Here is a 55,508-nt window from a genome sequence, read left to right on the forward strand (position 1 = left end):
TCGCGAGTGTTGATCCGGTAGATCACATTCACCTGGTCGCGTCCGTCAGCAGGCACAGTCACACCCGCCCGCTCGGCCTTCTCTCGGAAAAAGCTGGCCTTGCTCAAACTCTCGGTGCTGCCATAGCTGCCCGCTGCGCTCCCGGTCAAATCGGTCGAAGTGCTGGTGATGCCCTTGAAGGTGATCACATTGCCCACTTGGAAATCGCGCTCCAGGGACGGTCGATCCATCTTCGTATCCCGGCGCAGCTCCCCTTCATAGCGCGGCATTTTCTGAACCGCCTGATTGAGCTGTCGAGCCAGCAGTCGCTGACGTTGCGCCAGGTCGCTGGTCGGATCAGTCTGCAATCCGCGCATCGCCCCGTTGATGCCCACATACCCATTGCCCGTGTAGGAGCGAATCGCCTGCACATCGGCCAGGGTGAGATTCTTGCTCGCGTTGCCCTCAGCCCTCAGCCGTTCCCAAACGGGCTGAGCGGTTTCTGCTGGCGATGCCAAATCCGTCCGCGCCTGACTCCACTGGCGACCTTCGGCCAAATCGAGTGTCCGGCGAACTCTGGTCAACTCTTCAGCGCTCAGCGCCGTGTTCGCCTCCTTGACGGACATTGGCCCTGCCGCTGGCGGTTTTGCATCAGCCTGTTGAGCAGAACCTGTCAGCCGATCTAGTTCTTGCTTGGCCACGAATGCACGTTCTCTGGCATCTTTGAGCGCTGGCCAAGCTGGCCGACCGTTCAACAGCCGCGCCAGTTCCTTCTGCTCCTTCGGCGTGAATTTGCGGTTTGCTCCACCGCTGTAGTAGCGGTTCAACAAATCCACTTCTTTTTGAACAGACTTCCAGCTCGCCTCAGCAGCCTTGATCTCGGCATCGTTACCCTTTGGCTTGGGTGCAGCCGCTGGCGGAATGTTTTCGCGATATTTGGTAACCTGCTCCCGCAGCTCTGGCGGCAAGCGTTCCAGTATCCGGTTCAGGGTGTTTTCGCGCTCATTGGTAACCCGCGACTTTCCAGGCGCGTAATCCCATCCCGGATCGGGTGAGTTCCGCAGATTGCGCGTGATGCCCGTCAGCGGATCGGTGTAGGGGAACGTTTCGCCCTGGGGCGGAGTATCGACCGTCAGGCCACGCCGATCCAAATCTCTCTGACTGAGGGTGACGACGTAGCAGCGACAGCCGAACCCGTTGGGCGGATACCAGCTATTCCACCAAGGATCATCGGCTGGGTAAACCTTACCGTCCTGAGCCAAGTGCGTCGGCCTGGGATTGATCGAGCCACCATGCCGATACTGCCAGTAAGGCCGAGTCGCCAGCACATCCGGATCGGTCATCTGCTGATGTCGTCCGGCTGAATAGGCTCCGTGCAAGTTCGTCTGGTAGATCACGTTCGCTCGCCAGTCGCGCCCGCCCGCATGGTTCCAGCCACGCCGCTCAACGATTTCGTTGAAGCTGTCGAGGAACTGCTTGCGAGTCGTCCCCTGGGAAATGGCGCGATCGACTTCCTCACGAATCTCAGCCAGCAGCTCAGCACTCTGCACCCCGGCAACGGTGAACGCATGATCATGCTCGGAGCGCTGCAAGTCGTTCCACCGCTCAGTGGGCACATTCACCTTGTCGCGAAAGAAATCTATGGCTTCCTCAAACGGAAGTCGTTCCCAGGTCGGATTCGTCATGCTCTGGCCTCACTGTCTTGCTAAACGCCGCGCACCCCTGAGCCGAGATCAGAACCGACTCATACCCGTTGAAGTTGAGAAACTGCTTAATCAGGTCAATGGCCGCGATCACCTCATCCGGCGTCTCCAGCCCATCACGGGTCTTGTTGATCTTCAGGTTCATTCGCCCTCCACTACTTCCGCTCTGCCACCCAGGTGTGCGGCGAGTAGCCCATTCTCCAGCAGCGTGCCAAGCTGATCCGTTGGCAAATCGGGATACAGCCCAAACAGATTCTCAGCAAACGCCTGAAGGTCGTCGCTGTCTTCCAGCAGCTTCCGAATCTGCCCAACCCACCCATCAGTGATCGCGCCAGCTCTCTCCCGCATCTGCCGCACATAGGCATCACTCAGCGGGTCTTCCGCCTTCTCTGCAAACGCGGGGTCATCTTCGTCGGCTTCCTCTTCGGGATCTGGATCCCCCTCTCCCTCGCTCCCCTGCTCTGGCTCCGGCACGGGTAAGCGATCGCTCAAGTTCACAGTCGGCTCAAAGTTCTGCACCGGATTCAGCAGCGCCCGAATCTCCGGCTCTGGGATGGCAGGGAACGCCAGCTTAATCACCTGCACCCCAGTCTCAAACGGCAGCTCCCCTTTGGCGACCGACTGAGCAATGCCGACCAGACTCGTCACCTGTGCGCCATTCATGGCGGTTTTGGCAGGTTCTTCGATTGGCGCTTCGGTCGGTGCTGGGTCGGGTGTGGGCGAATTGCCATTCGCCCCTACGGGGTCTTTCGGCATCGCCGCCATGATCGCCGAGATATCCGGCGCAGCTTGCACATACCCTTCGCCATACACCTCGATCACTTTCTCCAGCGTCAGCGGAAAGCCCATATCAAACAGCACCTTGTCCCGGTCTGCCCGCGCCTTCAGATCCTCTGGCTCTTCAAAGTCCCAATGCAGTCGCGGGTATCTGGCCGACTCACCCACCACCGGACGATTCAGATCGACAATCCACCGCACCAAGGATCGGTTAAGCGTATTGCTCAGCAGTCGCGCATCGCTAGCGGCGATCTCCAGCCGCACCTCATTGCCCACTTGGTCACGCGCCCGACTGCCACCCGCGCCACTCTGGTTGGTTGAACCCGTCTCACCGAGAACGGCCTCGCTCATCTGCTCATCCATGTAGCGAGCGAGGCGTTCGTAGGTGTCAATGGAGCCAGAGCGCATCGCCTCCAGGAACTCGATGATCATCCCTTCCGGCACAGCCGTCGAAAGGCCATTGGTGATCGCGTCCAGTGCCGACAGCAGTTCCTTGATCTTCGATTTCTCCGTGCCAGCGGGATACTTACCCACTGGGGTGGGGGAACCAAACTTATCGGCAAACACCAGCCAAAACTTGATGTCCTGCCGTTTGAAGAACACGGGCCAAAATAACCGCGTTCCCATGCCAAGGCCGTAGGGGTTCGCATCGTCTGCGTCGAAAACGTGGTAGATAATTTTCCGGTCGGGTATCGGCTCACCCATCCACTGATCGCGCAAGGTGAGTAATCGCAGCTCCCAGCCGTTGTCACCGACGACAAACCCAAACCGACGCGGATCGCGAGGCTTGATCTCAGCCGCCACAATCTCACGCCCGTCCTCTGCCCACATCACCTCTGCGGGTCGGTTGCCTTTCAGCACCGCATCTTGCAGCGCCAGACACACCCCCTCAAATCCCAGCACCCCATGTTCCTGTTCCGCGTCGTAATCGGTGCTGCCCAGGTTCTCCAGTTGCCGCGTGACCAGTTCAGCAGCGAGCATATCGGCCTTGTCCTCACTGGATGGATCAACTCGCCAAGGCCGCGAGACTGGGGCATACTTGCGCTTTTGCAGCACTGCGTAAGCGTGGGGGTCTTTCTCGATCTCGTCGTAAAGCGCAAGGCCCAACCCCTGACCACGACTGCGGATCGTCGGGTCGGGATTCTGCAAAATGCTGTTGCGCCCGATCAGTCCGGCAAAGGTCAGAAAGTCTTTTTCGAGCGTAGCGATCTCAGAGCGAATTTGAGCTGGTACGGGCATACTGAATTCACTCCCTATTTCGGTGCATCAAATGAGAAGACAACTGATTCCGGCGACGGCCATTCTGAGCATTGCGGCGGCGATGATCACAGGCGATCCGGCAGCCGCCAACGACTCGCCGCCCGATCAATTTCCGGGCGGAACCAGCGGAGCTGGAGGACGGTTCGCTGCAGAAGGAGAACGGAACGAATTCCCCGGTCGCCGCCAGGGCGCTGGCACGCGCCACAACCAGCAGCAGCGCCACCTGCCAACGGTTTACTATCGCCGCCTTGGCATCATTGTGAATAGTCTCGTACCCGACGCCCAAGACCCGCAGAAGGCGCTGGAGTGGGTGGATATTCTTCGCGACTTGGCGAATCGTTTGGAAGCACTTGCGATCCAATTTGCTCAGCCTCCCAAGGTGTAATCGTCAAGGGTGTAGCCGATTCGAGGCCGCGCATTCGGCGCAACGTGATACTCAATCGGCGTCACCTCCATCCGGCTCGCATAGTCGGCCAGCAGCGCGGCGATAAACGCATCACCGTGCCGCTGCCCCCCATCCGATCCCTTGCCTCGCTTCTCTTCAATCCGAGGCGTTCCCCGCACCACAACCACCGCTCTGTGATCGTCGAGCATGTCGGCATACTGGGGCAGCTCAAATTTCTTATCTTCCAAATCCGCTTTGTATTTGGGCGTATGCTCCGCGTACCAAGCATCGGTGAACTTCACCTGCTCGATCCGCGTCCCGTAGCGCTGCATGGCAACTTCGGCCAAATACTGGCCATTGCCGCGCGAGTCCATTGCGCCCGCCATGAATCGGGGTAGACGATCGGCTACGTAAAACAGCACCTGCCGCTGTTGCTCAAAGGGCACGTTCCGCATTTCCAGCGCGAACAAACTGCGTCGGACTAGGTTCGGCATTTCGCAAATCGGCAGCAAAACCGAGATGTCACCCGTGCGGCCAAAGTCGAACCCATAGAACGTTTTGAGGTGGGGACTCAAGCTGGCCAGCACCTCATGCAGATGATCGTCGCACCAGTCCTGAATGGTCGTCTCTCGCTCATGCTGGGAGCGCATCACAAAGTCATCCGTCAGCGTCAGCCGGATCACCGGGATATCCTCGCGCATCTGCCCTTCAATCAGCACCCGCGAGAAGTAGCGCCCGCCGCTGCGTTTGGGAATGCACAACAGTTCTTCGTCGGCATCCTCGCCGAATTCGTCCATGAGCTGCTGACGAAACTGGGCTTCCTTCAACGCGCTCCACTGCTGCCCACTCATCAGACAAATGCGCTGAAACAGTCCCTGCTTCAGCGCATCGTCCAGCGTCGTGTAGTGTCGCGAGTAGGGAAGCTTACCCGCGAGAACATTGCGCTCAAGCTCGTAGTATGGCTCGTCAACGCCGTTGTAGGTTGTCACCATGCGAATCTTGCCGCCCCAGATTCGCATCGCCTTAGCGGCCTTCAGCACCTCGCTCAGGTCATCATGGAACGCCGCCTCGTCGATCATCAGATCGCCCTGACGGCTTCGCATGTTTCGGGGATTGCTGCTGAGCGCCTCGATTCGATAGCCAGAGTTGAACCAGATGCGAAACACCTGGATCGCCTTGTCCTCATCCCCATCGCGGAAAATCTCCTGATCCTCTTCGACTTGAGACGCAGCCAGGTTGTAGAGCTTGGCCCACTCTGCCGCATCCTGAATGTAGCCGCGAGCCATCTCTTTCTCATAGCCCATGTAGAAAGTATTGCGGCCTTTCGTCTGGGCAGCGATCAGCGCCGCGCCGCCCGCATCAGCCCAGCTAATCCCGATCCGGCGTGATTTGGTGTAGAGCTTGAAGCCACTTTCATCGGCAAGCCAGCGCTGCTGATAGGGCAACAGCAGCATGGGCACATCGGCCTCGGTCATGCCTTCGAGAGTGAAAGGGGCTTCTTGGCTCATACTTCAATCCCCAGGAACTTCGCTCGGATTTGGGCAGCGGTCTGATCGCTCACACCTGCCTTGGTCATGATCTTGTCGGCCTCTTCGACGGCGATCTTGATCTTGTTTTTCACTTCGTCAGCGAACTTTTTCTGCTGCACGGCTGAGCGGTTGAGTTCGGCAATGGAGCGAGTCAGCGCGGGGAAACTGATATCCTTCAGCCCCTTGCTGCTCATCTCCATCTCGCGCAACACCTCAAACGCTTTGTGCTGAGCCAGCGCCAACAGCGCCTCACCCATCGCGTTCTCGTCGTCGCCCAGTTGCTCAACGATCACCTTGGCCTGCTGAGCAGCGATTTTCATGCCCTCCAGCTTTTCCTCGAATTTGCGGCCATAGGCCCAAACAGAACTGTGGCCGATCTCAAAGCCTTGATCGCACAACCACTGAGCCAACCCACGATAGTCACGAAAGCCACCCTCAACTAGGCGGCGATCCAACTCCTCTCGCAGCTCTTCCGGCATCATTTGAATTTTGGATCGCTCAGGCATGGGACGCACCTCTAATACTTTCGTTTAGTATGCCCGTATTACTAATAGGCAACCTTACTCATGAGAGTGATCCTCGTCACGTCGGCCCACGATGCGGTCTAATCGCGAGTGCAGCGCGTTCATCTTGCCGTCGATCTGGGTCGTGAAGCGCACCCAGTCTTCCCGCGAAACATACAGGCGACCTGCACTCTCCCGAAACGTGATCCACTCCTTCTGCTCACTCTGGAGCATGTCCTGCAAGCGCAGCACTGATCCAGCAAGGTTATCGAAGCGTTGCTCCACTCTGGCATAGTTCACGCGGTCATTTTCCAGCGCGTCTACTCGCAGCTCAATCTTGTTCAGCCCGTCCAGCTTCTCCTCAATCCGGGCCAGCGTTGCCCGACCCGCTTCAATCGAATCCAGCCGCGATTCGTGATCCTTCAGCTTGTCGTCCAAGCCAGCAATGCTGCGCTGTACCAGCCACGTCACTGAGCCAATCAGCAGGCTAACAACCACCCCGATGATCAGTTCGGCGCTCACGGTCACTCCCGGCGCTTGCTGAGCCAGCACGGGTCGATTCGGCACTTCAATTTGTTCAATAATTCTAGGCATCAAAAAGCCCTCCTAAACCCATTGAATAAAGGCTTAGGAGGGCGTCCCAGGTATGCCAGCATACCCCTTATCCCGCTCTCAGGATTTCCATAATTCGCGGCTTACTGAGCTGAAATTCTCGAATCAGATCTTTAATCAGCTTACCCTTTTGGCGCTGTTCTAGAATCTGGCGATTCCGCGCCTTGCCAAACAGATCGCGGCACACGGGCATCTGAAAATGTTCGCCGCTGTAGGCAAAGATGAACCGCGTGGCCAGCTCAATGCCCAGCACATCCACCAGCGGATGCACCAACATTGGCTCAACCGGGATGTTGATCACCTGTCCAGCAAATTCTTCGACCAAGGCCAACACAGCCTCAAAGCCGATCAACTGCTCTACCTCTTTCAGGGAGTCCGGCAAATCTGCCGGATCGAGATAACGTCGTGGGGTCTTCACGGGCTAGTTCACTTGTTCTTAGTCTTCAATATACCCAATTCACGGGAAAGCGCCTTATTCAGCGAGGCGACAATCACCTCCAACTCCGTCTCGCCTAGCGCCTCCCGCCGCGTAAAACCATGCTGCTGCATAAAGGCAATCAGCTTGGGATGCTGCCAGCCCCAGTTCTCATCCGGCTTCAGAAAGTTCAGCACCCGCGAGAGCACGTCAATTTCCACCAGATAGTCACTGAGATCAATCGGGCCTGCCATCAGCCTTGCCTGCCGTGTAGCCCATGCTCACATAGGTGAGTACCAACTGCCGCAGATCCATCGTCACCGCTGGCGGCAAGAATTTCTCTAGCTGCAATTTGTCGAAGCCAACCTGACAGGCCAACAGCAGATCCGGGGGGGGCATTAGGGGGGGGTAGAGTCTCAGGCGCAAAGCCCTCTAGCCGCATCCATTCACGTTCTTGTTCAGGGGTCATAGTGTTCTCCTAAATATCTGGTTCCTGTAACCCGTGCCGTCCGGCCCACTGCTTCAGCCCTTCAATGGCTTTTGAAGCCTGAGCGTTGTTCAACCACTCCACTCGCTCCACTGCATACATCTTGCGAATCCAGCGATTGAGCGAAGTCTCATCACCCGCGCAAATGCCGCGCTTACCCATCACGATCCAGATCTGCCGGATCTTGTCCACCATGTCGTGAACGTCTTTGTACTTCGTCTGGGGTGACTTCTTTCGCTTGCGGCCCTTGGGGTCATCCACTCGGAAGCCGCGCTCCTCAAACCACTTGATCACCGTATTGAGCTGCGCCGTCGTCATCTCCTTGCAGCTCCGCAGTCCGGTCAGTTCCTCCAACAGATCCCGATACTCCGCATCCTCCAGCTTGAACTGCTTCGCCGCGATGTGAATCTTGGCGAGTAGCAGGTTTCTCAAATCCGCAGGCAATCCGTCCGTCATCTTTCACCACCTTCCCGCTAATCGGTTGTCCATAAATTCTTTCCATCCGTCCGTCAGGCATCACTCCATAAGCAGGAACCAACTCGTCACTGCCACTCAGGAACGCATCAGCAAACGACTTTGCCGCCTTGGCTTCGTAGTCCTCTTGCTTGCGGCAAATCTGGAAGATCGCCATCAGCAGATCGTCTGTGTCTACGCGAACTTCGCGCGATCCAACAGCCAAAATCGTGTAGTCGTAGTTATCCGAGTCCGGTCGGATGTCCAACTGGGTTCCGTCCTCGACCCACTCTTCTTCCACTTCGTCCCAAGCATCAACGGTGATGTGTGCTTCAAATTCCACTGACATATTCTTCAAAGTCCTCTTGTAATAGTTGAATTGTTTCTTCAGCCAGTCGCTCTCGCGTCGAGTGTCGATAGTGGCAGTTCTCGCACTCGCGCCGCCGATAGTGGTAATCCTCCAGCCCCGTCTGCCCGCGAGAGTTAATCACCCTCATGATTCCGCTGCACTTGGGGCAATGCCTAACTCTGCTTCTACTCCTTGCCATACAGGTTTCGCCTCCTTCCGAATTGGAATCCAAACCGTCCCCACTTCGCCTGCCACCTGTTCAAACCGCTCAACGTTTTCGCCCAAGTAGCACAGCGCCGAACTGAATCGCGCCCCACTTGGCTCAGGTTTGCCGTCTGCATCCAGGTAGGTCACGCGCCCTCTGAGCAGACAGATCCGGTCAGGCCGCAAAAACGTCCACCACTTTTCCGAGCTATAAACAGGAACCAACACAACCGCCTCCGTCACCTCGCCATAGAGCATCGCGTTCGACAGGTGATTCGCCCAGTTCTCCAAGGTGCTCCCGTGCTTGCCAGAGTACGGCGGATTCATGAACACCTTACCGAACCAGTCGTGAGCCAGTCCGTTATCGGCCAGGGTGTAATGATGCTTAGCGGGGAAGCGTTTCGCGTCATCGGCGCACGGGTCGAGATCCACCGTGCCCAGAATCTTCAGCACCACTTCGACCAGGCGCGGCGGCGTCAAGTGAACATCATGCGCGTCTGGGTTGTCCAGTCGCTTACCGGGTTCTTGCCCTGACGAATTTGGCTCAGGTTCCAAAACGCTCACGCGGGTCGCATTTGGATCGCCATCTGGGTCGTTTTCAAAACGCTCACGTGTGAGCGTTTTGCCTTCACCCGAATCGATCAACTCGCCATCAACAACCTCAGCCGTTCCCGGCAGCGCGAGCCGTTCATCGCTGTCGTCAGCATCCGAGATCAGCGTCATTGCCTGTCGAATGCTGAGCTGAGTATTCGATCCTGCCAGCACTGGCAGAATCTTCTGCCACTCTCGCGCAATCCGCATGTACCGCTTGGCACTGCTCACGCTGCCATCAAAGTTGGCACTCAAATAGTTTTGCCACTCGCCATGCTTACACTCGGCCTTCGCCTTATTCAGGTGATCGCCCGCTTCCTTGGCCGCATAGATCGCCGCCTCAATGTTGTGGCAAACCTCGCCATGCTTCAGGTTCGCTTTCTCCATCAGCCAATCCAGTTGCGTCACGGGTTCGCCCGTGATCTCAAATCCCGGAAAGGCAATGATCTGATCGCCCTGTAGTTTTTCACCCATCATCCACCTCCACAAACTCAAGCTCTAGGCATTCCTGCCCTTGCTGGTTCAAAACTTTTTCCTGACTGACCACTCCAAAAAACGATCCTCGAATCCGATAAGCCGTTCGCGTGATCTTGTCGATGGTCGCCTGGGGAGTCTTTGGGGGCAGCGTCACCAGCATTTGCACATCCACCTCTAACCCCTCTAATCGCATAACCCTTGCTCCTTGAGCATCGCTCGTATCCTTGCCCGTGCCGCTCTGGCCTCCGGAGTGTTCGCGTCATACTGCGGATCATCAGGATTGAATACCGGAATCGGCTCCGACTGGGTCGCCGCTGCTTTCAGGTGATCCTGGTAATCCTCCCAGCGAGCTTCCAGCACCGATAGATCGCCGCCCCGCTCCTGATTCTGGATGTACGCGACCGCATCACCGCGCATCATGTTGCGCCCCGGCTGGATGCCCTCCAGGCCGATGCGGATAAACTCCACAAACCCGCGATCCAAATGTTCAAAGTGCCCGCGCCCAGTCCGCCAAGGCGGCAGCGATGCACCCTGCTGAAACCGTTGGTTCAGCTTTTCGCCTCCGTGCATTGCCCTACCTCCATCCTTCTCAGAGCCAATTGCTCTTCCACTTGCGTAAGCAAAATAGGCGGCACATCAACCATCCCTTGCTGTCCTTTCCAAGTGACTCCCAGTTGCCGAACTTCGTCCAGCGCCCAGGCATAGCGTCCAGGTGCATAGTTACCTAAAGCCCCTTCTAAATTTGAGGGGCTGACGTGATGCGACTGAAAGCAATCTGTCAGTTTGCAAATTGCCACCACAGATCCCAGCGGCAAATCAATCGACCCAAAGAACTCAGATACTTTGTCCCGGTCAAGCGATCCTTCTAAATTGTCAAGGATCGCTTCCATCTCATATGTTTTAGGTCGCCGACAAGCCGCATGAATCAGCAGCTCACCTCGATACTTTGTCGGCCAACTCCGCGTCTCGTAGCGCTTCAACCCATAGGCAATCAACGACGCCCAAGGTTGCCATAGAGTAATAATTTTCACGTCGGTTCCTCCCATCGCTTCATCTCTGCCCGCATGGCTCGCAAGTAGCACTTGCTGGCAGCAGTCACCCCGCGCTGCTGGAGATAGACGGCAAGCGCCAGCTCCAGCAATCGGTTCGGTTCCAGTCCCTCATGCTCCCTCAACACCCCCTGAGCCAACGCCCAGAGATCTTCCGGCAGTTCCACCAGGGCGGCGATCGTCTGAGTGCCCTGATAAGATTCCGGGATCTCGTCTGGAATTTGCAGCTCAGCTTCCTCAATCGGCAACAGCATCTGACCAACCAACATCGGAATGCCGCGCTTCTTCAGTCGGCCAATCTGCCGCAGAGAAGCCCGCGCCCGTCCCAGGTGATAGGCACAGATCGCGTTCAGCTCTTCAGCGCTTTTGGCCCACCAATAGCCGTGCGGTGGTTGAGCACAGATCGGCCAGCCCTCATCACGCAGCGCCATGATCACGCGACGCAGTTGCCGCTCTTGATGTTTGGTGCTCCGCTGGAGAGTGATGGTTTCGACTACCTCGCGAGCACTGAGCGCTTGATCGCGCCCTTCCTGCTGGCGAAGCAGTTCCAGGACATTGTCAGGGGTGAGGGGAGTCATGAGAGATTAATGTTCTCCTGTCAAAATCCAACGAAAGCGATTGCTCTGGGCAAACCGCCGAACCATTTCAAACTGCCCCGGTTCGACAAACTCAAACGAACCAGGCTTCAGGGTGTAGTAGGGATGGCCATCGGCGTGAACGTTCTTCTTGGCCTCAACGATCACCTGCACCGCCATTGGACTGATCACCCCGTCCTTATGCGTCTCCAAACCGATCAGGAACTCATGCAGATTGATCGCGGTTTCCTTCTTCGCCGCCAGAATCCCGACCACGTTGTCCTCATCCACAAAGGCAACGTCTAGCCACGTTTGCGGCTCCCGTCCCCAGCGCTTGCCATAGCTCCAGCGCGTCTCAAAAATCTGCATCACCAGCGCAGGCTCCTTGGCCTCGGCACCGAGCCAGAACAGACCGACCTCGCCATCAAAGCGATACTGTCGAGGGATGTCTTTGAAGACTGGCCCTTCCTGGGGTGTGCTCACTGCCCACTCTGGTGCAGGCATTCCATGTAAGTCAGTTGGCTTCATTGTTTCAAGCGCTCCAAAAACGCATCAACTTGTTCAATCTGCTGCCCGACAAAGCAGGCAGTCTGCTCAGGCGTCGCGCCCTTCAGCATCGTCGTGGCCTTCACCAACAGCTTGTTGCGCTCAGTGTCCCAGGCCGTCCGCTTGCAGTCGGCCAGGTCAACGACAGCAATCTGTAGGCAGATCGCCATCAGAGTCACCCGTGCATAGTTGGCTGTAAATTCAGCCTCAAGTTCTTCCGGCGTCGCCTGCTCAAAGAACTCTGCCAAGGTTGGCAGGTTCGTCGGTTGAATCGAATCAGTCATTCTCTGCCTATACCTGCTTCACTAAATGGCCATAGGAAATGTTCACGCTCTTCTGGGAATACCCAGTGATCTCAGCAATCTGCTCAACGGTCTTCCCCTGCCGAATCAGATCGCGCATCTCTTCCTTCTGCTCCTCACTAAAGCCGACCTTACTCGGCTTCTTGCCAGCCGTCACGGGCTTGGGCGCAAAACTGCGGAGCACCTTGATCTGACTCCTCAGCGTTTCAATCTGGCTCTCCATCTGGGCAATCTGCCGCTCAATCTCGTCCGGCGACGCCAACTGAATCTCTTTAATCGCTTCGGCTAAATTCATTGGGTCTGTTTTCTCCTGTGGTGTGGGTTTGGTGGGTAGGGGCGGGTTGTTTGCCCCTACGGGTTTATCGGTTTTCGCACTGGCTCGGATCGCCTTCAGCCGCTGACACTTTGGACACAGCCTGTCGTCATCGAGCTGAGCAACACTGAAGCAACCTCGACAGCGAGCCAGCAGCGGCACAACGCTCACGCCACCTCTCCCAGCGCGGCCTGTGCCTGCATCATCCGGATCAGCACCTTGCCTTCGCAGTTGGCAAACCCAGGGGAGAGCACCGCCTGGTTCCACAGCCGCTCGGCCTCGCCACTAAAAATCACAAGTGCCGAGCCATCCCCCAGCAAGCAGTTCAGTCGGTCATTCTGCCAGCCCAGAGCATAGATTTCCGCAAGCTCAGGCAGGCTGGCAGAAACCGGGGAATCGGGTGAAAGTTCAGAAATCATGGGTATACTCCTAAATACAAATGGGTTTATTTGTAGGGGCGAATTGGCGTTCGCCCTGTGGGTTTATCGGGTGAGAGTGTCAGCTCTCACCCTTTTTCATTAGCTGGCTGAGGGCTGCACAAACTCCAGCGTTTCAAGGCTGAAGCCCAATGTGCCGTTGGTGTATTTGCCGCGAATCAGCTTCCACCACTCGGTATTCGGAACCGAGACGATATACCAGTAGCGGCCATCCCACATGCCCTGCTGCAAGATTGCGCCCGCGCAAAATTCAACATCGGCTTCAAAGATTTCACGCCGCGTAATCATCCGAGACTTCCTACCGTTGCTCAGGTAAGCTCGCCGATCCAAGCCGACCTTGCAGATCTCCAGCGGCACCCCGGCCACGTTCATCAAGCGGCGCAGCTTACCCGACATTGCGGCTCAGCTCCTCATTCAAGTGGGCTTCAAAGCCCAAAGCCGGATTGCGGTGCAGAGAGCGGATCAGCGCATTGGCTTTGAACCGTGCTCGGAAGTCGATCCAAGCCACCCGCATCTCTCCCTCTGCCCCGTAGAAGCGGATCATGCCGCCATACAGAGCCGTCAGAGAATCCACCACAAACGGCAACCTCGGATCGCCTTTGGGATAGCGGACGCAAACGCAGTAGACGGGTTTAACGGTCACGGGCACACGGCCCAGGGTTGTGAATCGTTTTTTCATCGGATTGTTCAAGTGTCATGAGTGGGTTTATCGGTCTTGTCAGCCTGGGCAAACCACAAGCGGGTCAGCCCTTCTTTGTTTCCGCCCTCCAGCTGGCATCCCAGCGCCAGGGCGTACATGTGCGCGTCGAGGATGGTGCGGGTAATTGCAGCCTCCAGCCGACACAGCACCTCGCTCTCAGGGTTGGCAATCCCCTCCAGCAATTTCTTGGCGCGGAGTCCGTTGATCCGGTGTTCGTAGCGCACCAGTCCGGCTCCGTCTTCAATGTGGGAAACGCTCACTTTCGCCCGCGTCGTTCCCTGGAGAATCTTGGCAGTCAAGAACATCTCCTGAAAATCTGCGCTCTGGCTGATCAGCTTCCAGCCATAGGGCGACCAGGCCGACAAGATCCAGGGTTCCTGCTCATCCCGTGCGGCCAGTTGTTCGGGTGTGGTTTGGGTCTCTATCGGGTTCATCGCACTAACTTTTCGTAGGTGATCAGTTGCTCGGTGTTCAGGTCAAAGACCTCTGGATACCGCATGTGAACCAGCGGCGGCAGTGGCCCCGTGTCCCGGATTAGCTGATAGGTGTTCGACTGTCCCTTGTGGGTCTCGCCTGCCTGACAGCGGAGATATCCGGCTCGGCTCAATGCCAGCAGCAATCGCCGCGCACTGGGAGCCAGCAGATCAGCCGTCAGACAAAGCTGATGGGTGTCAAAGATTCGCATGATCCGGATCGCTCTCCAGGCCCGTGTCTGGTCGTCGGCCTTTTCCGGCTGGAGGTTGGGGTCAATCAGTTTGCCGTTGCCGTCCAGGTAGGGAGCCAGCAGTCCCGTGTCGCGCACAAGCTCAAACTCAGCGGCCTGCTCTTTCCACGCGCCCTTGCGTCCGATCTGGGTCACATAGCCGTGCTCAATCCAATCGGTGTGGATAAAGCTGACCTGGTTGTGCTGGACTCCGAGCTGATTAGCAATTTCGGGGAGGGTATATCGCCGCTGAAGCCGGATCGTTTTCCAAAAGATTTGTCGTAGGACGCGGCGTTCTCTCAGGTTTCGCATGGCTCTACCGCTCCCACTGTGCATCACGCCATTGCCGATGCATCGTTCGCATGGCGATGCCAACTTGGCCAATGTCGCAGTTGCGCCGCTGTTCGATGATCGCTTCATAGCGCTTCACCATCAGCTCAAGCTGCACTGGGTTCTTCGCGCCGTCGAGCAGTTCGGCCTTGAGCTGCTTCACGCGAATCAGCAGTTCTTCAACGGTCTTAAGATGGCCGAGCACCATCTCGGAGTGAAGCAAAAACACTCCTTTGAAGTTCAGCCAGCGCGTAGGCGAAATCAGCAGGCGCGAATGGACTTTGCCCTTACTCGGCTCAATCTCCTCATAAAACACAGCGGTAATGACCTGAGCCGTTCCCGCCACATGCACATACAGGTTGTCATCGCGACCGACGCAGCCCGCATCGCGGTAGAGGGTGCAGCGCATTCCGGCGTAGTCTTTCAGCCCAGCGCTCCAGTACATTGCCGTGTCGTACTGGATGAAGCCGCCCTGCTTGATGGTGCGGAAGCCCAACTGCTGTTTGCCGTGCAGGATCTGCAGATTGCCTGTTTTGGTTACTGTATTCACTGTCTGTTCTCCGTTGATATGGGTTTATCGGGTCTATCGGGTTTATCGCTTTAGGAAGAACTCGCGCTTGGAGTCCTTCCACTCAGCCAGCGTCAGCGGATCGCCAGGGGATTTCTTCAGGTGCTTATGCAAGCTTTCAATCGCGGCAAGTCCCACCGTCACGCGGCGGATCACGCCCTCGGCTTCGCCCAGCAGGTACATCAGCAGCGCCTCTTCAATCCGCACGTCGCACACCTGCCCCGCCAGCATCTTGATATCCAGGTCATTGATCGCACCGAACTCGATGTTTTCCGAGACTCGGTTGGCAAACTGCTCATAGCGCAGCAGCTTCTGGCGGATCTTGTCCATGCCGACCAGGATCACGGGCACGCCGCTCATGTCGTGGATGCAGCGCAAGGTTTCAAGCATTCGACCACCGCCACCGTGATCGGTGATGAAGTCGCCTTCGTCCACGAACAGGGTGCGACGCGAGAGCGCCAGATTTTCAACGGCCAGGTTCATCAGGTCTTGGTTGTTGCCTTTGGCCGGAATGCCCATCTCTTTGAGGATTGCGTTCAACATGGCTTTGGGTGTCCAAACTGGGGTGGCTGTGATGAAGCAGCCGTTCTGCTGACAGGCCATCCAGTAGATGGCACAGGTCTTTCCGTAGCCGCTTTTCCCGTGAACAAGGGTGATCTTGGGAAATCGGATCGGTGCGTTCTGTTGCCGCGTGTGGGCATCTAGTAGGCGGGAAATATTGGAAACAGTGACAATCTGAGGTTTCATAGCTAAGATTGATTCAACATCTGAACTCGTACTGTGTGCCCTGGTGGGCTTTGACCCTTGCCGATTGACCCCGGCAAGGGTTTTTAACTGGCTTGCAAAAAGGGTTGAATTTCGTCCAGCAGCCGTGCGGTCACGGTGCGGACATCGTAGTCAGCGGCTTTGGCCGCGTCGCAGATCTCCATAAAGTTGATTTGCGTTGCCCACCGATCGGGCTGGTTCTCATACACCCAAGCCAGCAGTTGAAAGTCGTCTTTTGAGAGCGGTTCTTCCAGCCAGTAATACTGATTGAGCTGATTACCCACGCCTTCAACTCGCTTTTCCCAAGCTTCTTCTTCATCACGGATGCGCTGCTTCTCCGCGACTTCAGCGGCAATCCGCAGGTGCTCTTCTTGGCTCATCTCCTGATTGGGGTTGAGCACTTTGCTGGCCTGGTCATAGATTTCCTGAGCGGCCACTGCACCGGGGGAGGTGTAGTCTTCGGCGGCATAGCTAAGGGTACGCACCTTGTCGGCTCCGGCCTTGGCCTTGGCGACAATGTCGGCTCCCATGTTGGCGAGTCCCAGGTCTTTGCCCAGCTTCTTGATCACGCGAGCCGCTTTCTTCTGCTCATCGGCCAGGGCTTTCGTCTTGCTGGCTTCAGCGGTGCGATCCATGCCCGTGAGTTCGGGAGCCTCGGCAACGCAGATGAACTTGGCACAGGTCGCGTCAGCGAAAACGTAGACTTTGCCCATGTCGTCACAGAAGCGCACATGCACCACCTGCTGGGAGTAGTTGAACAGCTCGGCGGCGATGTAGTCGTAACCGTTGATCCGCAGTCCTTTCTTCTGGACAACTCGCTTGGTGCTCTCGGCCATCAGCACGTCGAGCACGCGCTCATCCTGCACTCGCCGCACGGTCTGATCGCTGGCTCGCTGGAGCGGACTCATGCCGAGCGAGCTATGTTCGCGCTGCATATATATAGATGTGATCCAGTCGTCGGCCATCGCCTGGAAGGAGCGCAGATCCATCGGCAGTTCGACTGAGCCCTTTTTGCCGAAGCGTTGCTCAAAGCTTTCTCGCGCTCGGATCGCCTGCCGTTCGGCTACGTTGTGGCCCAGGTAGTTAGGCAGCATGGGCAGAATGCCGCGATTGAATGTGCCGAGGAATCGTTCAATGTGGGGCTTCTGTTCGGGGCTGAAGGGGGAGCAAACTTTGTGTTCAATACCCAGCGCGGTGCAGACGCTCTGGATGTGGATGCTGCGATAGTCTTTGCCGTTATCGGTTTTGATGGCGTTGGGCACGCCCCATTCAAGGATCGCTTTCCGCATGAGCTGGCAAATCGCAGCGGAGCTGCTGGTCTTGCTGACGAATACCATTGCCCGCCGAGTAAATACGTCGATCACGCCGCACAGGTTATAGCGCCCGTCAATGAGCATGATATCGGTGGGGGTGCTGTCAAATTCCCACAGTTGGTTGGCGGCGGTGATGCCGTCGCTGGCGCTGCCGTATGCGGGCATGATCCGGTTTTTCCAATCGTCGGGATTGGCCAGCAGCAGGTATTCGCCTTTGTGCTCGGCTTTCCATTTGGCAATCCAGCGGCGCAGGGTGGGTTCGCTGGGCACGTCTTCGGGGGGAAGCGGGTGAGGAGGGAGTTGCGGGCTTGGTTGCCTGTGAGTTTGGGGAATTGGCCGAGGAGGCCGAGCATGTGCTCCAGAATCTGGGGGTTGTCCTCAACGATGCTGCCCTTGCGTCCGCGATATTTTTCGCCAACTTCTTTCTGCCACTTCCTCACGCTGCCACGACTCACGCTGGGAATCGTTTCCTTCACCCAGCTCGGTGCTTGGATCTCACCAGCCGAGTAGAGTTCACAGAATTGGTATTCGCCTTGCACAATCTTTTCGGCGGTTTTGGCAAACTCGGCATAGAGTATTAGACGACAATGACATAGGCGGGTGAGACCTGCCGACGACAGTTACACAGCCGGGTAGAGAGCACCATTTTTTATCACCTGTTCCAGTTGTCGTCATAGAAAAAGACACTAGAGGCATCTCCCAAGAATGTGGGGAAGCCACCAGTGCCCAAACAAACTATTCAAAGTTATCAAATCAAAGTGTATAAGAAAGCGCGAGAGCTCGGCCTAACGCAGAGTGATGCAGCTGCGATTGCCGACTTTTCAGACCGAACCGGTCAACGAATTGAAGCAGGGACGCATCAACCCAATCGAGGTCGCTTGCGGGATTGGCGCACGAGCGCCGACCCGTTAGCTGGGGTATGGGAAGACGAGTTGGAACCGATGTTGCGGCGTGAGCCAAGACTGAAGCCAATGACGTTGTTCGAGTACTTACAAGAGCGCTATCCCGGTCAATATCCGCAAGTGCTGCGCACCCTGCAACGGCGAGTGAAAACGTGGAAAGCATTGTATGGTGAAGCACCGGAAGTGATGTTTGAACTACGCCACGAGCCTGGGGTGATGGGCATCTCCGACTTCACGGAACTCAAAGGCGTTGAGATTACGATTAACGGTCAACCGTTTGAGCATCTGCTCTACCACTACCGCTTGGCCTATAGCGGTTGGCGCTATGCCCAAGTGATTCAAGGGGGCGAGAGCTTTATCGCTTTATCGGAAGGGTTGCAGAATGCGCTGTTTGCCAGTGGTGGAGCCCCCAAGGAGCATCGCACCGATAGCCTGAGCGCCGCCTATCGCAATACCGGTGGCACAGGTCGCAAACCGTTGACTCGCCTGTATGATGACCTGTGCCACCACTACCGTCTAGAACCGACGCGCAATAACAAAGGGATTGCTCACGAGAATGGCGCGATTGAGTCTCCGCATGGCCATCTGAAAAACCGCATCACCCAAGCGTTGTATCTGCGGGGCAGCCATGACTTTGAGAATGTGGCCGCCTATCAAGCGTTCATTGCGGCTTCGGTTGATAAGCTCAATCAGCAGCACCAAGCCAAGTTTACCGAAGAGCAGAAGCATTTACAGCCCCTGCCCAATCATCGGGTGGCTGATTATGAAGTCCTCACCGCCCGCGTGAGCACGCGCAGCACCATTGACGTGCGCTGCATCCTCTACACGGTGCCCTCCCGGTTAATTGGTCGTCAGCTCGAACTGCATCTGTATCATGACCGCATCTGTGGCTACCTGGAGCGCCAGTTGGTGGTGGAACTGCCACGGGTGCGCGTGACGGCCAACGATAAACGGCGCGCCCGGTGCGTCAACTATCGCCATGTTATCGAAGGTCTCAGGCGCAAACCCCGCGCCTTCCTCTACTGCACATGGCAGCACGACTTATTGCCCAATGACCACTATCGCTCTCTATGGCACCAACTGGAGACGTCTTTTGACCGCGATTCTGCCGCTCGGTTAATGGTTGAAGCACTCTACATTGCGGCCACGCAAAACCGAGAAGCGGCAGTGGCTCAGTATCTAGACGCGCAATTAGCCGCTGGCACAGTAACGCTGAGCGCGCTGCGTCAACACTTTCAACTCCTGAGCGAGTCCGTCCTGCCGAACATCCAGGTGCAACAACATAACCTCCAAGACTATGACCAACTCCTCCGAGCCGACGCCACCGATCAGTCCTTACCAGAGCCTGAGTCTGCACCTCAAACAACTGCGGCTTTCTCACATGCTCCAGCATTGGGAAAGCCTCGAACATCAAGCCATGCAAGACCAGTGGTCTTACGCTCAATTCTTGCTGGCACTGTGCGAATTGGAGGTGGAGCGGCGCTGGAGCCTGCGCCTCCAACGCGCCCTACAAGAGGCCCAACTGCCCCCGGCCAAAACGGTTTCCAACTTTGAGTGGGACCATCTTCCCCAGCTCAATCCGGCTCCTTTGATGCAACTGACCACCGACACCCGCTGGTTGGAGCGAGCCGAAAACTGTTTGATCTTTGGCCCCTCTGGCGTGGGTAAAACCCATCTAGCAACTGCGATCGCTCGCGCCATTGTGGAACTGGGCAAGCGGGCTAAGTTCTTTGCCGCAACCACCTTGGTTCAGCAGTTGCAGCAGGCTAAATTACAACTGCAACTGCCCGCTTTGCTCAAGAAACTCGACCGCTTTGACTTGCTGGTGATTGATGATCTCGGCTATGTCAAAAAGTCAGAAGCCGAAACTTCTGTCCTCTTTGAGTTGATTGCTCATCGCTATGAGCGGCGTAGTCTGCTCATTACCGCGAACCAGCCCTTCAGTCAGTGGGACGCTGTCTTTGCCGACACCATGATGACCGTTGCCGCTGTCGACCGGCTGGTTCATCATGCTCTGATTGTTGAAATGCAGGCCGATAGCTATCGCAAACGGTCGGCCGCGACGCGCTCCGCTCACGCTTCATCTCAGGCTTAATCCTCATTTGGTCAGCGATCATAGCTGTCGTGACAGCTATGATCGATTATTCATTCCGTTATTCATCGGCAACGGTTCAACTGACGGATTCGCCTATCTAGCTGTCGCGTCACGCCAAAAGCTTGACATTTGATAATAGAGCTTAACGACCCATCTGCGGGCGTGGATTCGGCGATCTGCTTTCTTCTCTGGTCGCTCGGTGGAGAGTTCCACCATGTCCATTGGCAGACCGTACTGTTTAGGCTCTGGCTCTGGGATGGGGTTGAGCGAAATCCAATGTGCGATCAGCTTTTCGCGCCACTCTGGGGGGAACTGTTCAATCGGATATTTAAGCGCCTTGCTGCCTTCAATCCGCTGTCCTTGCCAGCTTTCATCTTTAGCTTTACGTTGAACCTGCCGAACGCTGACCCCAATAATTTCGGCGGCTTGCTGAGCAGAGAATCTATCCATAAACCTGCTCCATCACTTCAGACGTAAAGACTGGACATTCATTCCCATCGCTGATGTCAATCAGCGCTTTGATATTAGACACCCCGCTCATAAGCCAAAAGACATCAATATCCAAGCCTTCAGCTAGAGCAAAAAAACCGCGACGAGTGAGGTAGGACTCATCATCTAAAACCCCACAAATCAAGTCTTTCGGTACACCTGTCTTCAAAGCCAACTCAGCAGGCTTCATAGAACCCATCACCGATCTCAGGCGATCTTCTACAAACTCTTCAGGCTGATCAGGCATGACTTTAAAGCAACGCGCACCAGTGGCCTCATCAACCACCAAGACAACAATTTCGTCCCCGTCTATGCCATCAGCGCAAAAGATGAAGTGATCGCCAACCTCAAACCTTTGTCCCAAAGAATCCAGCACTGCTGAATCAGACAGCTTCTCAATCGTCCAACCTGCCTCCGTAAGAACATCAGCAATTTGTAGATTTAGAACTTCAGCCCAAAAGGAAAATAATTCTTTTTTGAAAGCCTTGAACTCTTCGTCACCATAGGCAGCTATCTCGGCCAACCTCTTTTGAACTTCCTCCTTATGAAAATCCTTTATCTCGCCGTCATAACGATCCGCTATAGCGAAATAATTTTGCTCGTCACTCATCTAAGACACCTCTGAACTGTAACGGTCTGGGAACACTCTTTTTACAGACATACCAAGCTTTTCAGCGATCCTCTGCTCAATGCGACGTGAGCGTTTTGCACCTGCCAAAACATTGGAAACTGCTGATCTGTTAATCCCCAATTCGCGAGATATGTCAGCTAGCGAACTGCCTTTCATCCGCAGCTCAGCCTTGATTAGCTCTTTATTCATCCGTAATTCCTTTCGAAAAGGATGGAGTATTACTATAGGGGAGCTGAAAGGGTGACAACATAGCTAGATAGCTTGCTGCATCAAGGATAGGGCACGGAGACCCCGCTGAAAATAGAGGCGTTTGTGGGGTTTGAGCGCCATCAACTGAAACGCTTGATTGGCCCACAGTTCCATCCCATACGTCCACCGTTGCCCATAGAGAGCCAAGCTGAACTCACTGTGTCGCAAGGTTTTATCTTGGTGTTTTTGAATACGTCCAGCATAGTGGTCAATGCGGAGTTGCCGCATCCATTGCCCCTGTAGGGTGGCCAAACTGTACGCGATCGCAATGAGTAAGAGCAAGGCTAAAAATCGGGGTTCATTGACCTTGGTGTCCTCTAAGTTGTAGCCCCCAGTCTTACAGTCCTTGAAGAGCTGCTCAATGCCCCAGCGACAGCGATAGATCTCAATGGCCTGCTTCAAATTAGGCAGATTGGTGAGAATATACCAGGGGTCTTTCGGGCCTTTGTTACGATAGCTTCGTTTCCAATAGATCGCCAAATTAAAGGGACCCAACCCATCGCCTTTGTTGGCCAAGATGCCCCGATAGAACTGTCTCATGCCGGGTTGAATGCCCAAGTCTTTCACCACGGTATACTCCTGTTGCACACTCACTTGAAAATGAAGGTCTTTCTTCTGCCGCAAGGCAAACATGATGCCCCTGGAGTCTAGCCATTTAGCTAGTTTTGGACTATGGAACTCTCGGTCTCCAAGCACTAAGACGGGGTAGGATTTCAACAGGGGGAAAACGGCTTTTAGCAGTCGTTTTTGAGTCCGAAGGTCGCTGTTGCCGCTTTGCTTTAAGACCTCCCAATACAGGGGCAGGGCATGGGTGCCCCAGATCAGAGAGACCATGAAGATATTTCGCCCTTTCCACTGAGTGCGGTCAATCGCCAGAATCCAGTAGCCATACTTTTGATGCTTCAGTTGTTTGAGGCGGCGGCGTTGGGATCGATTCAATCCCCGTCCGGTTTGCTCTTGCCGAATCCAGTATTTCACCAGCGGAAACCACAGCAGTTTGACCCTCAGTTGAGGCAAGACTAAAAACCGCTGTAAGTTCCGTTTTCGACTGCCATATTGAATCGGTTGAGGAAAGACACTGGCTAAAACTGACAGTTTGACCTGACGATGGGCCTGTAGCAAACATAACAAGAGCTGCAGGGTCAAATACTGCGGGTCGCTCAGATGAGCTTGGAGGGTGGTTTGGTAGAATGCAGGAAACATATTTGGTTGGGGGAGTCTGCTCAAGGCTCCCTATTTCTTTGCCTCTGTTATTCTCTCAAAGCTTTGTCCACCTTGGTTCTGAACTCGCTTGTCACCCGGTTAGATAGGGGAGTTAAACAAGTACACCCTAAGAGTAATTCGGTAATCCTAATCTGTCAACGTTAATCAGAAATTCTTAGGATTGCCGAATCTCTGACTCCGAGCATGAACCCAAATGAGTCAAGACAATCTGCATCTCCTAAACGACTTCCCCGCAAGGCTTCGGTACACTATGGGGGATTTAAACCAACGTGAATTTTCAACGCTGGCTGGCATCTCTGGAAGTGTTCTAAGCCAATATCTCAACGGCAAAAGTGAACCTCGCCGTCCTGCACTCATCGCTCTAGCGGATGCTGGCAACGTTTCTTTGGAATGGTTAGCCAGTGGCAGAGGTGAACCACCAAAGACAGTTGCGCCCAGCCGTGCGCGTGACCAGCCTGCAACCTACCGGAGTGTAAGACCAGAGTTGATTAAGCAAATGTGGGATGACAGCATGGCACCGACAATCAACCCGCGTGAGGAGTACGGTGTCGATCCAACTGACTCAAATATTGAACACATCAATGGAGGAATCTATTGCCTGAGACTTGGAGACGTTGAAATCGTTCGCCGACTCCAACGCAACTTTGGTCAAACCATGAAACTCATAACCGATAATTCTGTCTACGAAAGCCAGACAATTTCTCTCAACCCTCTGCCCGATCACTTAGAGGTCATTGGCAGAGTTACGTGGGTAAAACGCCCATTGTGATTTTTGATACTCGCGTACTGATACCGGATGTCGTTTTGTGCGTCGTTTTGTGCGTCGTTTTGTGCGTCGTTTTCCAAAAAAATGTCGTTTTCTCCCTTAGTTATGTCGTTTTCATCGGACTTGTAAAGAACAGTAAACCGTCCCAAAACATGTGACAGTTTCTCAACAAACCCCTGTTGCATCCCCGCCCAGGTCGGGCACACTACCATCAAATAAAATCCACAGGAGACCCACCCCCATGCAGCTATCCAAACCCATGCAATACGGCCTAGCTGGCCTCGGCGTAGTGATCGCCGCCTTCCTCGTCTGGAACACCTATTACGAAATCACCAGCGCCGACGACGACACCCGCGACGCAATTGAAAGCGTCCGCAAAGCCAACGAAGAACTTCAGAAATTCGACTAACCGCCACACCCCACAACACTCAAAAGCCCCCAGCGCTCAGCGTTGGGGGCTTTAGTATTTGTGTATCATTAATTGATTGTGCCTCGCGGAGCTTCCACCCTCCCAGACACCCTGAACCATAACCCTTAAACCACAGGAGACTCAGCCATGAGCGACATCATTCGCCACATTCAAAATGATATCGAATTCTTCACCAACCGTCTCACCAACCAATCCGGCATCTCCGTCTCCGGCCTCGCCCTCCTCTGCGGCGTTTCACAGCCAGCAATGTCCAAACTTCTCAAAAACCTTGCAACCAAACCGGGTTCAAAATGGCTAAGACCCTTGAAAAACCAGGACATAGACCTCGCAACCAACCCCATAACCAAAACAGGGGTTAAATCGCTAGAACCCCAAGAAAATCAAGGCATTAACCCCATAACCAAAACCGTTAAGCAAGGCGGTACAGTTCGCATCATCCGAGCCGATGCTTGCGCCTTCATCATCCAGCACTACGCTTTTCAGGGCAACGAAACCGCTCAATATAGCCTCGCCAAATTCGCCGCCATCGGTATTGAAACCTGGATTCAGGGCATCACCTCACAACCGCCCCAACCCAAGCCACCCAAGCCCACAGCACCCGCCCTTCCCACTGCATCTGCCCAGCGCATCGAAGCCCGCAAATACATCCTCCAGCAGGCCAAAGCCTATCACGACGCCAACCCCCTACTGCTCAAAAACCAAGCCTATACCCAGTTCTGCCAGCTCTACAACAGTCGCAAACTCCCCATGCCCGACTGGGTCACACAGGCGATCAGCAGCGTAGGTCGATCCTCCCTCTTCAACTGGAACCATCGCATCGACGAACGGCACGGCCTACACCGCAAAGGCAAAGGCATCATCGCCACCAACCCCGACATCCAAGACGCCATCAACCACATCCGCGAAGCCCAACCCAACCTACCCGCCATCCACGTCCACAGCGCCCTCTACGACCACATCCCCGCCAACAAAGTCCCCTCCCCTAGCACCGTAACCCGCTGGCTCAAAGACAAATAACTCAAACAAAAAAGCCCTGCCAGTCTCCACACTGGCAGGGCTTTCTAGTCGTTTCAGAGATTTGAGTGACGTGAAATGACGCTTCCAAATAGTATAGCTGTATCATTAGAAAACGGGCGCACTCTTCATAGAAACGTCAGGAACGCAGTCAGCGCCCTTCCCTCTATCCCCCTCCCCACATGGCCTCAGTCGAAATCACCGTAGAAGACGCCGCCCTCCAAGCCGCCCTCGATCGGCTCCGCAACGCCACCACCGATCTCACAGGCGCAATGAAAGCCATCGGCGAATATGGCGTCCTCCGCACCAAAGAACAATTCGACAACGAAGTCGGCCCTGATGGCTCCCCTTGGGCAGACTGGGCACCCTCCACCATCCTCCGCAAACAGCGCCAACGTCGCGGCATCAACAACCGCAAGCTCCGTCAGTTCGGCGACCTCTTCGCCTCCATCACCTACAGCGCCAGCAGCTCCAGCGTCACCGTCGGCACCAACCGAATCTACGCACCCATCCACCAGCTCGGCGGCAACGCAGGCCGAGGCGGTTCCGCTCGCATCCCCGCGAGACCGTTCCTAATCGACCCCAACCTTAACCCCGAAGACCGCGCCGAAATCACCCAAATCATCCTCGACTACCTCGACCGCGCCTGGAGCGGCTAACTCACCATGACATCATTCTCTTCCGACCACATCACACCCGACGAATTCAAAGCCGCCATGCAATCCGTCGATCGCCTCATCGATCTCCAGCTCCTACGCGATCACTCCGCCCACACCTACCTCACCGCCGCCCTAGTCCTCGAACAAATCGCATCTCGCTACCGCAACCACGCCAAAAAAATCGAGTCACAAAATCGCAACATCCAAGACTCACTCGATTAAGTTCTGTAAAATTGGCACACCCGCACCCCGCCAAAACCCACCCACGATCCAAAACTAAATGACGCAATCCCGTCACGAGATCCAAAACTAAACGACTATTGAAACGACTACCCCCCTTATTGAGAACGCCCAAAACCCTTGCGTTTTCTCAAGTGCGAGCGAGTCACGTCAAGTTTGAGCCGAAATCTGGATCTAAAACTACCTGACGTTTCACAATGCCCCCTTGATCGATATGGAAGTCATCTGATACTGCCTCTAACTCAATCATGAAGGTTAGTGAGTCAAAGACTGGTGAGATTATGACACCCGTTGTATCGTCACCCAATTCAGCCGAGTTGAGCGAATCAGGCTTGCTATTGACCATTATCAGCGGCTTAACCTCACAATCCATGCCCCTAGAGGATACTCGTTTGCCTTACCTCTTTCCTTCCAGCGGCAGAAAAGATAGCAACTGAAACCTTCCGCAATAAACAGCGTCTAATACCGCAGCTATTTGTTAAACTTGCGCCTTGCTCCTCGAATCGCCCTATTCGAGAGGATTTTGGGCCGTTTGCTAGCGCTAAGCCAGTCGGCTTCTGGCTGTTCAAGCTGGGGATTGATTATAGTCGTAGCTAAATTTCAGTCGATCTAGAATATGACAAGCCCATTGGCTGCCCATTGTCAGAGAGAATGCCTGATCTATACCTTGCTCAAGTTATTGATCCTGGTTCCAACTCATTCCGATCTCAAGACTGTCACCTTCACATCTCAAGCCTGACATCCAACACTGCCAACGCACCATCCGAAACGCCATGATGAAACCAGATTTGCAGGGCCTAGAACTCACTCCGGGTGAGGTTCGTAAGTTAACCGGAGTGGGTAGAGGCCAGGTTTGGCAGCGCTCTATGCTGCGACAACCGGATCAGCGATCGCAGTTTTTGATGCGCCAACTGCCGGAAGTGCTGGGCCTGATGCTGATTGGATTATTTGGGTTCGGCATTGGCTTTCAGGGACTCAGTAATTTGAGCCAAATTGAACTGGAAGGGGTCAATATTTGGGTGTGGCTAATTGCGATCGCAACGTCATTTAGCTTAGCCGTGGTGATTCGGCTGATTCGGATTCTCCGCAGCAGCTCGCCTGCGCTGGTGCGATTACTGGAAGATGTGGAGCGCTACAATGCCGTGATTCGGGCAATTGATATTAATGACCAAATCGAAGCGGCGGGTAATCCGGATGTGGCGCTAACGGATCGTAATCGGGTGATTGCCACGCTCTGGACGACGCGCTCTGACCTGGCACGGGCTTTGAAGACGGAACGAATTCTGCGGGAAAATCATCGCTTTATCGCCCGCAATACCGATCTGTTTTCGCATAACCTCACATCGCTATCGGTTCTGCAAGTTTCAGACGAAGTGAACGCCCAAGGCAGAATTTTGAATGAAGCGCTAGAAGTTGCCGTCAGTGTGCAAAACGAAATGCGATCGCTCCAACAACAAGATCGATTAAAGCAAGATCCCTAATCTGATGATGGAAATGACGCTGTGAGAAGTACGATCGCGCTAATGTTGTCTATCCCCCCACTGTAGATAGCTTTTAATGCTACAGATAAACTCTTAGCGGCCTAAGAGTACATACGCTTTGCTAGATAGATCATAGCGATACTCCGCAAGCTAATGCCCTTTAGAGATTAGGTGAAGTTTTTCATTAACCTCGATCAAAAAGAAATGGCTTTACAGAAGAAACCATACGCTCCAACTCAGGTTTGTTCCGTTTGAGAAGATCATGCTCCCATAATTCATTGGTATTGGCAGCACAATTAGCTGCCAAAGCCTCTCCAATTGATTCAAAGCTCTTTTGAAGACTCTTTCTCAAGACTTCTGGCTCATCTGAAACACCTAGGATAAACACCCTATCTTTTAAATCATCCGGAATTTGTTGACATATATGCTCAAATCGTCCATCTTGTGTATCGAAGTCAATCAGCAGAACCATCCATCTGTCTGAGTACTGCCGCATTTTAGATACGTAGTCCCGCTTAAATTTTTCTACTGCTGCATTCCAGCCACCAGCAGGTGGCAAAACCTGAATTGTTCGTTCATTAAGTTGTGGATGGAGCAAAAAACCGTTGGCTATGTCTGAATTAGCTTCATCTTCAGGCAAAACAAGAATATGCGGCAAGTACTTATTAACGCTCATAATTCTGCATCACCAAGGATCAAGTTATCTATAAGATCGCCGCTAATAGATACTTCACTCAGTGATCGGATCAAAGTTGGTTCTAGATGGCTTTTCCGATCAAGTAAAAAAGTGTTTTCACTCGAGAATTTTCGAATAGCCTCCTCATTATGTGAGGTTGCTAAAAGTTGCCCGCTCTTTTTGAAAGAGCGCCTTAGAGAAATAACAAAATGTCCAACCTCTGATAAAGAAAGATAATTATCAGGCTCATCCCAAAAGCAAAAAAGCGGGCCATAATATTTGTTGGCAGCTAGGACAACAGCACAAAGGAAAAAGCATTTCTCTCCGTCAGATAAATCCTTAAATTCAATAGTCAAGTCTACATTATTCTTTTCAAACCTGACGATCATGCTCTTGAAGTCTTTACCAACTAGCTCATTTTGAATATCGCTCATATCAGGCATTACTGCCTGTAGGTATTTGTCTACCTCTTTATAAGCAGCAGGATAACGGCTCAGTAACCCTGAGAACCATTCTCCAAAATTTGAACCATCTCGCTTTGGCTCCAATGTTTCACCGTTAGAGTCTCCAGTTATCAGGCTTGGAATTGGAGCTAGGATAATCATTTGCGCAAGCCAAGTTCTAAAGATACGGAGCGGGTCAGTTTCCGATTGTTCCTGAATTACTGGAAGAGCAATAAGATGCCAATCAACTAAGAACTGGGCCTCTCGACTTCGTGAAGTAAGAGTGACTTGGGCTTCTTTCCTAGAGTAAACTGGCTCTCCTGAGACTAATAATTGTTCTTCAAATACCCGAAGTTCTCTAAACCCTTCTGGTAACTCTAATGCAAGCACATACTTGTACAATTTGTTTTCAATGAGTACCTCTATTTCAAATCGAATTGGGATGTTAGACCTGTTAGGGGAAAAGTCTTTGGGTTGAACCAGTTGCCCAACTCTATTGACACCTCGACCAATGCTCTGAAATAGCTCTAGTGAACTAGCAATGGTTGACTTGCCCACACCATTTCTTCCAATTAAAAGCGCGGATGACATTTCCTTGAGGGAAAATTCAAAATTCTCCAGGCATCTAAAATTATGCACATACAGCCTTTGGAGCATAGCAAAGTAACCCCGAGTTTTGAGAAATCAAGATTCTTGATTAACCTATTCTCACAAATTTACACTATTGGCAGCTTCAAGCGAAGCTATATATAGTGAGAATTGCGACCGTATCTCCCATATAAAGAAATCGGGCTGGTAGAAATGCAATACAGCTAACGCCTAAATATTTACTGACCAGCAAGTGTTTCTGCTTTCTCAACACGTCGGATCAATTCACTCAATCGGAGGCAGCAGATATGGCCCTAGCGAACTATCAAGAGGCTCAAACGTATCTCAAATTCTTGCCCCTCTTACATGACTTGCCCAAGCAGCCCTTCTTTATCGTTTACGACGCTGAAGCCGATGTGCTCTATATCGACTTTCAAAACCCACCTCAATCTGCTGACGACAGCGAGTTGACCGACGACGACATTGTTATTCGGTACAACGAAGCTGAAGCCATTGTTGGCCTGACTATTCTTCATGCGAGTCAACGCTAGGCCAAGAAGCGCGATCTCATTACAGCTAGAAGTGCGATCGCACTTCTAGCTAATCTATCGACACTAATACGGACATCAAACGGTTACAGTGGCCTCGTGCCATAATCCTGTGGCAGCAACCTCTCTGGCATAATCAGCAAAATCCTTGGGTGGACGTCCCAATGCACGCTGAATCCCATCCGTGAGGTAGGCGTTGCGGCCATCGAGCACGGTGGAGAAAAGATAATCCAGTATCCAAACCATCTCTTGTGGCGCACCGGATGCCTTGACGCCAGCGACAAAAGCTTCGTGTGGAATTTGAACATAAGCGATCTCACGTCCCGTAGCGTTTGACAGCTCAGTGGCGATATCAGCAAAAGTCATCAGGCGTGGACCCGTAACCTCATAGACCTCTCTGGCATGTCCAGATTCGGTTAGCGCCGCAACAACGACTTCAGCAATGTCGTTCACATCGACAAATGGCTCTGGAATATCGCCTGCCGGAAGTGTAATTTGACCTGCTGTGACCATGTCGAGAAATGCACCCTCTGAAAAGTTTTGGTTGAACCAGCTAGCCCGGACGATCGTCCAGTCAACACCGCTCTCTTGCACAATCCGTTCACAAGCTTGTGCCTCTGCTTCACCCCGACCAGACAACAGCACCAGACGCTCGACTCCGTGATATTTGGCTCGGTCAACAAATGCCTGAATGGTGTCGGTCGCACCAGGGACAGCCAAATCCGGGACGTAGTTGATATAGACAGCTTTCACATCTTCCAGGCAGGCGTCCCAGCCAGCTTCTTGATGCCAATCAAAAGCTGGCGAAGCTGAACGCGAACCGATCCGAATTGACACGCCCTTCGCCTCCAGTTGAGCGGCAATCCTGCGGCCAGTCTTGCCGGTGCCGCCAAGGACGAGGGTAAGTCCCATCGGAGTTTGGGTTTGATGTTGAAGCATATTCATGGCTTGCTTTGACCTGTGGGTTAACTGCAAACCAACTATAGAAAGTCTGACCGAGATATTTCTTGACAGCCGCTGCCGAAGTTTTGACACTACGCGCCAACTTTTAATGTGCCAATCTCAATGGGCAATCTTAAATCAATCGGGTTTCGCGTGGGGGCTGATGCGGAACGAGCGCGGCGTTTGTCCTGCCCAGCGTTTAAAGGCTCGCGTAAAAGCGCTTTGCTCAGAGAAGCCTGTCAGGAAGGCAATTTCAACCAGTGAATAGTCAGTTTGCTGTAGAAGACGTTCGGATAACTGACGCCGTGCCTCATCAACCAGAGCTTGATAGGAGTAGCCCAAATTTGACAGCCTGCGTTGCAACGTTCGTCCACTCATGCCAAAGTGTCCTGCTACATCGGAGATGGCGGGTACACCCTCACTCAAAGATCGAGAAACGTGAATTCGAACCTGTTGGTCGAGCGAGCCGTTATCTTCCAACTTAGATAGTTCAGCCGCAAGATGAGTATCGAAAAACTGGGAAATGCTCTCGTCACCAAGCTGATTTGGCGTTTGCAGCGTTTCACGTGAAACCAAGAGCGCATCTCTGTCTGCACCAAAATGAATGGGGCAGCCAAAATAGGCTTCGTGATCAACAATCGACTCTGGCGCTGCATGCTTAAAGTAAACGGCCAGCGGTTGAAACTCTTGGGTGGAAACTTGTTGACTAATTGAGGCGATGCTCGCGATGGTGGCTTCATTGGAAAGCCGCATACCCAGACGCCGCTCACCCACGCGATGCAGATGCATGAATGCTCCTTGTTCTGTCATCTCCAGCTCATAGGTTGAAACGCTCGTCAGCACACGGGCATAGCGTTCCGCACGCTCATAAGAGCCCTGCAAATTAGTCGCTGACTTCCAGGCTAGGCCAAAAGCGCCATAATCATCACAGCGCATTGCTTCACCCGCTCTCAATGGCAGAGTCGTGGCATTGCGCTCGGCTGCCGCAATCCGTTCCAGAAAAGCATAGTAGTCTGCGTCAGACACCATCTGCGAGGGATCAATCGGACTATCCGGCTCGATGCCTACTGAACGCAATACGGCATCCTGATCGATATTATCGTCAACTACTCCAATGACTTTTCGAATGAACAGCGAGGTTATTTGTCCCCTCATGTCACGTGTTCTAGACATAGTACTTTGCCGACGTGCGATCGCAGATCTGAATAGTTTCCTACAGCAGAATTCTAATATTCCATTGCATCAACCCCTCAATCCCCGGTAGGCTAAATGCTGGCAGATTTAAGGGAGAGTGGCGATGACAAAACCCAAAATTATCGTGCTGGATGATGATCCCACCGGATCGCAAACCGTGCATAGCTGTTTACTCCTCATGCGCTGGGACGTAGACACGCTGAAGCTGGGTTTGCTGGATGAATCGCCCATCTTTTTCATTCTGACCAATACCCGCTCATTAACGCCCGCACAGGCCGACAGCGTCACGCGAGACGTTTGTCATAACCTAAAAACTGCGATCGCAGATGTTGGCATTGAAGATTACCTGGTTGTCAGCCGCTCCGACTCCACGCTGCGCGGGCACTATCCAGTAGAAACCGATGCGATCGCAGAAGAACTGGGGCCATTTGATGCCCATTTCTTGATCCCCGCTTTCTTTGAAGGGGGCCGCATTACCCGCGACAGCACCCACTACCTGATGGTGGATGGTAAGCCCGTGCCGACGCATGAAACCGAGTTTGCTAAGGATTCCGTCTTTGGCTACAGCACTGCGTATTTGCCCGATTACGTGGAAGAGAAAACCAGCGGTCGGATTAGCGCCGATCAGGTGGAGCGGTTCGCGCTCAGCGATATTCGCCAGGGGACTCAAGCGCGGCTGATGCAGCTCCAGGGCAATGTCTGCGTTGCCGTCGATGGCGAAACGCAAGCGGATTTAGATCAGTTTGCTGCCGATGCGCTCCAAGCTGCCGCCCAGGGTAAAAAATTCCTGTTTCGCAGTGCCGCCAGCATTTTGACTGCCCTCGCCGCCCTGCCGCCCCAGCCCGTCAAGTCAGAGGATATGGCTCAGTACACCCGCCAGGGCAAACCCGGTGTCGTACTGGTCGGTTCCCATGTGCAAAAGACGACACAGCAGCTACAGCCGCTATTAGCAGAAACCGGAACGGAAGGAATTGAAGTGGATGTAGCTCAGCTTGTGCATCCAACCGAGGAGGTGCGATCGCAACTGCTCCAGTCTGTCTTATCGCAAGTTGAAACCGCCTATCAAGCGGGCAAAACGCCCGTAATCTACACCAGCCGTAAAGAGCTGACCTTCGACAATGTGCAGACTCGCTTGGACTTTGGCGTAGCGGTTTCGCGCTTACTGATGGATATCCTGCGCGGGTTGCCCAGCGACATCGGCTTCCTGATTAGTAAAGGCGGCATCACGTCCAACGATACGCTCAGCACCGGACTGGCGCTCCAGTCAGCTCGTCTGTTGGGACAGATCATTCCCGGTTGCTCAGTGGTGCGCACTCCAGCCGATCACGCCCAGTTTCCCGATCTACCTGTTGTTCTATTCCCCGGTAACGTGGGTGACGATCAAGCACTAGCAACGGTGTATCAGCGGCTCAGCTAGACTTGCCACCACTGCTGCTCCGCCTGCAAATCTTGCAGCTTCTGGTGATTGCGCCAGTGTTGGTACAGGTACGCTTTGGCAATTTGCCACAGCGGCAGCGATAGCCAACCTACCAGCCAGCCGCCCATTCCAACCGCCAACCATTGCAGCAGCCAGTGGGACGGTTCCGGTATCAGCCCCTGCCCGAGTTTAACAATCAGCAGCCAGCTCACGAACTGGGCAGGCACCTGTAACGGCACGGTCAACAGCCAAATCAAAGCCGCCAAACGCAACAGTAGGCGGGTAGATCGCCGCGTCAGCCGCCAGCTCTGGCGCAGGCTACTGCCCGCCGTCGCGATCGGTTTAATTACCAGGATGGATTCAGCCAAAAAGAAATGCAGCAAAAAGCGCAGACTAATCCAGACTGTGCCAATCGTAAAGAGCAGCAGAATCAGCACGATAGCCATCACGGCTGTGTGCTGCACAGTGGCGGGCGGAAACTGAACCGCCGCGATCGCAGCTAATCCTGTACTCAGCGTCAAGATAAAATACAGCGCCGTCACCAGCAAACTGAGTCCGCTATAGGCCAGCATCAGCACACCCGCCGAAATACCGCTGAGCTTGAGAGCCAGTAGACCAAACTCAATTCGCTTGCGCCAAGACAGCTTGCCCAGGCCAGCCTGCTTTGGGGCTAAATCGGCTGGAACTGGAGGTAATTCAGTCGAACTGGCAACATCCACTGCTAGTTTAGGCTGTAGGTATAGCCACGCCCAGCGGCTCAGTTGACCCGAACCAATACAGTAACCAGCAATCCCCACAAAGCCAACAACAATTCCCACTAGCCACTGCCAAAGTGCGATCGCATCCATCTGCTGATACGCTCTAAGCCCAGCTAGCCCGACTAACATGGGCAACAGCAACCAGGCCGACGCCTGGAGCGATTGGCGCAAGCAGATTCTCACCTGCCGCCGATAGAGTCCCACACTTTGCCAAAGAGTCCGACGGGCCGATAAACGCAAATCAGTCGAATGGCTGGACTCTTGGGAAGAGGCCGCGGAAGACATCGGCAGTTCACCAGAATCATGCTGCTGCATCACTAAACTCTATGCTGGTCTACGCTGAACACCAAGTCTGTTCGTAAAAACCAATTTTAGTGTATGTGACCTGAACGCGCCGCATACAGGTCACATACGCAGGACATATATTGCATCAAGAGGGCTTAAAAAGGCATTAAGAGGCGCATAAGCGGAGCAGACGAGGACTATCGAGACGATTCAGCTTGCAAATCCTCAATTAAACTCGCTAAATCATCACTGGACGCATGATAAACCTCATTACAAAACTGGCAGGTGGCCTCTGCCCCATCATCCTTTTCAATCATGTCTTGCAGCTCATCTGCGCCCAGTATCTTTAATGCCCCCATCATACGAGAACGGGAACAGCGACAGTTAAAGCGGACAAGCTGAGATTCCGGCAGAATCTCCAGTCCCATATCGCCTAAGAGGTCTTCCATAATCTGCGATAGGGTTTTACCCGCTCGTAAAAGCGGCGTAAAGCCTGACAGTTGGCTCAACCGAGATTCTAGTAACTCAACTAGCACGTCATCTCGGGCTGCTTTGGGCATCACCTGTAGCAGTAGACCTCCAGCAGCAGTCACACCCTGCTCGCTCACAAATACGCCTAGCAGCAGTGCCGATGGCGTTTGTTCGGATGTCACTAAGTAATGGGTTAAATCATCCCCAATTTCACCAGACACTAACTCTACCGTGCTGGAATAGGGATAACCGTAGCCAACATCCCGCACGACATAGACATATCCGTCGCGACCGACTGCGCCCCCCACATCTAGTTTGCCCTGTGGATTAGGCGGCAGCTCGATGTAGGGATTATCAACGTAGCCCCGCACTGTCCCGTCCAGTCCCGCATCAATTAGGATGCCGCCCAGCGGGCCGTCACCCCGAACTCGAATATTGACGCGAGATTCGGGCCGCTTCATATTTGAGGCCAACAAAAGTCCCGCCGACATGGTTCGTCCTAGTGCTGCGGTGGCAACGTAGGACAATTGGTGGCGCTGCCTGGCTTCTTCAGTCAGGCGAGTGGTAATCACGCCAACGGCCCGAATCCCCCCGTCTGCGGCTGTTGCTCGAATCAATTGATCTGCCATGCAATGACCTAGATCCTTACGTTTGCAAATACGTTACGTTACAAATTGGTTCACAATCTTTTCTATTGTAAAGTCGAGATCACGTTCGCAAGGCAAAATCCGATGGCGCAAATCCCGATCGGTACACGACCTGCGATCGCACTTTTTCTATCGCACTTTTTCTATCGCACTTTCTCCCTCGCACCTTTGGCATCCTCTATACCAGTGATTGGTATCTATGCCGCCTTGCCATGTCACCTGTTACACTGCTGATATGCAATCCGGTTATAAAATCTCAGACCTACTTTGTGTCTCAGACCTACTTTGCGTGGAACAGTTTGCCTGGAACAAGTTGCATGGGACAGGTTTGGCCTGCCTTTAACAAAAGACAGAACTGGTTTTATGAGCGGATTCAGGCGGAGTCATGCAAACTGAATGCTCATGTCCTACATTGAACTGCCGGATAATCTCAAGCACATTTTGCAAATGCACCGTCGCCCGGATGAGGTGTTTACAGAACTGATGCCAGCCTTGGTGCATACCCTCCAGTGCGATCGCTGTTTTTTATATGTTCGCCATCCTGAAACCCGCTGGGCGCGTCATGCCTACTGTTGGCGGCAGGATGAAACCCTACCAGATGTGACTGAAGATTGGCTCAAAGAAAATCCGGCAGAGTTGGAAGATTGTGACCCGCTATTTGCCGCTTCGCTGCGGGGTGAACCTTCTATTTTTGTGGATGACGTTGAAACCGCTCATCCAGATGTCGTCAATCTTGAGTACGAGCGCCAGCATTATGGCCATCGGGCACTGATTCATGGTCATATTTATCGAGCTGAAGGGGACGATCAGGGACTATGGGGCGTACTGCAGCCCTGCGTCTTCCACCAGCCGCGCCACTGGACCCAGTATGACCGCTCGGTGATCCTGTTCACCATCGAGCAAATTACACCCCTTGTAGTTGACTATGTTAAACAACATAGTCCCGCACCATAAATCTGGAGTAAATGCACCCTGACACATTGGGTCATTTGCTACCATCACTCAGCTCTAGCCGATCATCAGTAATGCTAAATCCGCCTACGACAATCCATTTCGCTGCTTGCAAATGGTACGCATAGCGCATCATTCACAAAACCAGTCTGGGATCGTTACAGCCAGATTTAGCCTGAGATGCATGGTAGGGGGAAGTCGTTGACTTCTGACTTTTCTAGTTCTAACGTCTTAAGCCGCGATTTGGAAATCGCGATCGCACAAACAATTGCACAAATACCAGACAAACCTCAACAACCGATTCAATCTAATGAATTCAGTCCATCAGTCCAACACCTGAAAATCATCAGGCATTCGCGCACCCTGAAAATTGGCCTTAGTTAACGTTGCACCCCGTAGATTGGCAGCCATTAAATTGGCATTTTGTAGGTTTGCCTGACGCAGATTAGCACCCCTTAAATTGGCAGCGGTAAGATTTGCAAAACTCAAATCCGCTCCCATTAGAATAGCCCATCGCAGCGTTGCCTGACGAAAAGAGACATAAACTAAATTTGCTTCTAATAAATAAACCCGGCTGAGATGCGCCGCATTGCAGTTGGCTTGGTGCAGCTTGGTGCGATAGAAATAAGCTCCCTGTAGCTCCGCGTGGTAAAGATTGGCGCGGGTCAGGTCAGCCTGATTGAAGGTTGCATCTACGCCATGTGCCCAAGCTAAATTAGCGCGCTGCAGTGTCGCCTCGCTAAAATTGGCAGCCTGCAAATTGGCCTCTCGCAAATCAGTGCCAATTAAATTAGCCCCCGTCAAATTAGCCTCAACTAGATTGACGCCACGTAAGTCTGCCCCAATCAGATTGGCCCCCCGCAAATCCACGCCAGCTAGATTCGCTCCGCGCAAATCCGCGCCTACTAACTGCGCCTGCTGTAAATCTGCATCGACCAGCAAAGCACGCTGGAGTAATGCGCTGCTTAAGTTGGCCTGACTCAGATGGGCTGACTCTAAATCAGCTTCCACCAAATTGGCAGCACGCAGATTCGCTCGCTCCAAACGAACACCTTTCAGATTGAACGCCTGCAAGCTCGCTTCACTAAAATCGGGTTCAATTCGGTCATGCCGATTCAGCCATGCTGTCCATTGAGCACTGCCGCGTCTGAGCTGCATTAAGTGTTCCGTGTTCGCCATTAATTCGCCGTAGCTTACCTCATTCTGGTGTCAGACCGTCGTATTTATCTCAATCTCATATTATTCCTGATTCATTCGTAATGCTGAATCCTCCTTGGGAGATTTTGTCCTGAATAGACGGTTTTTGTCGTTTTTCACAATCGTTTTTCACAATCGTTTCTCACAGTCATTCTCATCGCAATGGTCACGTCGGCTAGAACACGGAAAACCTCCGAAAAGCCTTGAAAATGCTCAGAGGCAAGAACTACTCATTGGCATTGTCAATAGATGGACTGCGCCCTCGGACACTTTCCATCGCCGTGAGCACCGCTTGAGACGCCGTAATGATGTCGCGTTCTTCTCCACCTAAATATAGTCGGCCAAAACTACCGATTGCACTCACCTGCAAAATATTAATCAGCGCCGCTTTTTCGGCTTCATTTGCCGCGAGAGCCGCATAGGCCGCAGGCTGCACTTCCATCACGTACAGAGATTCGCCTGCCAGCAGCATATGACCTCGGCGAGTACGGTTCACCATCTGGGCTTGGTGCGCGTCGATATTGCGAATAATCTGGCTCGACATGACCTGGGGTTTGAGCCGATCATCTTCATTAACACCTAAGGCATCCAAAATGGCATAGCCCGCGCTGCGCACATCACCTTGGCGTGACGAGTGAATCTCTAGCAGCCCGTACAGACGTTCCACCATCTGCACACCGGGACGCACATTGTTGGATTTAAGAGCTACATCCGTAATGCGATTAATTTCGATGCCAGGAGAAATCTCAATCCACAGCGAAGAATCGCCTGGTAGTGGCAAAAAGCCGATAGATACTGTGCCCATGTAGGCGGCATGCTGCCGCTGCAAGCTGTCAATGAAAACGTAACTGCGCAGATCGACGCCCAAAACTGATGTCTCCGTGTGAGTGCTGAATTCGAAATGTGCGATCGCACATTTTGATCAGCGGATATGTGAAACTCCCCCATAGTACAGTCTCAAAAAACTGACCGGGATTCAATATATCCCCTGCCATATATTAAACCGCCTGCCCCAATATCGCTCTTCAATGACTCTAGGCAGAGGAAATATTTTGTAGGATTGTAGTTGGAACTCCCCGAAATTGATTCATGAGCCGGATGAGCATCTGAAAACCTCGCGCCAGTTCGGGAATCGGAAACACGTCCAGCCAAGGTTGTAAACGATTTGAACTCACCCAAGGCAAGAGAATTAACCGTAGGTTATTGAGCCAGTTCTTCCATCCGTTGCCCATATTCCAATCTGAATGCTGCGTGAACGAAGACACCACAATCGAGTCATCCTGTTCCGGTGGAATCGCCCCCTGAGGACGCATCGGGGGGGTGTTTAAGGTGACCATCAAATAGGCACTCATCACGACTTCCCACCACTTTTCAATTACAGCATAGTCGGTGACGCGAAAGTCCGCCCAGCCCAGTTCATTTTTGCTTTGCTTGAGACCATATTCCACCCAATTTCTTAGACCATAGAGGTCTCCAACCTGGTGGTAAGAAATGTCCTTAACCCACGTCATCACCATCCAGGTTGACGCGCTAGGTAACGTTTGTGGATCCGTTGTCAATTCCCAGTAGCGCTGGGAACGACGTTGGCCATAAATAATCTCTCGAATGAAGCGAGTTTCACAACGACCATCACTCAATGTTCGCTGATACTGACGCCAGCGATTGCTTCTGACCCGTTGCTCTTTGGGCAAGAGCACCGCATGGTTTGAGCGAATAGCCAACACATACGGGAGCTTTAATTGATGTAATGTCCGCACAAAGCTGCTGCCGCTTTCTCCATAGGCACTATCGGCCAAAACAAGTTCAAACTGAAATCCCAATTCACAGAGTTCTTGAACCATTGCTGCCGCAATTTCGGGTTTGGTGTGATGAGAGTCTCCTGCTTTTAATCGCTCTTTCGGCTTGTAAATTCTAAAACTTAACGGGAAGGTCAAATTGTCAATTACCCCATAAGCATCCACCGAAACAATGCCGTTTTCGATCTTACCTAAGTTGCCGATGTACTGTCGTTTCACATAGTCGGTGGTCTGTCCCTTTTTGCGGTCGCCCGTTTCATCAATGACTAGGATCAATTTTTGTCCCCCTTAAGAGACCTAAAATCAGCTCAATGCGTCGTTGCCTGAGGTCTTTAGCCTGCCAAGGTGAGCTGACTAAAAACTGTTGTAATGACTGAGCATTGGGTAGTCCTGTAACCTTAGCAATGGTTGGTAGCGACTTACGCTTGACTTCCGATATCATCCCGACATGCAGATGCTTAAAGGCTTCAAAGCTTCTGACTTCTGCAAACAAGTCTTGGTAATAGTCACAATATTCATCAATGAACCGGACGGTTGGCTTGGCTTGTCGGGGAGCTACCATTGATTCTCTCTACCATTCAGCCCTTTTACTCTAATTTATCTCTGCCTAGAGTCATTGAAGAGCGATATAGCTGTAGCCAGCTCCGTTAGGACACAGACGTTATTGTGGCGCGGTGATGCTGCGCCACAATAACGTCATAACCAAGATGGCTATCGCTATCGCTTTAAGTTTTGAGGGTTGATAAACCACTAGGCTGTAGCAGAGGTCGCAGCAGAGGTTGCCTCCGTTGAATGCACTATCCGCTGCATGGGTTTGAACGCCTGATGAACCGGAATCTCAAGCACAAACTCAGTACCCTGACCCAGTGTGGAGTGGCAAAGTAGTTTACCGTGATGCTTCTCAGTCACAATTTGGTAGCTGATTGACAATCCTAAGCCCGTTCCTTTACCAATTGGCTTGGTGGTAAAGAACGGATCGAAGAGTTTGGAGCGCACGTCCTCCGCCATACCAGGGCCGTTATCCGCAATACGAATCGTCACCCAATCAGGATTGCTCAGCTCAGTCGAGATAGAAATTGTGCCCGGCTGGGTTGGGGTAGCGTTAGCATCGCTCATGCGATCGCAGCTATCCAAAGCATCAATGGCATTCGACAAAATATTCATAAACACCTGATTGAGCTGACCGGGATAGCACTCCACCCGAGGCAACTTGCTGTAGCTTTTGACGACCTCCAAATCTGGGCGCTCAACCGTTTTCTTCAAGCGATTTTGTAGGATCATGAGCGTGCTATCTAATCCCTCATGGATATCCACCGCTTTAAATTCAGCTTCATCCAAACGCGAGAAGTTGCGCAGAGACTTGACGATTTCCCGAATCCGCTCGGCTCCTACCCGCATCGACTGTAAGATCTTGGGAAAATCTTGCCTGAGGAACGGCAAATCGCTGGTTTCAATGGCAATTTGAATCGCGGGTTCAGCTTCAGGATAGTACTGCTGATAGAGATCAACCAGATCTAGCAAGCTGTGGGCATACTCTTCGGTATGCGCTAAATTGCCGTGAATAAAGTTCACTGGATTATTAATTTCGTGAGCGACGCCCGCGACTAACTGGCCTAGACTGGACATTTTTTCGGTTTGCACCAATTGAGTCTGCATTTTCTGCAAATCAATTAGGGTTTGCGATAGCTCAGCCGTACGCTCTGCCACGCGGCTTTCCAATAGTTCATTCGCCTGTTTAAGCCGCTGTTCTGCAATTTCTTGCTGATTAATCGTTGACAGCACAATCAAGATCGTTAAGCTAACGACTCCCACGAAGGACTGCAACAGCACCATTGCCTCCGAGGGAGCATTGGCGGCGAAGATCCCAACATCCTGCGCCGTCGCAAATATTGACACCAAAGACAAGCAAACAACCAGCAAGGTTGAACCCCGCTGCCCAAATCGAAACGCGGCCCACACCATCGGCAACAAAAACATGTACTCTAGCGGATGGCTCATCCCAAAGGTTTGCCACGAGATGAAGGTCGTCAACCCAACTAGAAGAAGGAGTTCGCCGATTTTGGGCAGTGTACTATGGATGCCTTTAACCCCGTGTCGCCACGACAGTAAAAATGGGGCAAACACTAAAAAGCCAACCGTATCAGCCGTCCACCAGGTGCGCCATACGGAAATGTAGTCGGCTGCTGGAACAGAACCCCTAAAGTAGAGCAGCGAGGTACCCAGGGTGGCATTCAAAATGGGGGCAAGGCTAACTGCGATCGCAAATAAAAAGGTAGAACGAACGTTGTAGAGCGGGTCACGACGACCATTCCAGCGCAGGATGAGCAGGGCAGCAATCACCGCTTCCAAAATCTCACCCATGCCCATCACCATGCCGATTGACCAGCTTTCATATAGGTGAGCATCGAGCACCCAATAGCCAATAATGACTCCTGGCAATAGCCGAAACCGACTAATCAGCAAGGCTGCCAGTGAAATTCCTGACATTGGCCAAACTGGTGTCACGTCGTTAACGGTGACAAACTGAAACGCGAAAACACCGACAACATGTAGCACAATGACTGTCAGTGCATTGAAGAGTAGCACCTTACCAGTGCGGAGATCGGCAAGCCATCGGTTCATGACACCGTTACGACGCGTACTCAGGTTTGAGAGAACATTGAACCGAGTCACAACATGAATTCCTAGTAATACGTACTTTGGCTTATAGTTCCCAATTTATGCCGCGCTTCATCGAAACTTTAGCTGCGATCGCAATTTTTCACTTTAGAAGTATATAGCGCTTCTTGCGCTAATAAAGGGGGAGTTATTTTTTAGAAGCCGCGCTCCGCGCGGCTTCTAAAAAATAACCTGTACCTCAGCAGCCCAGGAAAGGCTATATTTGATCGGCAATGGTTAAACGGTCTCAGAGTTTCCCAATGGCCGAACCAACGGGATTATCCCTCGCACCTTTCTAATTTGGTAGTCTCATATCTTGCACCTTGCACTTTGAGAACCCAGAAGGGTTGTTTTGCCGCCGCGATGCGGCGGCAAAACAACCCTTCTGGGTTTTGGTGCAAGATGTGAGGTAATGGTATTCAGGCAATGATTTTTGGTGCAAGATGTAAGTACAGCACGTCAAATCAAGGGCAGTGCAATGGTTATGAGTCCACTCACCCTCAAACTTGACACGGTTCATCTCACAGATGAGCAGTTTTATCAGCTTTGCCAGGATAATCAAGACCTTCAGTTTGAGCGTACTCCCCAAGGAGAACTTGTCATCATGCCGCCAGTGGGTGGAGAAAGCGGAAATCGCGAAGCGGATTTCATTGCAGACCTGGTGATTTGGAATCGACAAACTGGTCTTGGCTATGTGTTTAGCTCGTCAACGGTATTCAAGTTACCGAACGGGGGGAGTCGTTCACCCGATGTGGCTTGGGTGCAAAAAGAACGCTGGGAAGCACTCTCCCCTGAACAGCGCCACAAGTTTCCGCCCATTGCCCCTGATTTTGTAATTGAACTCCGATCTGAAACAGATGATTTGGCAACGCTACAGGCCAAAATGCAAGAATATTTGGATGCAGGTGTGAAGTTAGGCTGGTTGATTAATCCACAACAGCAACAGATTGAAATGTATCGGCTGGGACAAAGTAAAGAGATCCAACAGTTGCCAAGCAGTCTATCAGGAGAGGCTATCTTACACAATTTCAGCAAATCAATTAATTTTTTTACAAAGACATGAACACTTTTCAATTTTGCATGTTCATGCTTGTATTATAGGCTGCAAATAAAGCTTGCACACTTTAAAAATCTTTGTTGCTGAAATTTGCTCAAGAAATAAATTTTATAGCTTTAGTTATTCCTCAAATCAGAAAAATGCAGATATTTTTGTCTAGTCACACCCTAAGAGTAGGAAAATTCGAAGGAAAGGGTTCCAATCGAAAGCTGTCTTTTAGAAAAACAAATTGCTTCAACGGATGTGACGATGTATTTAATACGTTAAATCGTTTTTTAACAGAGATTAGAGATGGATTCAAGGATGATCAGCAGAAAAAGTATTTGAAGATAACAGATCTTGAGATAGATACTCAAAAAAGAACTATTTCTGGAGTAATGGAATCAGGAATATATGGATTGACTAGCAATCTGAAAGATATAGATACAGATTCAGTCTCATACAAAAGAAAAGAAAATGACGCTGATGTTCTTCCATTTTTCTTTTTGTTCTCCCTTCCTGCGAATAGAAACGAAGGCATTGTAATACTTCAGCGACTTGGAAAGCACGGCATAACAACAAATATGGGGACATTTTTTGAAAGGTATTTTAGGAAAAGACATCCAGGATACGGAGTAGAAATAAATACCTTAGTAACAAATAATTTGATCAAAAAAATACTGGAAAAAGGCACAATTAAAAAGCTAAGATGTGTAAAGTATCTTGCTCCTACTGACAGATTTGATGGGCTAGATGGTGATCACAAAGAAGTTTTGGGAAGTATCGAAGTTTCCTTGTCTGCGCACAGCATCCCGTTGAAGGAGCGCGTTACAAGTTACTTTAATAAGAAAACAGAGCTTGAAAGCTTGGTAGAGCTAAGAGATTTTAATTTTTCTTATGATACAGTCAAGCTTGAAGTAGAAAAAAATGGAAATATACGAACTTTAGATTTAGGGAATTTTCGCAAAGTAAGAAACTACATCGATGTAACTGATTCTGTTGTACGCGACAATGATGGAAACCCTAAGCTAGACAGTATCAAAAATGTATCTTTTGACTATTTAGAAGAGATTCTAAATCTCTTATACAATGAATAAACCATTGCTTATTTTTTATAGCTGAAGTTATGCCATACAAGGTTGATCGATCGGGAACAAAATCATGTTCACCAAGATAAATATATTAAGTATAATAACCGAGCATATATCCACATTAAAAACAGCCGGAATGAAAAAATCCATTGGCCCGACATCTTTTTGTTTTTTATATTTCCTTTGATATCTGCTTTTATACTAATCCTATTCAAAGTTTTTATAACTGATGAAATAACAAATGCTATAGTCACATCACTTTCACTATTCGCCGGACTACTATTCAATCTACTAGTTCTGGTTTATGAGATTTTAAGCAGAAAAAATTTTACTAAAAAGCAAAAAATAGCACTGAAAGAAATATATGTGAACATATCTTTTGGAATACTTACATCTTTGACTGGAGTTTAGACTAAAGAGCGAAAGAAAATCGCGGTCGTGCTAGGCACGAACCGCGTTATAGCAGAAGCTGAGACAATACCACTCACCTCAGCGACTACTATGCCCTACGATAGCCTGTACGGATTTCGCCAGCGCGCCCATCAGTATTTGGGACGAGCGCATGATGCGACCTTTGAACTCATTGACGCGGTGTTGACGACACGGCAAGCGCCCAGCTTTGTCGAGCTCTCGCGCTCCCCATTCTTTCGTCGCCAATGGCCGAGTATCTATAGCGCTGTACATGACAGCCGACCGCAGCGCCGCCGACTGATGCAGCTGTACCTGGAGCAACTGCCCCAGGAGGAGCCAGTGGTGTTGGCTGGCGACCATACGGCATGGCCCCGTCCAGACGCGAAGTGCTTACCCGAACGGACGTATGAACATCAGGCTCAGGGTGTGGGAGGAGGGGGGCCGATTACCGTCGGTCAAGGCTACAGTACGTTGGCCTGGATTCCACCCGAGTCAGGCAGTTGGGCCTTGCCTTTGCGGCATGAGCGAATTACCAGTTGGGAGAGCCCATTAAGCAAAGCTGCATTTCAACTGCGGCAAGTGTGTAAAGAGTTATCCTGTCGTCCCTTGACGCTCTGGGACAGTGAGTATGGCTGTGCTCGCTTCGTGCTGGAAACCGCTGATATTGCCGCCGATAAACTCATGCGTCTGCGCTCTAACTTGAACCTCTGGGGAGCACCGCCGCCCTACAGTGGACGAGGACGTCCCAAAGTCCACGGCGACAAATTCAAACTCAATGACCCCGACACCTGGTGGTCAGCCGATGAGACAGCAATTCTCGAGCATCCCAAGTTGGGGACAGTGCGGGTGCGCTGTTGGCACCAGTTGCATTTTCGGCAAGCCGCTGCTCATCCCATGCGGCTGATTCAGGTGCAACGCCTTGATGCCACCGGACACCCTCGCCCCGCTCGCCCCCTCTGGTTGGTGTGGGTTGGCGAGAGTCCACCGCCCTTAGACACCCTCTGGCAACGCTATCTGCAACGCTTTGCTATCGACCACTGGTACCGCTTCATCAAGCAGCGACTGCATTGGCTCTTGCCGAAACTGGCAGACCCCAAAGCGGCGGAACGCTGGAGTGACTTGATGCCCTTAGCCACCTGGCAGTTATGGTTAGCGCGTGATCTCGTCCAAGACCAACCCTTGCCCTGGCAAAAACCTCAAGCCGCTCTGACTCCTGGACGAGTGGCTGATTCCATCGCTCCACTTTTCGCTCAGTTGGGCACACCGACTGCACTTCCCAAACCCCGAGGAAAATCACCGGGCTGGCCGACTGGCACCCCTCGACCCCCCAAACCCTACTGCCCCACCATCCGAAAACGAGGAAAACGCTCTAAAAAACAAGCCACATCTGTCCCTTAACCCCGCCATTCGGCTCCTGTTACTCCAAAGTTGCGCCACTGTCACAGGTGGTGCAATTTGGCCTTAGTCTAAACTCCAGTCTTTGACAACTATAGTTTTTTCTTTGTTGCATTTTGTCAAGCCTAGCCAATGCGTTGTCAGCTTATGCTATTTGAAGCGGTGCATACTAACAAATATTGGCATTTGTATCCCAGAGTGGTTCATTTCTCTGATTGTTTATTATCTACTTGTTAACTTCATATTGACGCTTTTTATGATCCTAAAGAGGATTTATAAGTTAATGTCAGAAGAGTTTTCTCAGATTTAAAGGCAATATTTCGAGCTTTTGCGCTGAAATGGCACAACAAAGAAGACTTCAAGTTCTTCTACATTTTTTTGTGAATTTGCTCGAAATATTGCATCAGAAAACTGTCAACTTTTCGCTTTCGCTTCCAAGCTTTCTAATCGACTGCGTAAGTCTTGATTATCTTGCTTAAGCTGATCTAGCTCCTCGCGGAGCTGTTTCACGGATTTATCCGTGCCTGCTGCTTTTTGGACTTTCTGCACCGCTTCTTCGGCAATGCGGCGTACGCGGCCATCGGGAGTCCGGTCAGCTAAGCCCTGTAGAATGCCAACCGCTTTCATCGTTTCCATTTGACCTAGGGCCGACACAACCGACACCTGAGTCAGGAAGAAGCTCTCATGAGATAGATCAGAAAGCCGTTCCAAAATCCGCTCCAGATTGGGTGGCGTTTGGCCCGATGAGATCGCTCCCAAGGCGCGAATCGAGGCTAATCTCAGCGCTTGGGGAACGCCCAGTTCGGTATATTCCAGAACTAGATCGAGGGCAGCTTCAGAGGTTTTCATTTGGCTGAGACCTGAGATCGCACCACTCCGTACCACCTCATTCCAGCCTGCCCGATCTTTCAGCACCGACTTGAAGATTTTGATGATCTTGTCTTCTTTGGATTTGCCGTCGATTTGAGCTGTAGCTAAGCTGCCCAACGCCTTGAGCGCTGTGGCTTCCACGGTATAGGCCGCATCCCCTTTTTCGGCAACCGTCTTCAGCGCTTTGTAGCTATCCTGAGTCTTAATCTGGCCCAGTTCTGAAATCACCGCTCGGCGCACGTAGGGGTTGTCATCTTTTAAGCCCTGCTTTAGACCATCAAACGCTTGATCCAGCTTGATCGATGCCAGTTGAGACGCCACTTGAACCCGCACACCCCAAAATGGCTCAGATTTCAGCGATTTTGCCAGCGCTTTCACAACTTCTAAACCACCTTTTTTCGCCAGTGCCTCAGCCGCTTGAATGCGAGAAATTGGATCAGGATCATGCTCTAACTGGGCAATCAGATCAGCGACTGGATAGGATAGCTCTACCGTTTTCAGCATGTGGTTGCCCATGTCAAAGCTGAGGAAGCTGGGCTTTTGGCTCAGCGGGAAGTAGAAGATTTGCTCCCGCTCATGGATGCGAACCGTGAATACTTGAGTATCAGTAACTTTGCCCTTCTCAACTACGCTGAAGCCGATGGGAATCTTCAGGTCAAACAGCCCGCTGCTGGAGCTGGTATCGCCGTCTTTAGCTTGAGTTTGGGTGACAGTGACCTTTGCCAAATTGCTGTCGCCATCCCAGGTGTAGGCCACCTTGTAATCGGGATGGCCACCCCGAAAGACATATTGATCGAACAGCGGCTGCAGGTTGTAACCCGTCGCCTTATCAATGGCTCGCAGCAAGTCCACCGTTTCCACCGTCTTGTGGGCGTTGTCATTCACAAAGGTATGAATCGCCTTAAAGAACAGTTCATCGCCCAGCAGAGTGCGAATCATGTGATAGACACAAGCGCCTTTCTCGTAGAGATGACGGTCGTATAGCTCAATCGCTTCTCGATAGATATTGGTGACAATTGGGCGACGATAGCGGGTCTTGTCTTCGTTGAGATAGTTACTCGCTTCGCCCATCAGGTAATAGGCTGCATCTTCTGGGCCATACTCCTGCTCCACCCACAGCACCTCGGAGTAAGAGGCCATGCCTTCTTTAATCCAGGCGTGTGACCAGTGTTTAATCACCACCAAGTCACCGAACCACTGGTGGGCTAGTTCATGAGCCACCAGGCTTTCGGAGCGCTGATTGTCTAGCGTAGCCCGTTCGTCCAGCAGACAGCGATCGGTGAGCAACGTGGTCGAGGTATTCTCCATGCCGCCAAAGATAAAGTCGTCTACGCAAACCTGCGCGTACTTGGGATAAGGATAGGGATAGCCAAACTTCTGACTGAAGAACTCAATCATGCGCGGCGTTTTGCCCATCGTCCGGGTCGCATCGTCCTCGCGGCCTTTCTCGACGTAGTAGGTAACGGGCTTACCCTGCCACTCGTCGCGAATCTCAGCAAAGTCGCCTACCGCCAGCGTCATCAAGTAAGTGGGGTGAATCTCCTGCTGCGACCAGTGATAAATCTTGGCGTCGCCGTCTTCTTCGGTGCTGATCAACTCACCATTGGAAACAGCCATGTAATCTTTAGGCACCCGCACTCGGATCTCAGACGTAGCTAGTTGCCCCGGATAGTCAAAGCAGGGAAACCAGAAGCGGGAATCTTCATCTTCGCCCTGCGTCCATACTTGCACAGGCTTATCGGGATAGTGCTTATCCGGCGCAATAAAGTAAATGCCGCGCTCTGGCTGCTCAACCCGATAGTCAATTATGAGCGTAATCGTCTTACCCGCTTCCGTCGGCTTTTTCAATCGCACGAGAAGCTGCTCACCGTTGTAGTCAAATTCTTGTTTAGCGCTGCCGACTTTGACCGCTTTGATGCCTAAATTCATAGCATCCAAGGTCAGCGCATCAACACCATCGCGCACTGGTTTAATGCGGATTTTGCAAACGCCATTGTAGGACTGGTTTGGGATATCTAAATCGAGATCGAGTGCAATATGCTCAACCTGACCAGGACGATCGGGATTGTAATGGGGCTTTGCACCCGGTAACTCGAAAGACTTATGACCGTTCTTTTCTGTATCCCAGTACCAGTAAGACATAGTTTTAGTGACTCAATCTATAGGTGAAGCGCATTTATAACAGATTAGCGTGATTTTTGGGGGAGGGGGAGAGGTTGTAAGGGGTTTTGAGGCTGTAGAGGGGAGCAAGGGTGCGATCGCAACAGCAAGCTAGGAGTCGTTAGGCATCAATAGGAATAGGGAAACGTAGGTTGGGTAAGTCTTTGGATATAGGACAAGCTGTATCTTGGAGCGGATTTGATTTTATTTTCCTTTTCTTAAGATATGAACATATCAAATCTAAATCTCAAAGATTTGATATTGCTTAAAAGCTAGTTTCAGCTAGCAAAAGTAGCATTTATTCTCTGATCATCAAAAAGGATTTAATTATGGCTATCGAAGATCGGGTAGAAGCAACCGCTAAAAATATTGAAGGTAAAGCTCAAGAAGCTGTTGGCGAAATGACTGGCGATCCTCAAGATAAAGCTGAAGGTAAGGCCAAGCAGGTTGAAGCGGCTGCTCAACAGCAAAAAGAAAATATCAAAGACAACATGAAAGAGTCTATCGACAACGTGTAATTAGCTATCTCCTTTCGCGATAGATGGCTTGATCTAAACCCATGAAAAGGAAGTGCGATCGCACTTCCTTTTTCACTCAAACAAATACCTTAAATCGCGCAACTCGTAAAATTAGTAAAAGGATTTTAATTATGTCTATTGAAGAACGGTTAAAAGCAACGGCTAAAAATATTGAGGGTAAAGCTCAAGAAGCCATCGGTGAAGTAACCGGTGATCCGGAAGCTAAAGCTGAAGGAAAAGCCAAACAAACTGAGGCAGCCGTCCAGCATCAGAAGGAAAACATCAAAGACGGCTTCAAGAACGTGATTGATAAAGCATAACCAAAAACCCTAAAAAACAAAAAAGATGGGCCACCTTACGGTGGCCCATCTTTTTAATGAAACGAAGGCTATACAGTAGCCAGTTCAGGCTCAGATCGCTTGCTGTTGCGAATGCCTTCAATTGCCGAAGCATAGTCATCTGCTTTGAAGACCGCAGAACCAGCCACGATCGCATTTGCGCCAGCTTCTAGCACTTGCCAAGTATTGGCAGGCTTCAGACCGCCATCGACCTCAATCCAAGGATCGAGACCGCGCTCATCGCACATTTGACGCAGCTTACGGATCTTGGGAACCACGCCAGGAATGAAGCTTTGACCACCAAAACCGGGGTTAACGCTCATGATCAAGATCAGGTCGCACAGATCTAGTGCGTACTCAATCAGATCAAGTGGAGTAGCCGGATTTAGCACAACACCAGCTTGCTTACCGCACTCTCGGATTTGACCAAGGGTACGATGCAAGTGAGGAGATGCGTTGTGTTCAGCATGAACGGAGATAATATCCGCGCCTGCCTTGGCGAAATCTTCAACGTACTTCTCAGGCTCAACAATCATCAGGTGAACGTCGAGCGGCTTTTCCGTCATCGGACGAATAGCGTCAACGATCAGTGGCCCAATCGTAATATTGGGCACGAAACGGCCATCCATCACGTCAACGTGAATCCAGTCCGCTCCGGCTTTATCAACCGCTTTAATCTCTTCACCCAAGCGGCTAAAATCGGCAGATAAAATTGATGGTGATACAACAACAGGTTTCTTCGATCCCGTCATGGCAAAGCGATCCCTCCTACGTCCTTTGTTGTGATCAGTGTAACAAACTTCCGTAATACAACCTCAGCAAAACGTAGGGATCTTGCTATACCCGAAAAGTCTTCTCATTTATGCCGCTGATGCAGAAGCTTTCTTAAAGTTCAGGCAAACTCTAAACTAACGAGCCTTAAGCTCCAGTCATCGCTGACACTACCGAATTAAAAAACGAATCAAGCTCTGGGGCCCACTTCAGACATCGCGACACGATGACACAATACTTTTGGCTGGCTAGCTGGAGGAGTGCGATCGCAATATAGAGAATACGTACCTACAGCAATCTCAAATTGATTATGAACAGGCCGCCCCGGCGGGGCGGCCTGTTCATAATCAATTTAATTCACCAGCTATTCAATAGAGCTGTAGCATTTGCGATCGCAGATTCACAAACACCAGCTATATCTAACCAACTCCATCGGAGCAGTTCAGTACTGATCAGTAATATCCGTACAGGCTTCGAGTCCTAAATCTGGATTCTGACGATAAGCTTCCGTTGGCTGCCAAACTCGCACTGAGAAATCTGGCCGAATTTGATAGAGATACGCCGCGTTGCTGTAGTAAGTTAAACCGACTTTGAGGTTCGAAAAGTCGTCCTCACAGAACTCAAACCCGAAGCGCACGAGCACCTGAGCCAGCAAACATTCCGGCGTATCGCAATACTCGCCCGATGTCTCTCGCTCTTGAGCAAAGGTTTCTAAAAAACGGTTCAATAATCGAATTATTTTTGCTGGCGTGCCATTGCGACTGGCATACATAATGGCGGGATTGCCATCCACCACAATATGGCAAGGAGTGGTCGTCGTTTTGGCATCTTGAGTCGGTAGTGAACAAGCGGTAGGAGAATTAGACATAGTGAGTCCCTATAATTCATGCTCCAATTGGCTGATCAGTCTAAATCCAGCTGTGAAATCCCAAACTGATATTTACAAGCGGATTTAGTATCAAACCTGTTGATCTCATGCTACTGCTGATTTTTTGTCTGATGAGCAGCTGACACAAAGGATTAAATTCCTCAGGACTAGAATTCCCAACTTTATGACCAGAGCCAGTATCACATCGACCAAGAATCTGTTAAAACACTAGAAGCTGTGTTACGTTTTTTGCCTAACGATGCTGACTGAACTGTTTCCATTTCGATTTTCAATTAGTGCTGCAACAGTGGCAGGGGCAGTTCTCTGGTCGTTAGCGCTCTACTTGGGATTTTCGCCCGTCAGCGAATGGGTAATGGAGCAGCTCAACCGCTGGTTTAACTACGCCGAGCAATTTCTGTATATCTCAAAAGAAGAACTGGAGCGCACCCGCAAGGGTTGGGAATCGCGCAATGCGTTTTATGCGTCGCTGTTTAGCATTGTGCCCTTCTTAATGGTGGGAGGATTGTGCAACTACGGCGTTGAACTCGGACTAGGCCACAGTTGGGCTGTCAGCGTGGGTATTATCGTGTGCATCATTGGCGGCATTTATGAACTGGGTCGCCGAGACGGCCAGGGAAATTAACTCAAAATTAAGTCAATAGATCAACTCGGTAAATCCGATCGCTTGGCCCATTCTATTTGGCTTAATATACCGCGCAGCATCGAGAGTTCAGTTGGAGACAGCTGAGCGCGGTTAAACATGCGCCGGAACTTCTCCATACGGCTATGAGCTGTATGAGGATATAGATAGCCGATTTGCAGCAGCACCGTTTCTAAATGCTGGTAGAAACCGTCTAGAGCATCCAATGATGCCAATTCTGATGGCGGTTGCAGTACTGGGTCGGACTGCGGTGCAGCGTCTTGCGCTGATGGTTGAGCAGTTTTCAGTGTGTCTATGGGATTTAATGAGGCATCAACGGTTAAATCTGAATCTGAATCTAAATCAATACGCTGGCTAAGCCGATAAAGCGTATAGCTGCACACGGCAACTGCTTGCGCCAAATTGAGCGAGGGATACTCATCACTCGACGGAATGCGGACAAATCGCTGAGCATAGTTCAATTCGGTATTACTCAGTCCTCGATCTTCTGGGCCAAACAGGATGGCCGACGTAGCGATTCCATGTCCCTCCTGTTCCCCTTGCCCCCGCTCTCCCTGCTCTAACAGCCAAGGCAATGCCCGTTCCGGCGTTTCCATTGATGTATCCAACGCTCTGGGTCGTGCAGTAGTTGCGATCGCACGTTGACAACCCGCCAGCGCCTCTGGAATCGTTTCGACAATCAGCGCCGCTTCCAGCACATCCGCTGCATGAACCGCCATCTGACGCGCTTGATCACCCAGCACCTCACAATGGGGCTGCACAATGGCCAAATTGCGGAGGCCAAAATTTTTCATTACTCGTGCGATCGCACCCACATTTAGCGCACCCGCTGGTTCAACTAGAACGATGCGGATGTGGTTTAAAGCAGATAAAAAAGTCAAAACAAATGGGTTGGGGTTCTTAAACAGAACTTGATCATACATCGCTATGCGCGTTGGTTAAGTACGGTTATGCGGGGCGCGCAGCGGCCCACATAACCGTTGTTGTAATGAATGTGGTTGAAAATCGCTATAGTATCAAGTCTGGTTGAAAACCTATCAATTTATGGTTGTGAAACGTTGGCTCCGCCAACGTTTCACAACCATAAATTAGGTTCTTATACACAGACTTAATATAAAAACAATTTGACGAGTTTGAGATTAAGTAGAGCGGGGTTGAAAAAAGAAGGTATGTGAAGTTGAATAAAGGGGAATGGCACTGACATAAGAGAGCAAAAAAGGCTTCAAGCGCCTGATTTGTCAGAATCAAACCGTTGAAGCCCATAACCTTGCCTCTATGATGCCGAATCGTGCGGACGTTCTCAAGGCCAACTATCAGAGCAGCATCGGTCTACCCTTTGCTGAGATGCTGCCGGAAGCAGAGATTGAAACTGTGCTGAGCGAGCAGGGAATCCGATATCGACAAGTCCTCTACACTCCCATGGTCGTCCTGTGGAGTTGGCTCTCCCAAGTGCTGGATGCCGACAGCAGTCTCAGCCATGCAGTCAAGCGAGTGGTGACCTGGATGAGCGTGTCGGGATTGGAGGTGCCCTCAGCCGATACCGGGGGCTATAGTAAAGCACGAAAACGCCTTCCCGAGTCGATATTTCCGCCCCTGTTCGAGCGGGTGGTGAGGGCGTTGCAGCGCCAAGTCTCCCCAGAGCAACGCTGGTGTGGCCGTCCGGTTAAAGCCTTTGATGCGACGACGGTCTTGATGAGTGACACGCAGGCCAACCAAGCCGAGTATCCTCAACACAGCAATCAGAAAGAGGGCTGCGGCTTTCCGATTCTCAAACTCCAAGTGTGGTTTTGTGTCACCACGGGAGCGGTTATGGCCGTGGCGATGGCTCCGTTGCGGGTGAGTGAATGGCGTCTAGCCCGCCAACTCTATCAGAAACTGCGCCCCGAGGATGTGGTGGTGGCCGATTCAGCCTATGGCACCTATGTAGATTTGGCCTGGGTCGCCCGGATGGGAGCCGATGCTGTCTTTCGCAAGCATCATCAGCGCCGCTGCGATTTCAGACGGGGCAAAAAACTGGGCATTGGCGATCACATCGTCCGCTGGCAGCGCCCGAAGCAATGCCCTCAAGCCCTCAAACCGCAGGAGTTCGAGGCTCTGGCGGCATCCATTGAGGTGCGGGAAGTGTATCTCTTCATTCAGGTTCCTGGGTTTCGCCCGACCAACTTTGTGGTGGTAACGACGCTACTCGATCCCAACCGCTATCCCAAAGCTAAACTTGCCGAACTCTATCAGCTCCGCTGGCAGGCCGCCGAAGTTAATCTCCGGCATCTCAAAACCACCTTAGCCATGGAGATGATTGCTGCCAAAACACCCACCATGGTGAGCAAAAGTATTTGGGTGCATCTGTTGGCCTACAATCTGCTTCGCACCCTGATGTGGGAGGCGACAGCCGACGGCGAGGTCGGGGTGTTGCGAGTCTCTCTACAAGGTGCTCGGCAACAGTTCAATCACTTCCGGCCTGAGTTGCTGCATCTAGCTCCATCCGAACGACGGCGAGGCTACCAGGCCTTGTTAAACGTGGTGCGAGAGTTGGTGATTCCGTTTCGACCCAACCGTTCAGAACCCCGAGTTGTAAAGCGCCGTCCCAAACCGTTCCCAAGAATGCAGGAACCTCGCTCCGTCTTGAAAGCCAGGTTGCTAGCTTGATACAGCTTATGTCAGTGCCATTCGGCTAAAGGGACTCACTGCCAGTAGGAGATCAGGAGCAATGGGAGCGCGCTTACGAGTCTTTTTGACAGGGGCAGAAGACCGTACCCTCTTTGAGTTACGCACCGCCACAACCGTGCCGCAACGAGTGAAAGACCGAGCAGAAGTGATTCGGATGAGTCACCAAGGGCTGTATGTTGAGCAGATTGCCCGGTTCTTCGGGTGGAGAGAGCGAACGGTCAGAGAAACGCTGCATCGCTGGCAAGAGGGTGGATTAGGAGGACTCTGGGATGCACCGCGACCGGGAGCGCAACCACGTTGGCAACCGGAAGATATGGAGTATCTGGAAACATGTCTACGCCAGGAGCAACGAACTTATAACAGCCGTCAGTTAGCGCGAAAGCTGGAAGAGGAGAGACATATCAAGTTAAGTGCGGCCCATCTGCGGGACGTACTCAAAAAAAGGGAATCATTTGGAAGCGCACTCGACACAGCCACCGAGGGAAACAAGACCCAGTTGAGAAAGCCCAGAAGGTAGCGGATTTGGAGATGTTGCAATGGGCGGCCGCCAGTGGAGAGATTGACCTCTCCTATCTTGACGAGGCAGGCTTTTGTCTCTGGATGCCCGTCAGCTACAGCTACTTTTTCGAAGGCGAGCAAAAGCGAC

64 protein-coding genes and 3 pseudogenes (2 of these 67 running past the window's edge) are annotated in these 55,508 nt (G+C 52.0%); 20 read left to right on the forward strand and 47 right to left on the reverse strand.

The genetic code is table 11. The features are described from left to right. The 3 genes in view from AC286M_RS23165 to AC286M_RS23175 are tightly spaced (each overlapping or abutting the next) and all read right to left on the reverse strand, a layout consistent with a single transcriptional unit that may run on beyond the window. Positions 1–1,664: the 5' portion of a phage minor head protein gene (locus tag AC286M_RS23165; RefSeq protein ID WP_488206638.1), read on the reverse strand. Its footprint begins 145 nt before the window's first position; the window shows 1,664 of its 1,809 coding nt (coding positions 1–1,664); its start codon is at positions 1,662–1,664; its stop codon lies off the left edge, out of view. Continuing rightward, complete coding sequence (locus AC286M_RS23170) at positions 1,630–1,827, reverse strand: hypothetical protein (protein WP_488206639.1); 198 nt, start codon at positions 1,825–1,827, stop codon at positions 1,630–1,632. The genes AC286M_RS23165 and AC286M_RS23170 overlap by 35 nt, the downstream gene beginning before the upstream one ends. After that, the gene (locus tag AC286M_RS23175) at positions 1,824–3,698 is read right to left on the reverse strand and encodes a DUF935 domain-containing protein (RefSeq protein ID WP_488206640.1); all 1,875 of its coding nucleotides are present in this window, start codon (positions 3,696–3,698) and stop codon (positions 1,824–1,826) included. Before AC286M_RS23175 ends, AC286M_RS23170 begins: the two co-directional genes overlap by 4 nt. Positions 3,699–3,729: 31 nt before the next feature. Between AC286M_RS23175 and AC286M_RS23180 the strand changes: the two genes are divergently transcribed. Further along, a complete protein-coding gene (locus tag AC286M_RS23180) occupies positions 3,730–4,104 on the forward strand; it encodes a hypothetical protein (protein WP_488206641.1) in 375 nt (124 codons plus the stop codon). On the opposite strand, the gene AC286M_RS23185 is transcribed toward AC286M_RS23180, so the two are convergent. From AC286M_RS23185 to AC286M_RS23305, 25 genes are all read right to left on the reverse strand, one after another. After that, a complete protein-coding gene (locus AC286M_RS23185; protein ID WP_488206642.1) occupies positions 4,086–5,612 on the reverse strand; it encodes a terminase large subunit domain-containing protein in 1,527 nt (508 codons plus the stop codon). The genes AC286M_RS23180 and AC286M_RS23185 overlap by 19 nt on opposite strands. Beyond that, positions 5,609–6,139: a DUF3486 family protein gene (locus AC286M_RS23190; protein WP_488206643.1), complete on the reverse strand. Its 531-nt coding sequence runs from the start codon at positions 6,137–6,139 to the stop codon at positions 5,609–5,611. The genes AC286M_RS23185 and AC286M_RS23190 overlap by 4 nt, the downstream gene beginning before the upstream one ends. Positions 6,140–6,193: 54 nt before the next feature. Further along, positions 6,194–6,730, reverse strand: a complete 537-nt coding sequence (locus AC286M_RS23195; RefSeq protein WP_488206644.1) for a hypothetical protein — start codon at positions 6,728–6,730, stop codon at positions 6,194–6,196. Between the two features lie 67 nt (positions 6,731–6,797). Continuing rightward, a complete protein-coding gene (locus AC286M_RS23200) occupies positions 6,798–7,166 on the reverse strand; it encodes a Mor transcription activator family protein (RefSeq protein ID WP_488206645.1) in 369 nt (122 codons plus the stop codon). A gap of 8 nt (positions 7,167–7,174) precedes the next feature. Next, positions 7,175–7,417, reverse strand: a complete 243-nt coding sequence (locus AC286M_RS23205) for a hypothetical protein (protein WP_488206646.1) — start codon at positions 7,415–7,417, stop codon at positions 7,175–7,177. Next, on the reverse strand, positions 7,401–7,562 hold the full coding sequence (locus AC286M_RS23210; protein WP_488206647.1) for a hypothetical protein: 162 nt from the start codon (positions 7,560–7,562) through the stop codon (positions 7,401–7,403). The genes AC286M_RS23205 and AC286M_RS23210 overlap by 17 nt, the downstream gene beginning before the upstream one ends. 79 nt (positions 7,563–7,641) lie before the next feature. Next, positions 7,642–8,004 (reverse strand): phage protein GemA/Gp16 family protein, encoded by a 363-nt coding sequence (locus AC286M_RS23215; protein WP_488206648.1) that lies wholly within the window; start codon positions 8,002–8,004, stop codon positions 7,642–7,644. Then, the gene (locus AC286M_RS23220) at positions 7,928–8,452 is read right to left on the reverse strand and encodes a hypothetical protein (RefSeq protein ID WP_488206649.1); all 525 of its coding nucleotides are present in this window, start codon (positions 8,450–8,452) and stop codon (positions 7,928–7,930) included. The genes AC286M_RS23215 and AC286M_RS23220 overlap by 77 nt, the downstream gene beginning before the upstream one ends. Continuing rightward, positions 8,436–8,594 (reverse strand): hypothetical protein, encoded by a 159-nt coding sequence (locus tag AC286M_RS23225; protein WP_488206650.1) that lies wholly within the window; start codon positions 8,592–8,594, stop codon positions 8,436–8,438. The genes AC286M_RS23220 and AC286M_RS23225 overlap by 17 nt, the downstream gene beginning before the upstream one ends. Positions 8,595–8,596: 2 nt before the next feature. Then, a complete protein-coding gene (locus AC286M_RS23230; RefSeq protein ID WP_488206651.1) occupies positions 8,597–9,724 on the reverse strand; it encodes a DNA N-6-adenine-methyltransferase in 1,128 nt (375 codons plus the stop codon). Beyond that, positions 9,714–9,917, reverse strand: coding sequence for a hypothetical protein (locus AC286M_RS23235; RefSeq protein WP_488206652.1), 204 nt, complete (start codon positions 9,915–9,917; stop codon positions 9,714–9,716). The genes AC286M_RS23230 and AC286M_RS23235 overlap by 11 nt, the downstream gene beginning before the upstream one ends. Further along, a complete protein-coding gene (locus AC286M_RS23240; RefSeq protein WP_488206653.1) occupies positions 9,908–10,294 on the reverse strand; it encodes a hypothetical protein in 387 nt (128 codons plus the stop codon). Before AC286M_RS23240 ends, AC286M_RS23235 begins: the two co-directional genes overlap by 10 nt. Then, complete coding sequence (locus tag AC286M_RS23245) at positions 10,273–10,755, reverse strand: ASCH domain-containing protein (protein WP_488206654.1); 483 nt, start codon at positions 10,753–10,755, stop codon at positions 10,273–10,275. Before AC286M_RS23245 ends, AC286M_RS23240 begins: the two co-directional genes overlap by 22 nt. Beyond that, the gene (locus AC286M_RS23250; protein ID WP_488206655.1) at positions 10,752–11,351 is read right to left on the reverse strand and encodes a hypothetical protein; all 600 of its coding nucleotides are present in this window, start codon (positions 11,349–11,351) and stop codon (positions 10,752–10,754) included. Before AC286M_RS23250 ends, AC286M_RS23245 begins: the two co-directional genes overlap by 4 nt. A 6-nt stretch (positions 11,352–11,357) precedes the next feature. Further along, positions 11,358–11,876, reverse strand: a complete 519-nt coding sequence (locus tag AC286M_RS23255; RefSeq protein ID WP_488206656.1) for a hypothetical protein — start codon at positions 11,874–11,876, stop codon at positions 11,358–11,360. After that, positions 11,873–12,178, reverse strand: coding sequence for a hypothetical protein (locus AC286M_RS23260; RefSeq protein ID WP_488206657.1), 306 nt, complete (start codon positions 12,176–12,178; stop codon positions 11,873–11,875). Before AC286M_RS23260 ends, AC286M_RS23255 begins: the two co-directional genes overlap by 4 nt. A gap of 7 nt (positions 12,179–12,185) precedes the next feature. Continuing rightward, positions 12,186–12,680 (reverse strand): hypothetical protein, encoded by a 495-nt coding sequence (locus tag AC286M_RS23265; protein ID WP_488206658.1) that lies wholly within the window; start codon positions 12,678–12,680, stop codon positions 12,186–12,188. Then, complete coding sequence (locus AC286M_RS23270) at positions 12,677–12,928, reverse strand: hypothetical protein (protein WP_488206659.1); 252 nt, start codon at positions 12,926–12,928, stop codon at positions 12,677–12,679. The genes AC286M_RS23265 and AC286M_RS23270 overlap by 4 nt, the downstream gene beginning before the upstream one ends. Positions 12,929–13,027: 99 nt before the next feature. Beyond that, positions 13,028–13,342 carry a hypothetical protein gene (locus AC286M_RS23275; RefSeq protein WP_488206660.1) on the reverse strand — a complete coding sequence of 105 codons (315 nt, stop codon included), beginning with the start codon at positions 13,340–13,342 and terminating at the stop codon, positions 13,028–13,030. Continuing rightward, complete coding sequence (locus AC286M_RS23280) at positions 13,332–13,625, reverse strand: hypothetical protein (RefSeq protein ID WP_488206661.1); 294 nt, start codon at positions 13,623–13,625, stop codon at positions 13,332–13,334. The genes AC286M_RS23275 and AC286M_RS23280 overlap by 11 nt, the downstream gene beginning before the upstream one ends. 8 nt (positions 13,626–13,633) lie before the next feature. After that, the gene (locus AC286M_RS23285; protein ID WP_488206662.1) at positions 13,634–14,080 is read right to left on the reverse strand and encodes a hypothetical protein; all 447 of its coding nucleotides are present in this window, start codon (positions 14,078–14,080) and stop codon (positions 13,634–13,636) included. After that, positions 14,077–14,661 (reverse strand): hypothetical protein, encoded by a 585-nt coding sequence (locus AC286M_RS23290; protein ID WP_488206663.1) that lies wholly within the window; start codon positions 14,659–14,661, stop codon positions 14,077–14,079. The genes AC286M_RS23285 and AC286M_RS23290 overlap by 4 nt, the downstream gene beginning before the upstream one ends. A gap of 4 nt (positions 14,662–14,665) precedes the next feature. Then, complete coding sequence (locus AC286M_RS23295) at positions 14,666–15,229, reverse strand: hypothetical protein (protein WP_488206664.1); 564 nt, start codon at positions 15,227–15,229, stop codon at positions 14,666–14,668. 42 nt (positions 15,230–15,271) lie between these two features. Then, positions 15,272–15,994, reverse strand: coding sequence for an AAA family ATPase (locus tag AC286M_RS23300; protein ID WP_488206665.1), 723 nt, complete (start codon positions 15,992–15,994; stop codon positions 15,272–15,274). 83 nt (positions 15,995–16,077) lie between these two features. Beyond that, the gene (locus AC286M_RS23305; RefSeq protein ID WP_488206666.1) at positions 16,078–17,595 is read right to left on the reverse strand and encodes a DDE-type integrase/transposase/recombinase; all 1,518 of its coding nucleotides are present in this window, start codon (positions 17,593–17,595) and stop codon (positions 16,078–16,080) included. Between the two features lie 488 nt (positions 17,596–18,083). Between AC286M_RS23305 and istA the strand changes: the two are divergent. Together istA and istB are read left to right on the forward strand one after the other, a co-directional pair. Then, positions 18,084–19,145: pseudogene (gene istA, locus AC286M_RS23310) on the forward strand (IS21 family transposase); the annotation flags it as partial. A 379-nt stretch (positions 19,146–19,524) separates the two neighbouring features. Next, positions 19,525–20,322: an IS21-like element helper ATPase IstB gene (gene istB, locus AC286M_RS23315; protein ID WP_488203569.1), complete on the forward strand. Its 798-nt coding sequence runs from the start codon at positions 19,525–19,527 to the stop codon at positions 20,320–20,322. A gap of 93 nt (positions 20,323–20,415) precedes the next feature. On the opposite strand, the gene AC286M_RS23320 is transcribed toward istB, so the two are convergent. The 4 genes from AC286M_RS23320 to AC286M_RS23335 all read right to left on the reverse strand — a co-directional run bounded on the left by AC286M_RS23320 (position 20,416) and on the right by AC286M_RS23335 (position 22,894). Then, positions 20,416–20,772, reverse strand: a complete 357-nt coding sequence (locus AC286M_RS23320; RefSeq protein WP_488206667.1) for a hypothetical protein — start codon at positions 20,770–20,772, stop codon at positions 20,416–20,418. After that, positions 20,765–21,421, reverse strand: a complete 657-nt coding sequence (locus AC286M_RS23325) for a hypothetical protein (RefSeq protein WP_488206668.1) — start codon at positions 21,419–21,421, stop codon at positions 20,765–20,767. Before AC286M_RS23325 ends, AC286M_RS23320 begins: the two co-directional genes overlap by 8 nt. Beyond that, positions 21,422–21,631: a helix-turn-helix domain-containing protein gene (locus tag AC286M_RS23330; RefSeq protein ID WP_488206669.1), complete on the reverse strand. Its 210-nt coding sequence runs from the start codon at positions 21,629–21,631 to the stop codon at positions 21,422–21,424. Between the two features lie 63 nt (positions 21,632–21,694). Further along, positions 21,695–22,894: an IS4 family transposase gene (locus AC286M_RS23335; protein ID WP_488203413.1), complete on the reverse strand. Its 1,200-nt coding sequence runs from the start codon at positions 22,892–22,894 to the stop codon at positions 21,695–21,697. A gap of 214 nt (positions 22,895–23,108) precedes the next feature. Between AC286M_RS23335 and AC286M_RS23340 the strand changes: the two genes are divergently transcribed. The 5 genes from AC286M_RS23340 to AC286M_RS23360 all read left to right on the forward strand — a co-directional run bounded on the left by AC286M_RS23340 (position 23,109) and on the right by AC286M_RS23360 (position 26,006). Then, positions 23,109–23,684: an XRE family transcriptional regulator gene (locus tag AC286M_RS23340; protein ID WP_488206670.1), complete on the forward strand. Its 576-nt coding sequence runs from the start codon at positions 23,109–23,111 to the stop codon at positions 23,682–23,684. 238 nt (positions 23,685–23,922) lie between these two features. Next, the gene (locus AC286M_RS23345) at positions 23,923–24,090 is read left to right on the forward strand and encodes a hypothetical protein (protein WP_488206671.1); all 168 of its coding nucleotides are present in this window, start codon (positions 23,923–23,925) and stop codon (positions 24,088–24,090) included. Positions 24,091–24,237: 147 nt separating this feature from the next. Next, the gene (locus tag AC286M_RS23350; RefSeq protein WP_488206672.1) at positions 24,238–25,128 is read left to right on the forward strand and encodes a hypothetical protein; all 891 of its coding nucleotides are present in this window, start codon (positions 24,238–24,240) and stop codon (positions 25,126–25,128) included. Between the two features lie 179 nt (positions 25,129–25,307). Then, positions 25,308–25,784, forward strand: coding sequence for a phage virion morphogenesis protein (locus tag AC286M_RS23355; protein ID WP_488206673.1), 477 nt, complete (start codon positions 25,308–25,310; stop codon positions 25,782–25,784). Between the two features lie 6 nt (positions 25,785–25,790). Continuing rightward, positions 25,791–26,006, forward strand: coding sequence for a hypothetical protein (locus tag AC286M_RS23360; RefSeq protein ID WP_488206674.1), 216 nt, complete (start codon positions 25,791–25,793; stop codon positions 26,004–26,006). A 163-nt stretch (positions 26,007–26,169) separates the two neighbouring features. Here AC286M_RS23360 and AC286M_RS23365 read toward each other — a convergent pair whose 3' ends face one another. Next, positions 26,170–26,370, reverse strand: a complete 201-nt coding sequence (locus AC286M_RS23365; RefSeq protein WP_488206675.1) for a hypothetical protein — start codon at positions 26,368–26,370, stop codon at positions 26,170–26,172. Positions 26,371–26,797: 427 nt separating this feature from the next. Here AC286M_RS23365 and AC286M_RS23370 point away from each other — a divergent pair, with 427 nt between their 5' ends. After that, positions 26,798–27,505 (forward strand): hypothetical protein, encoded by a 708-nt coding sequence (locus AC286M_RS23370; protein WP_488206676.1) that lies wholly within the window; start codon positions 26,798–26,800, stop codon positions 27,503–27,505. Positions 27,506–27,689: 184 nt separating this feature from the next. On the opposite strand, the gene AC286M_RS23375 is transcribed toward AC286M_RS23370, so the two are convergent. Continuing rightward, positions 27,690–28,181, reverse strand: coding sequence for a hypothetical protein (locus tag AC286M_RS23375; RefSeq protein ID WP_488206677.1), 492 nt, complete (start codon positions 28,179–28,181; stop codon positions 27,690–27,692). After that, on the reverse strand, positions 28,178–29,281 hold the full coding sequence (locus AC286M_RS23380) for an AAA family ATPase (protein ID WP_488206678.1): 1,104 nt from the start codon (positions 29,279–29,281) through the stop codon (positions 28,178–28,180). Before AC286M_RS23380 ends, AC286M_RS23375 begins: the two co-directional genes overlap by 4 nt. A 239-nt stretch (positions 29,282–29,520) precedes the next feature. On the opposite strand from AC286M_RS23380, the gene AC286M_RS23385 reads away from it, so the two are divergent. Next, the gene (locus AC286M_RS23385; RefSeq protein WP_488206679.1) at positions 29,521–29,763 is read left to right on the forward strand and encodes a DUF2283 domain-containing protein; all 243 of its coding nucleotides are present in this window, start codon (positions 29,521–29,523) and stop codon (positions 29,761–29,763) included. A 75-nt stretch (positions 29,764–29,838) separates the two neighbouring features. On the opposite strand, the gene AC286M_RS23390 is transcribed toward AC286M_RS23385, so the two are convergent. Continuing rightward, positions 29,839–30,705, reverse strand: a complete 867-nt coding sequence (locus AC286M_RS23390; protein ID WP_488206680.1) for an NAD(P)H-binding protein — start codon at positions 30,703–30,705, stop codon at positions 29,839–29,841. A gap of 135 nt (positions 30,706–30,840) precedes the next feature. Beyond that, positions 30,841–31,875 carry an AraC family transcriptional regulator gene (locus AC286M_RS23395; protein ID WP_488206681.1) on the reverse strand — a complete coding sequence of 345 codons (1,035 nt, stop codon included), beginning with the start codon at positions 31,873–31,875 and terminating at the stop codon, positions 30,841–30,843. 124 nt (positions 31,876–31,999) lie between these two features. Here AC286M_RS23395 and AC286M_RS23400 point away from each other — a divergent pair, with 124 nt between their 5' ends. After that, positions 32,000–33,313 (forward strand): four-carbon acid sugar kinase family protein, encoded by a 1,314-nt coding sequence (locus AC286M_RS23400; protein ID WP_488206682.1) that lies wholly within the window; start codon positions 32,000–32,002, stop codon positions 33,311–33,313. Here the strand turns inward: AC286M_RS23400 and AC286M_RS23405 are convergent. Together AC286M_RS23405 and hslO are read right to left on the reverse strand one after the other, a co-directional pair. Then, positions 33,310–34,356, reverse strand: a complete 1,047-nt coding sequence (locus AC286M_RS23405; RefSeq protein ID WP_488206683.1) for a hypothetical protein — start codon at positions 34,354–34,356, stop codon at positions 33,310–33,312. The genes AC286M_RS23400 and AC286M_RS23405 overlap by 4 nt on opposite strands. 197 nt (positions 34,357–34,553) lie before the next feature. Next, positions 34,554–35,456, reverse strand: coding sequence for an Hsp33 family molecular chaperone HslO (gene hslO, locus AC286M_RS23410; protein ID WP_488206684.1), 903 nt, complete (start codon positions 35,454–35,456; stop codon positions 34,554–34,556). A gap of 420 nt (positions 35,457–35,876) precedes the next feature. Here hslO and AC286M_RS23415 point away from each other — a divergent pair, with 420 nt between their 5' ends. Next, complete coding sequence (locus AC286M_RS23415) at positions 35,877–36,428, forward strand: GAF domain-containing protein (protein ID WP_488206685.1); 552 nt, start codon at positions 35,877–35,879, stop codon at positions 36,426–36,428. Positions 36,429–36,749: 321 nt separating this feature from the next. On the opposite strand, the gene AC286M_RS23420 is transcribed toward AC286M_RS23415, so the two are convergent. The 4 genes and pseudogenes from AC286M_RS23420 to AC286M_RS23435 all read right to left on the reverse strand — a co-directional run bounded on the left by AC286M_RS23420 (position 36,750) and on the right by AC286M_RS23435 (position 42,040). After that, positions 36,750–37,604, reverse strand: coding sequence for a pentapeptide repeat-containing protein (locus AC286M_RS23420; RefSeq protein WP_488206686.1), 855 nt, complete (start codon positions 37,602–37,604; stop codon positions 36,750–36,752). Between the two features lie 244 nt (positions 37,605–37,848). Then, entirely contained in the window at positions 37,849–38,490 is a 642-nt protein-coding gene (gene ccmP, locus AC286M_RS23425; protein ID WP_488206687.1) for a beta-carboxysome protein CcmP, read from the reverse strand. A 166-nt stretch (positions 38,491–38,656) separates the two neighbouring features. Beyond that, a pseudogene (locus tag AC286M_RS23430) lies at positions 38,657–39,980 on the reverse strand (IS701 family transposase). A gap of 188 nt (positions 39,981–40,168) precedes the next feature. After that, positions 40,169–42,040 (reverse strand): sensor histidine kinase, encoded by a 1,872-nt coding sequence (locus AC286M_RS23435; RefSeq protein WP_488206688.1) that lies wholly within the window; start codon positions 42,038–42,040, stop codon positions 40,169–40,171. Positions 42,041–42,560: 520 nt separating this feature from the next. Here AC286M_RS23435 and AC286M_RS23440 point away from each other — a divergent pair. The 3 genes from AC286M_RS23440 (at position 42,561) to AC286M_RS23450 (ending at position 46,012) form a co-directional block, all read left to right on the forward strand. After that, on the forward strand, positions 42,561–43,139 hold the full coding sequence (locus AC286M_RS23440) for a Uma2 family endonuclease (protein WP_488206689.1): 579 nt from the start codon (positions 42,561–42,563) through the stop codon (positions 43,137–43,139). Between the two features lie 71 nt (positions 43,140–43,210). Further along, the gene (locus AC286M_RS23445; protein WP_488206690.1) at positions 43,211–44,209 is read left to right on the forward strand and encodes a hypothetical protein; all 999 of its coding nucleotides are present in this window, start codon (positions 43,211–43,213) and stop codon (positions 44,207–44,209) included. Positions 44,210–44,704: 495 nt separating this feature from the next. Then, a complete protein-coding gene (locus tag AC286M_RS23450) occupies positions 44,705–46,012 on the forward strand; it encodes an NF041680 family putative transposase (protein ID WP_488204827.1) in 1,308 nt (435 codons plus the stop codon). A 411-nt stretch (positions 46,013–46,423) separates the two neighbouring features. On the opposite strand, the gene AC286M_RS23455 is transcribed toward AC286M_RS23450, so the two are convergent. Then, positions 46,424–49,021, reverse strand: coding sequence for a M1 family aminopeptidase (locus tag AC286M_RS23455; protein WP_488206691.1), 2,598 nt, complete (start codon positions 49,019–49,021; stop codon positions 46,424–46,426). Between the two features lie 347 nt (positions 49,022–49,368). Between AC286M_RS23455 and AC286M_RS23460 the strand changes: the two genes are divergently transcribed. Together AC286M_RS23460 and AC286M_RS23465 are read left to right on the forward strand one after the other, a co-directional pair. After that, the gene (locus AC286M_RS23460; RefSeq protein ID WP_488206692.1) at positions 49,369–49,557 is read left to right on the forward strand and encodes a CsbD family protein; all 189 of its coding nucleotides are present in this window, start codon (positions 49,369–49,371) and stop codon (positions 49,555–49,557) included. Positions 49,558–49,688: 131 nt separating this feature from the next. Beyond that, complete coding sequence (locus tag AC286M_RS23465) at positions 49,689–49,877, forward strand: CsbD family protein (protein WP_488206693.1); 189 nt, start codon at positions 49,689–49,691, stop codon at positions 49,875–49,877. Positions 49,878–49,945: 68 nt separating this feature from the next. On the opposite strand, the gene rpe is transcribed toward AC286M_RS23465, so the two are convergent. Continuing rightward, a complete protein-coding gene (rpe, locus tag AC286M_RS23470) occupies positions 49,946–50,647 on the reverse strand; it encodes a ribulose-phosphate 3-epimerase (RefSeq protein WP_488206694.1) in 702 nt (233 codons plus the stop codon). A gap of 461 nt (positions 50,648–51,108) precedes the next feature. Further along, positions 51,109–51,534, reverse strand: coding sequence for a histidine kinase (locus tag AC286M_RS23475; RefSeq protein ID WP_488206695.1), 426 nt, complete (start codon positions 51,532–51,534; stop codon positions 51,109–51,111). Positions 51,535–51,793: 259 nt separating this feature from the next. On the opposite strand from AC286M_RS23475, the gene AC286M_RS23480 reads away from it, so the two are divergent. After that, entirely contained in the window at positions 51,794–52,177 is a 384-nt protein-coding gene (locus AC286M_RS23480; protein ID WP_488206696.1) for a hypothetical protein, read from the forward strand. Positions 52,178–52,197: 20 nt separating this feature from the next. On the opposite strand, the gene AC286M_RS23485 is transcribed toward AC286M_RS23480, so the two are convergent. Next, positions 52,198–53,076, reverse strand: coding sequence for an RNA methyltransferase (locus AC286M_RS23485; protein WP_488206697.1), 879 nt, complete (start codon positions 53,074–53,076; stop codon positions 52,198–52,200). A gap of 394 nt (positions 53,077–53,470) precedes the next feature. Here AC286M_RS23485 and AC286M_RS23490 point away from each other — a divergent pair, with 394 nt between their 5' ends. Next, positions 53,471–54,841 (forward strand): IS4 family transposase, encoded by a 1,371-nt coding sequence (locus tag AC286M_RS23490; RefSeq protein WP_488202900.1) that lies wholly within the window; start codon positions 53,471–53,473, stop codon positions 54,839–54,841. Positions 54,842–54,902: 61 nt separating this feature from the next. Next, positions 54,903–55,508, forward strand: a pseudogene (locus AC286M_RS23495) (IS630 family transposase); it runs 479 nt beyond the window's last position.

Source organism: Thainema salinarum CENA647 (assembly GCF_057732415.1).

Coding starts and splice junctions, on each gene's coding strand:
- AC286M_RS23170 (WP_488206639.1), bottom strand. CDS start 1,827: ATGAACCTGAAGATCAACAAGACCCGTGATGGGCTGGAGACGCCGGAT.
- AC286M_RS23175 (WP_488206640.1), bottom strand. CDS start 3,698: ATGCCCGTACCAGCTCAAATTCGCTCTGAGATCGCTACGCTCGAAAAA.
- AC286M_RS23180 (WP_488206641.1), top strand. CDS start 3,730: ATGAGAAGACAACTGATTCCGGCGACGGCCATTCTGAGCATTGCGGCG.
- AC286M_RS23185 (WP_488206642.1), bottom strand. CDS start 5,612: ATGAGCCAAGAAGCCCCTTTCACTCTCGAAGGCATGACCGAGGCCGAT.
- AC286M_RS23190 (WP_488206643.1), bottom strand. CDS start 6,139: ATGCCTGAGCGATCCAAAATTCAAATGATGCCGGAAGAGCTGCGAGAG.
- AC286M_RS23195 (WP_488206644.1), bottom strand. CDS start 6,730: ATGCCTAGAATTATTGAACAAATTGAAGTGCCGAATCGACCCGTGCTG.
- AC286M_RS23205 (WP_488206646.1), bottom strand. CDS start 7,417: ATGGCAGGCCCGATTGATCTCAGTGACTATCTGGTGGAAATTGACGTG.
- AC286M_RS23210 (WP_488206647.1), bottom strand. CDS start 7,562: ATGCCCCCCCCGGATCTGCTGTTGGCCTGTCAGGTTGGCTTCGACAAA.
- AC286M_RS23220 (WP_488206649.1), bottom strand. CDS start 8,452: ATGTCAGTGGAATTTGAAGCACACATCACCGTTGATGCTTGGGACGAA.
- AC286M_RS23230 (WP_488206651.1), bottom strand. CDS start 9,724: ATGATGGGTGAAAAACTACAGGGCGATCAGATCATTGCCTTTCCGGGA.
- AC286M_RS23235 (WP_488206652.1), bottom strand. CDS start 9,917: ATGCGATTAGAGGGGTTAGAGGTGGATGTGCAAATGCTGGTGACGCTG.
- AC286M_RS23240 (WP_488206653.1), bottom strand. CDS start 10,294: ATGCACGGAGGCGAAAAGCTGAACCAACGGTTTCAGCAGGGTGCATCG.
- AC286M_RS23250 (WP_488206655.1), bottom strand. CDS start 11,351: ATGACTCCCCTCACCCCTGACAATGTCCTGGAACTGCTTCGCCAGCAG.
- AC286M_RS23255 (WP_488206656.1), bottom strand. CDS start 11,876: ATGAAGCCAACTGACTTACATGGAATGCCTGCACCAGAGTGGGCAGTG.
- AC286M_RS23260 (WP_488206657.1), bottom strand. CDS start 12,178: ATGACTGATTCGATTCAACCGACGAACCTGCCAACCTTGGCAGAGTTC.
- AC286M_RS23270 (WP_488206659.1), bottom strand. CDS start 12,928: ATGATTTCTGAACTTTCACCCGATTCCCCGGTTTCTGCCAGCCTGCCT.
- AC286M_RS23275 (WP_488206660.1), bottom strand. CDS start 13,342: ATGTCGGGTAAGCTGCGCCGCTTGATGAACGTGGCCGGGGTGCCGCTG.
- AC286M_RS23280 (WP_488206661.1), bottom strand. CDS start 13,625: ATGAAAAAACGATTCACAACCCTGGGCCGTGTGCCCGTGACCGTTAAA.
- AC286M_RS23285 (WP_488206662.1), bottom strand. CDS start 14,080: ATGAACCCGATAGAGACCCAAACCACACCCGAACAACTGGCCGCACGG.
- AC286M_RS23290 (WP_488206663.1), bottom strand. CDS start 14,661: ATGCGAAACCTGAGAGAACGCCGCGTCCTACGACAAATCTTTTGGAAA.
- AC286M_RS23300 (WP_488206665.1), bottom strand. CDS start 15,994: ATGAAACCTCAGATTGTCACTGTTTCCAATATTTCCCGCCTACTAGAT.
- istB (WP_488203569.1), top strand. CDS start 19,525: ATGACCAACTCCTCCGAGCCGACGCCACCGATCAGTCCTTACCAGAGC.
- AC286M_RS23320 (WP_488206667.1), bottom strand. CDS start 20,772: ATGGATAGATTCTCTGCTCAGCAAGCCGCCGAAATTATTGGGGTCAGC.
- AC286M_RS23325 (WP_488206668.1), bottom strand. CDS start 21,421: ATGAGTGACGAGCAAAATTATTTCGCTATAGCGGATCGTTATGACGGC.
- AC286M_RS23330 (WP_488206669.1), bottom strand. CDS start 21,631: ATGAATAAAGAGCTAATCAAGGCTGAGCTGCGGATGAAAGGCAGTTCG.
- AC286M_RS23335 (WP_488203413.1), bottom strand. CDS start 22,894: ATGTTTCCTGCATTCTACCAAACCACCCTCCAAGCTCATCTGAGCGAC.
- AC286M_RS23340 (WP_488206670.1), top strand. CDS start 23,109: ATGAGTCAAGACAATCTGCATCTCCTAAACGACTTCCCCGCAAGGCTT.
- AC286M_RS23345 (WP_488206671.1), top strand. CDS start 23,923: ATGCAGCTATCCAAACCCATGCAATACGGCCTAGCTGGCCTCGGCGTA.
- AC286M_RS23350 (WP_488206672.1), top strand. CDS start 24,238: ATGAGCGACATCATTCGCCACATTCAAAATGATATCGAATTCTTCACC.
- AC286M_RS23355 (WP_488206673.1), top strand. CDS start 25,308: ATGGCCTCAGTCGAAATCACCGTAGAAGACGCCGCCCTCCAAGCCGCC.
- AC286M_RS23360 (WP_488206674.1), top strand. CDS start 25,791: ATGACATCATTCTCTTCCGACCACATCACACCCGACGAATTCAAAGCC.
- AC286M_RS23365 (WP_488206675.1), bottom strand. CDS start 26,370: ATGGTCAATAGCAAGCCTGATTCGCTCAACTCGGCTGAATTGGGTGAC.
- AC286M_RS23370 (WP_488206676.1), top strand. CDS start 26,798: ATGATGAAACCAGATTTGCAGGGCCTAGAACTCACTCCGGGTGAGGTT.
- AC286M_RS23375 (WP_488206677.1), bottom strand. CDS start 28,181: ATGAGCGTTAATAAGTACTTGCCGCATATTCTTGTTTTGCCTGAAGAT.
- AC286M_RS23380 (WP_488206678.1), bottom strand. CDS start 29,281: ATGCTCCAAAGGCTGTATGTGCATAATTTTAGATGCCTGGAGAATTTT.
- AC286M_RS23385 (WP_488206679.1), top strand. CDS start 29,521: ATGGCCCTAGCGAACTATCAAGAGGCTCAAACGTATCTCAAATTCTTG.
- AC286M_RS23390 (WP_488206680.1), bottom strand. CDS start 30,705: ATGAATATGCTTCAACATCAAACCCAAACTCCGATGGGACTTACCCTC.
- AC286M_RS23395 (WP_488206681.1), bottom strand. CDS start 31,875: ATGTCTAGAACACGTGACATGAGGGGACAAATAACCTCGCTGTTCATT.
- AC286M_RS23400 (WP_488206682.1), top strand. CDS start 32,000: ATGACAAAACCCAAAATTATCGTGCTGGATGATGATCCCACCGGATCG.
- AC286M_RS23405 (WP_488206683.1), bottom strand. CDS start 34,356: ATGTCTTCCGCGGCCTCTTCCCAAGAGTCCAGCCATTCGACTGATTTG.
- hslO (WP_488206684.1), bottom strand. CDS start 35,456: ATGGCAGATCAATTGATTCGAGCAACAGCCGCAGACGGGGGGATTCGG.
- AC286M_RS23415 (WP_488206685.1), top strand. CDS start 35,877: ATGTCCTACATTGAACTGCCGGATAATCTCAAGCACATTTTGCAAATG.
- AC286M_RS23420 (WP_488206686.1), bottom strand. CDS start 37,604: ATGGCGAACACGGAACACTTAATGCAGCTCAGACGCGGCAGTGCTCAA.
- AC286M_RS23435 (WP_488206688.1), bottom strand. CDS start 42,040: ATGAACCGATGGCTTGCCGATCTCCGCACTGGTAAGGTGCTACTCTTC.
- AC286M_RS23440 (WP_488206689.1), top strand. CDS start 42,561: ATGAGTCCACTCACCCTCAAACTTGACACGGTTCATCTCACAGATGAG.
- AC286M_RS23450 (WP_488204827.1), top strand. CDS start 44,705: ATGCCCTACGATAGCCTGTACGGATTTCGCCAGCGCGCCCATCAGTAT.
- AC286M_RS23455 (WP_488206691.1), bottom strand. CDS start 49,021: ATGTCTTACTGGTACTGGGATACAGAAAAGAACGGTCATAAGTCTTTC.
- AC286M_RS23460 (WP_488206692.1), top strand. CDS start 49,369: ATGGCTATCGAAGATCGGGTAGAAGCAACCGCTAAAAATATTGAAGGT.
- AC286M_RS23465 (WP_488206693.1), top strand. CDS start 49,689: ATGTCTATTGAAGAACGGTTAAAAGCAACGGCTAAAAATATTGAGGGT.
- rpe (WP_488206694.1), bottom strand. CDS start 50,647: ATGACGGGATCGAAGAAACCTGTTGTTGTATCACCATCAATTTTATCT.
- AC286M_RS23475 (WP_488206695.1), bottom strand. CDS start 51,534: ATGTCTAATTCTCCTACCGCTTGTTCACTACCGACTCAAGATGCCAAA.
- AC286M_RS23480 (WP_488206696.1), top strand. CDS start 51,794: ATGCTGACTGAACTGTTTCCATTTCGATTTTCAATTAGTGCTGCAACA.
- AC286M_RS23490 (WP_488202900.1), top strand. CDS start 53,471: ATGATGCCGAATCGTGCGGACGTTCTCAAGGCCAACTATCAGAGCAGC.